The organism is Roseibium sp. SCP14 (assembly GCF_040329475.1).
Classification (GTDB): Bacteria; Pseudomonadota; Alphaproteobacteria; order Rhizobiales; family Stappiaceae; genus Roseibium.
In genome coordinates, this window is sequence record NZ_JBDZYH010000002.1 from 229,176 (window position 1) to 284,777 (window position 55,602).

Annotated in this window: 61 protein-coding genes (2 of these 61 running past the window's edge); 33 read left to right on the forward strand and 28 right to left on the reverse strand. The window is 55.9% G+C overall.

The genetic code is table 11. The features are described from left to right. Positions 1-246: the beginning of a LysR family transcriptional regulator gene (locus tag ABLQ08_RS08505; protein WP_352940740.1), read on the reverse strand. Its footprint begins 678 nt before the window's first position; the window shows 246 of its 924 coding nt (coding positions 1-246); the start codon lies at positions 244-246; its stop codon lies off the left edge, out of view. Positions 247-347: 101 nt separating this feature from the next. Between ABLQ08_RS08505 and ABLQ08_RS08510 the strand changes: the two genes are divergently transcribed. The 9 genes from ABLQ08_RS08510 (at position 348) to ABLQ08_RS08550 (ending at position 7,924) form a co-directional block, all read left to right on the forward strand. Beyond that, positions 348-1,307 (forward strand): tripartite tricarboxylate transporter substrate binding protein, encoded by a 960-nt coding sequence (locus ABLQ08_RS08510; RefSeq protein ID WP_352940742.1) that lies wholly within the window; start codon positions 348-350, stop codon positions 1,305-1,307. Between the two features lie 112 nt (positions 1,308-1,419). Next, complete coding sequence (locus tag ABLQ08_RS08515; protein ID WP_352940743.1) at positions 1,420-1,896, forward strand: tripartite tricarboxylate transporter TctB family protein; 477 nt, start codon at positions 1,420-1,422, stop codon at positions 1,894-1,896. Between the two features lie 4 nt (positions 1,897-1,900). After that, the gene (locus tag ABLQ08_RS08520) at positions 1,901-3,415 is read left to right on the forward strand and encodes a tripartite tricarboxylate transporter permease (protein ID WP_352940745.1); all 1,515 of its coding nucleotides are present in this window, start codon (positions 1,901-1,903) and stop codon (positions 3,413-3,415) included. Then, a complete protein-coding gene (locus tag ABLQ08_RS08525) occupies positions 3,408-4,526 on the forward strand; it encodes a lyase family protein (protein ID WP_352940747.1) in 1,119 nt (372 codons plus the stop codon). Before ABLQ08_RS08520 ends, ABLQ08_RS08525 begins: the two co-directional genes overlap by 8 nt. A gap of 195 nt (positions 4,527-4,721) precedes the next feature. Beyond that, positions 4,722-5,009, forward strand: a complete 288-nt coding sequence (locus ABLQ08_RS08530) for an HlyU family transcriptional regulator (RefSeq protein ID WP_352940748.1) — start codon at positions 4,722-4,724, stop codon at positions 5,007-5,009. A 136-nt stretch (positions 5,010-5,145) separates the two neighbouring features. Further along, complete coding sequence (pgsA, locus tag ABLQ08_RS08535; RefSeq protein ID WP_352940750.1) at positions 5,146-5,718, forward strand: CDP-diacylglycerol--glycerol-3-phosphate 3-phosphatidyltransferase; 573 nt, start codon at positions 5,146-5,148, stop codon at positions 5,716-5,718. Between the two features lie 55 nt (positions 5,719-5,773). After that, positions 5,774-6,025 (forward strand): molybdopterin converting factor subunit 1, encoded by a 252-nt coding sequence (gene moaD, locus ABLQ08_RS08540; protein WP_352940752.1) that lies wholly within the window; start codon positions 5,774-5,776, stop codon positions 6,023-6,025. A 3-nt stretch (positions 6,026-6,028) separates the two neighbouring features. After that, positions 6,029-6,508 (forward strand): molybdenum cofactor biosynthesis protein MoaE, encoded by a 480-nt coding sequence (locus tag ABLQ08_RS08545; protein WP_352940754.1) that lies wholly within the window; start codon positions 6,029-6,031, stop codon positions 6,506-6,508. 108 nt (positions 6,509-6,616) lie between these two features. After that, positions 6,617-7,924: a multidrug effflux MFS transporter gene (locus tag ABLQ08_RS08550; protein ID WP_352940756.1), complete on the forward strand. Its 1,308-nt coding sequence runs from the start codon at positions 6,617-6,619 to the stop codon at positions 7,922-7,924. Between the two features lie 100 nt (positions 7,925-8,024). Here the strand turns inward: ABLQ08_RS08550 and ABLQ08_RS08555 are convergent, their stop codons facing one another. Then, on the reverse strand, positions 8,025-8,927 hold the full coding sequence (locus tag ABLQ08_RS08555) for a branched-chain amino acid aminotransferase (protein WP_352940758.1): 903 nt from the start codon (positions 8,925-8,927) through the stop codon (positions 8,025-8,027). Between the two features lie 244 nt (positions 8,928-9,171). Between ABLQ08_RS08555 and ABLQ08_RS08560 the strand changes: the two genes are divergently transcribed. The 3 genes from ABLQ08_RS08560 to ABLQ08_RS08570 all read left to right on the forward strand — a co-directional run bounded on the left by ABLQ08_RS08560 (position 9,172) and on the right by ABLQ08_RS08570 (position 11,866). Next, positions 9,172-9,729, forward strand: a complete 558-nt coding sequence (locus tag ABLQ08_RS08560) for a MarR family winged helix-turn-helix transcriptional regulator (protein ID WP_352940760.1) — start codon at positions 9,172-9,174, stop codon at positions 9,727-9,729. A 32-nt stretch (positions 9,730-9,761) separates the two neighbouring features. Then, a complete protein-coding gene (locus ABLQ08_RS08565; RefSeq protein ID WP_352940762.1) occupies positions 9,762-10,460 on the forward strand; it encodes a response regulator transcription factor in 699 nt (232 codons plus the stop codon). Positions 10,461-10,561: 101 nt separating this feature from the next. Then, positions 10,562-11,866: an ATP-binding protein gene (locus ABLQ08_RS08570; protein ID WP_352942563.1), complete on the forward strand. Its 1,305-nt coding sequence runs from the start codon at positions 10,562-10,564 to the stop codon at positions 11,864-11,866. Between the two features lie 18 nt (positions 11,867-11,884). On the opposite strand, the gene ABLQ08_RS08575 is transcribed toward ABLQ08_RS08570, so the two are convergent. The 5 genes from ABLQ08_RS08575 to ABLQ08_RS08595 all read right to left on the reverse strand — a co-directional run bounded on the left by ABLQ08_RS08575 (position 11,885) and on the right by ABLQ08_RS08595 (position 15,012). Then, positions 11,885-12,226, reverse strand: coding sequence for a tRNA-binding protein (locus ABLQ08_RS08575; RefSeq protein ID WP_352940764.1), 342 nt, complete (start codon positions 12,224-12,226; stop codon positions 11,885-11,887). A gap of 69 nt (positions 12,227-12,295) precedes the next feature. Beyond that, on the reverse strand, positions 12,296-12,991 hold the full coding sequence (locus ABLQ08_RS08580) for a TetR/AcrR family transcriptional regulator (RefSeq protein WP_352940766.1): 696 nt from the start codon (positions 12,989-12,991) through the stop codon (positions 12,296-12,298). A gap of 92 nt (positions 12,992-13,083) precedes the next feature. Continuing rightward, the gene (proC, locus tag ABLQ08_RS08585; protein WP_352940767.1) at positions 13,084-13,902 is read right to left on the reverse strand and encodes a pyrroline-5-carboxylate reductase; all 819 of its coding nucleotides are present in this window, start codon (positions 13,900-13,902) and stop codon (positions 13,084-13,086) included. Beyond that, complete coding sequence (locus ABLQ08_RS08590) at positions 13,899-14,399, reverse strand: YbjN domain-containing protein (protein WP_352940769.1); 501 nt, start codon at positions 14,397-14,399, stop codon at positions 13,899-13,901. The genes proC and ABLQ08_RS08590 overlap by 4 nt, the downstream gene beginning before the upstream one ends. A 346-nt stretch (positions 14,400-14,745) precedes the next feature. After that, positions 14,746-15,012 (reverse strand): accessory factor UbiK family protein, encoded by a 267-nt coding sequence (locus ABLQ08_RS08595; RefSeq protein WP_352940770.1) that lies wholly within the window; start codon positions 15,010-15,012, stop codon positions 14,746-14,748. A gap of 184 nt (positions 15,013-15,196) precedes the next feature. Here ABLQ08_RS08595 and lgt point away from each other — a divergent pair, with 184 nt between their 5' ends. The 6 genes from lgt (at position 15,197) to ABLQ08_RS08625 (ending at position 20,886) form a co-directional block, all read left to right on the forward strand. Further along, positions 15,197-16,030, forward strand: coding sequence for a prolipoprotein diacylglyceryl transferase (gene lgt, locus ABLQ08_RS08600; RefSeq protein ID WP_352940772.1), 834 nt, complete (start codon positions 15,197-15,199; stop codon positions 16,028-16,030). Then, positions 16,027-17,115, forward strand: coding sequence for a class I SAM-dependent methyltransferase (locus ABLQ08_RS08605; protein ID WP_352940773.1), 1,089 nt, complete (start codon positions 16,027-16,029; stop codon positions 17,113-17,115). The genes lgt and ABLQ08_RS08605 overlap by 4 nt, the downstream gene beginning before the upstream one ends. Before the next feature lie 54 nt (positions 17,116-17,169). Beyond that, positions 17,170-17,934, forward strand: coding sequence for a peptidoglycan editing factor PgeF (pgeF, locus tag ABLQ08_RS08610; RefSeq protein WP_352940775.1), 765 nt, complete (start codon positions 17,170-17,172; stop codon positions 17,932-17,934). 9 nt (positions 17,935-17,943) lie between these two features. After that, positions 17,944-19,101: a M24 family metallopeptidase gene (locus ABLQ08_RS08615; RefSeq protein ID WP_352940777.1), complete on the forward strand. Its 1,158-nt coding sequence runs from the start codon at positions 17,944-17,946 to the stop codon at positions 19,099-19,101. Positions 19,102-19,196: 95 nt separating this feature from the next. Then, positions 19,197-19,718: a hypothetical protein gene (locus tag ABLQ08_RS08620; RefSeq protein ID WP_352940779.1), complete on the forward strand. Its 522-nt coding sequence runs from the start codon at positions 19,197-19,199 to the stop codon at positions 19,716-19,718. Positions 19,719-19,953: 235 nt separating this feature from the next. Next, positions 19,954-20,886 carry a ribose-phosphate pyrophosphokinase gene (locus ABLQ08_RS08625; protein ID WP_352940781.1) on the forward strand — a complete coding sequence of 311 codons (933 nt, stop codon included), beginning with the start codon at positions 19,954-19,956 and terminating at the stop codon, positions 20,884-20,886. A gap of 52 nt (positions 20,887-20,938) precedes the next feature. On the opposite strand, the gene ABLQ08_RS08630 is transcribed toward ABLQ08_RS08625, so the two are convergent. Then, the gene (locus tag ABLQ08_RS08630; protein ID WP_352940783.1) at positions 20,939-21,697 is read right to left on the reverse strand and encodes a hypothetical protein; all 759 of its coding nucleotides are present in this window, start codon (positions 21,695-21,697) and stop codon (positions 20,939-20,941) included. 88 nt (positions 21,698-21,785) lie between these two features. Here ABLQ08_RS08630 and ABLQ08_RS08635 point away from each other — a divergent pair, with 88 nt between their 5' ends. The 7 genes from ABLQ08_RS08635 to ABLQ08_RS08665 all read left to right on the forward strand — a co-directional run bounded on the left by ABLQ08_RS08635 (position 21,786) and on the right by ABLQ08_RS08665 (position 28,129). After that, positions 21,786-22,334 (forward strand): MarR family winged helix-turn-helix transcriptional regulator, encoded by a 549-nt coding sequence (locus ABLQ08_RS08635; RefSeq protein WP_352940785.1) that lies wholly within the window; start codon positions 21,786-21,788, stop codon positions 22,332-22,334. 10 nt (positions 22,335-22,344) lie between these two features. Further along, positions 22,345-23,031: an MOSC domain-containing protein gene (locus tag ABLQ08_RS08640; protein ID WP_352940787.1), complete on the forward strand. Its 687-nt coding sequence runs from the start codon at positions 22,345-22,347 to the stop codon at positions 23,029-23,031. A 196-nt stretch (positions 23,032-23,227) separates the two neighbouring features. Then, positions 23,228-23,857 (forward strand): 50S ribosomal protein L25/general stress protein Ctc, encoded by a 630-nt coding sequence (locus ABLQ08_RS08645; protein WP_352940789.1) that lies wholly within the window; start codon positions 23,228-23,230, stop codon positions 23,855-23,857. Positions 23,858-23,965: 108 nt separating this feature from the next. After that, on the forward strand, positions 23,966-24,712 hold the full coding sequence (gene pth, locus ABLQ08_RS08650; protein ID WP_352940791.1) for an aminoacyl-tRNA hydrolase: 747 nt from the start codon (positions 23,966-23,968) through the stop codon (positions 24,710-24,712). A 108-nt stretch (positions 24,713-24,820) separates the two neighbouring features. After that, positions 24,821-25,921 (forward strand): redox-regulated ATPase YchF, encoded by a 1,101-nt coding sequence (gene ychF, locus ABLQ08_RS08655; RefSeq protein WP_352940793.1) that lies wholly within the window; start codon positions 24,821-24,823, stop codon positions 25,919-25,921. A 74-nt stretch (positions 25,922-25,995) separates the two neighbouring features. Beyond that, on the forward strand, positions 25,996-26,664 hold the full coding sequence (gene pcp, locus ABLQ08_RS08660; protein ID WP_352940795.1) for a pyroglutamyl-peptidase I: 669 nt from the start codon (positions 25,996-25,998) through the stop codon (positions 26,662-26,664). Between the two features lie 508 nt (positions 26,665-27,172). Beyond that, on the forward strand, positions 27,173-28,129 hold the full coding sequence (locus tag ABLQ08_RS08665; RefSeq protein ID WP_352940797.1) for a phosphatase PAP2 family protein: 957 nt from the start codon (positions 27,173-27,175) through the stop codon (positions 28,127-28,129). A 120-nt stretch (positions 28,130-28,249) separates the two neighbouring features. Here ABLQ08_RS08665 and ABLQ08_RS08670 read toward each other — a convergent pair whose 3' ends face one another. The 5 genes from ABLQ08_RS08670 to ABLQ08_RS08690 all read right to left on the reverse strand — a co-directional run bounded on the left by ABLQ08_RS08670 (position 28,250) and on the right by ABLQ08_RS08690 (position 32,394). After that, complete coding sequence (locus tag ABLQ08_RS08670) at positions 28,250-29,002, reverse strand: ABC transporter permease (protein WP_352940798.1); 753 nt, start codon at positions 29,000-29,002, stop codon at positions 28,250-28,252. A gap of 9 nt (positions 29,003-29,011) precedes the next feature. Continuing rightward, complete coding sequence (locus tag ABLQ08_RS08675) at positions 29,012-29,812, reverse strand: ABC transporter ATP-binding protein (RefSeq protein ID WP_352940800.1); 801 nt, start codon at positions 29,810-29,812, stop codon at positions 29,012-29,014. Then, the gene (locus ABLQ08_RS08680) at positions 29,799-30,560 is read right to left on the reverse strand and encodes an ABC transporter permease (RefSeq protein WP_352940801.1); all 762 of its coding nucleotides are present in this window, start codon (positions 30,558-30,560) and stop codon (positions 29,799-29,801) included. Before ABLQ08_RS08680 ends, ABLQ08_RS08675 begins: the two co-directional genes overlap by 14 nt. Before the next feature lie 72 nt (positions 30,561-30,632). Further along, positions 30,633-31,610, reverse strand: coding sequence for an ABC transporter substrate-binding protein (locus ABLQ08_RS08685; RefSeq protein ID WP_352940802.1), 978 nt, complete (start codon positions 31,608-31,610; stop codon positions 30,633-30,635). Between the two features lie 94 nt (positions 31,611-31,704). Beyond that, complete coding sequence (locus ABLQ08_RS08690) at positions 31,705-32,394, reverse strand: FadR/GntR family transcriptional regulator (protein WP_352940804.1); 690 nt, start codon at positions 32,392-32,394, stop codon at positions 31,705-31,707. Between the two features lie 193 nt (positions 32,395-32,587). Between ABLQ08_RS08690 and ABLQ08_RS08695 the strand changes: the two genes are divergently transcribed. From ABLQ08_RS08695 to ABLQ08_RS08705, 3 genes are all read left to right on the forward strand, one after another. Continuing rightward, entirely contained in the window at positions 32,588-33,274 is a 687-nt protein-coding gene (locus ABLQ08_RS08695; protein ID WP_352940806.1) for a fumarylacetoacetate hydrolase family protein, read from the forward strand. A 296-nt stretch (positions 33,275-33,570) separates the two neighbouring features. Next, positions 33,571-33,903: a hypothetical protein gene (locus ABLQ08_RS08700; protein WP_352940807.1), complete on the forward strand. Its 333-nt coding sequence runs from the start codon at positions 33,571-33,573 to the stop codon at positions 33,901-33,903. A gap of 219 nt (positions 33,904-34,122) precedes the next feature. Beyond that, positions 34,123-35,898: an SLC13 family permease gene (locus ABLQ08_RS08705; protein WP_352940809.1), complete on the forward strand. Its 1,776-nt coding sequence runs from the start codon at positions 34,123-34,125 to the stop codon at positions 35,896-35,898. A gap of 4 nt (positions 35,899-35,902) precedes the next feature. On the opposite strand, the gene ABLQ08_RS08710 is transcribed toward ABLQ08_RS08705, so the two are convergent. Further along, positions 35,903-36,802, reverse strand: coding sequence for an AraC family transcriptional regulator (locus tag ABLQ08_RS08710; RefSeq protein ID WP_352940811.1), 900 nt, complete (start codon positions 36,800-36,802; stop codon positions 35,903-35,905). 225 nt (positions 36,803-37,027) lie between these two features. Here ABLQ08_RS08710 and ABLQ08_RS08715 point away from each other — a divergent pair, with 225 nt between their 5' ends. From ABLQ08_RS08715 to ABLQ08_RS08725, 3 genes are all read left to right on the forward strand, one after another. Continuing rightward, complete coding sequence (locus ABLQ08_RS08715; RefSeq protein WP_352940813.1) at positions 37,028-37,390, forward strand: hypothetical protein; 363 nt, start codon at positions 37,028-37,030, stop codon at positions 37,388-37,390. Between the two features lie 74 nt (positions 37,391-37,464). Beyond that, positions 37,465-37,923 carry a MaoC family dehydratase gene (locus ABLQ08_RS08720; RefSeq protein WP_352940815.1) on the forward strand — a complete coding sequence of 153 codons (459 nt, stop codon included), beginning with the start codon at positions 37,465-37,467 and terminating at the stop codon, positions 37,921-37,923. After that, complete coding sequence (locus ABLQ08_RS08725; RefSeq protein ID WP_352940817.1) at positions 37,920-38,399, forward strand: MaoC family dehydratase; 480 nt, start codon at positions 37,920-37,922, stop codon at positions 38,397-38,399. Before ABLQ08_RS08720 ends, ABLQ08_RS08725 begins: the two co-directional genes overlap by 4 nt. Positions 38,400-38,445: 46 nt before the next feature. Here the strand turns inward: ABLQ08_RS08725 and ABLQ08_RS08730 are convergent, their stop codons facing one another. The 13 genes from ABLQ08_RS08730 to ABLQ08_RS08790 all read right to left on the reverse strand — a co-directional run bounded on the left by ABLQ08_RS08730 (position 38,446) and on the right by ABLQ08_RS08790 (position 52,823). Continuing rightward, positions 38,446-38,925: a GNAT family N-acetyltransferase gene (locus ABLQ08_RS08730; RefSeq protein WP_352940819.1), complete on the reverse strand. Its 480-nt coding sequence runs from the start codon at positions 38,923-38,925 to the stop codon at positions 38,446-38,448. 11 nt (positions 38,926-38,936) lie between these two features. Then, a complete protein-coding gene (gene bluB, locus ABLQ08_RS08735) occupies positions 38,937-39,599 on the reverse strand; it encodes a 5,6-dimethylbenzimidazole synthase (RefSeq protein ID WP_352940821.1) in 663 nt (220 codons plus the stop codon). 6 nt (positions 39,600-39,605) lie between these two features. Further along, positions 39,606-40,154 carry an adenine phosphoribosyltransferase gene (locus tag ABLQ08_RS08740; protein ID WP_352940823.1) on the reverse strand — a complete coding sequence of 183 codons (549 nt, stop codon included), beginning with the start codon at positions 40,152-40,154 and terminating at the stop codon, positions 39,606-39,608. Between the two features lie 129 nt (positions 40,155-40,283). Further along, positions 40,284-41,165 (reverse strand): S-methyl-5'-thioadenosine phosphorylase, encoded by an 882-nt coding sequence (locus ABLQ08_RS08745; protein ID WP_352940825.1) that lies wholly within the window; start codon positions 41,163-41,165, stop codon positions 40,284-40,286. A gap of 129 nt (positions 41,166-41,294) precedes the next feature. Further along, positions 41,295-42,134 carry a cytochrome c1 gene (locus ABLQ08_RS08750; RefSeq protein WP_352940827.1) on the reverse strand — a complete coding sequence of 280 codons (840 nt, stop codon included), beginning with the start codon at positions 42,132-42,134 and terminating at the stop codon, positions 41,295-41,297. Between the two features lie 29 nt (positions 42,135-42,163). Then, positions 42,164-43,429: a cytochrome b gene (locus ABLQ08_RS08755; RefSeq protein ID WP_352940829.1), complete on the reverse strand. Its 1,266-nt coding sequence runs from the start codon at positions 43,427-43,429 to the stop codon at positions 42,164-42,166. 25 nt (positions 43,430-43,454) lie between these two features. Beyond that, the gene (gene petA / locus ABLQ08_RS08760; RefSeq protein WP_352940831.1) at positions 43,455-44,015 is read right to left on the reverse strand and encodes a ubiquinol-cytochrome c reductase iron-sulfur subunit; all 561 of its coding nucleotides are present in this window, start codon (positions 44,013-44,015) and stop codon (positions 43,455-43,457) included. A 307-nt stretch (positions 44,016-44,322) separates the two neighbouring features. Beyond that, complete coding sequence (locus ABLQ08_RS08765) at positions 44,323-46,161, reverse strand: ABC transporter ATP-binding protein (protein WP_352940833.1); 1,839 nt, start codon at positions 46,159-46,161, stop codon at positions 44,323-44,325. 2 nt (positions 46,162-46,163) lie between these two features. Beyond that, on the reverse strand, positions 46,164-46,592 hold the full coding sequence (locus tag ABLQ08_RS08770) for a hypothetical protein (protein ID WP_352940835.1): 429 nt from the start codon (positions 46,590-46,592) through the stop codon (positions 46,164-46,166). A 449-nt stretch (positions 46,593-47,041) separates the two neighbouring features. Continuing rightward, positions 47,042-48,892 (reverse strand): putative bifunctional diguanylate cyclase/phosphodiesterase, encoded by a 1,851-nt coding sequence (locus ABLQ08_RS08775; protein WP_352940837.1) that lies wholly within the window; start codon positions 48,890-48,892, stop codon positions 47,042-47,044. A gap of 147 nt (positions 48,893-49,039) precedes the next feature. Beyond that, positions 49,040-50,359, reverse strand: coding sequence for a methyl-accepting chemotaxis protein (locus ABLQ08_RS08780; RefSeq protein ID WP_352940839.1), 1,320 nt, complete (start codon positions 50,357-50,359; stop codon positions 49,040-49,042). A 207-nt stretch (positions 50,360-50,566) separates the two neighbouring features. Further along, positions 50,567-50,968: a DUF2177 family protein gene (locus tag ABLQ08_RS08785; RefSeq protein ID WP_352940841.1), complete on the reverse strand. Its 402-nt coding sequence runs from the start codon at positions 50,966-50,968 to the stop codon at positions 50,567-50,569. Between the two features lie 67 nt (positions 50,969-51,035). Then, positions 51,036-52,823, reverse strand: a complete 1,788-nt coding sequence (locus tag ABLQ08_RS08790; RefSeq protein ID WP_417714911.1) for an ABC transporter ATP-binding protein — start codon at positions 52,821-52,823, stop codon at positions 51,036-51,038. 225 nt (positions 52,824-53,048) lie between these two features. Here ABLQ08_RS08790 and ABLQ08_RS08795 point away from each other — a divergent pair, with 225 nt between their 5' ends. Together ABLQ08_RS08795 and hemF are read left to right on the forward strand one after the other, a co-directional pair. Further along, positions 53,049-53,519 (forward strand): tRNA (cytidine(34)-2'-O)-methyltransferase, encoded by a 471-nt coding sequence (locus tag ABLQ08_RS08795; RefSeq protein ID WP_352940844.1) that lies wholly within the window; start codon positions 53,049-53,051, stop codon positions 53,517-53,519. Positions 53,520-53,572: 53 nt separating this feature from the next. Further along, positions 53,573-54,499 carry an oxygen-dependent coproporphyrinogen oxidase gene (gene hemF, locus ABLQ08_RS08800; protein WP_352940845.1) on the forward strand — a complete coding sequence of 309 codons (927 nt, stop codon included), beginning with the start codon at positions 53,573-53,575 and terminating at the stop codon, positions 54,497-54,499. 11 nt (positions 54,500-54,510) lie between these two features. Here the strand turns inward: hemF and ABLQ08_RS08805 are convergent, their stop codons facing one another. Continuing rightward, positions 54,511-55,602: the 3' portion of an HD-GYP domain-containing protein gene (locus tag ABLQ08_RS08805; protein WP_352940847.1), read on the reverse strand. 21 nt of this gene lie beyond the right edge of the window; only the last 1,092 of its 1,113 coding nucleotides appear in the window; its start codon lies beyond the right edge, outside the window; it ends in the stop codon at positions 54,511-54,513.

Below are 55,602 nucleotides of genomic sequence, written 5' to 3' on the forward strand. Positions count from 1 at the left end.
GGCAATCCTTCTGACTTCATCCAGATTGTCCAGAATGCGGCCTGCCTCACGATAAAACGCGATGCCTTCCTGGGTGGGAGACAGGCTTCGGCCACTACGGTCGAACAGCTCGAGCTTCAATTCGGCTTCCAGACCGGAAATCAGGCGGCTGACAGCCGGTTGGCTGAGATGCATCAGCTCGGACGCGGCGGCAATCGTTCCTTCCGACAGCGCATACCGGAATGCGCGCAACGCTTTGATGTTCATCGCCACACTCTTACATATTTTGCAAGATATAATAACATAATTGCAATTCTTGCAACCAACTCCGGCTGGTACGATTGAACATCGCTCAGGGAGGAAAGCGCATGAAACGCAGAGACCTTTTCAAAGCGGCCCTTGCAGCCGCAATCATCGCCGTCAGCAGCAGCGCGTCGATCGCGGCAGATTGGCCCAAACGTCCGATAAATCTCGTCGTTCCCTATAAGGCCGGCGGTGGTACCGATGCCTATGCTCGCGCCATTGCAGCCGCAGCCAAAGATGTGCTCGACGTTCCGGTCGTCGTCGTCAACAAGGCAGGATCCGGTGGTCTGAATGGTGCGAATGCCGTGGTAAGAGCACGCCCGGACGGCTACACGATGATGATGACATCGGGCGGTTCGTTCCTGCTCTCCACAATGACCCGTGACACCGACATCGACGCTCTGGAGAGTTTCGATTTTGTCGCCCAGGTGGGACAACTCAGAACTTCCTTGATGGTTCCGGTCAGCAGCCCCTTTCAAAGCGTGCAGGATGTCATCGATGCAGCCAAGACAAACCCGGGCTCACTTCGTTGGGCGCATTCCGGTCGCGGCGGTTTCCACCACGTAGGCGGGCTCGGCTTTCTCGCCAGCAACGGCATTGAGGCCCAGGATGTCCCGTTCAAGGGAGGTGGCCCCACTCGCGCGGCACTCATAGGCGAACAGGCCGATTTCGGCTTTCTGGGAGTGCAACAGCATCGCGGATTTGAAGACCAGCTTCGCGCGCTAGCGGTCAACAGTCAGGATCGCGATAGCGTCATGACGGATGTTCCGGCCTTCGGTGAACTCGGCATTCCCTTCGCGGCGGTTTCTTCTCCAGTGATCGTGTTCGCTCCAAAAGGAACGCCTGCGGAAATCGTGTCTGCAATGGAAAGCGCATTGGCGGAAATCACGGCCAAGCCTGAGTTTGCGAAACTTCTGGCAGAGCGCGGCACCGGTCCGGTCTATGCCACGGGAGCGGACGCCAAGGCAGCCCTTACGGCAATGAAAGCCGACGCGCAACCGCTGATCAATTCGCTCTCGAATTGACTGTTTGGCGGGCCGCGACACAAGAAACCGGCCCGCCCGACAACCGCGAGAAAACGGCGGTGCCGGGAGTGCTCCGGTCCGGTAATTCCAGAACATTCGGGGAGGAAGCATCGTGAAGGACGTGATCGAAGGTCTGGCGTTGCTTGTATTGTCGCTGATCGCAATTTGGGGGGCCTGGCAGGTTCCGCAGGCAGCCCCGGGAGAGACCTGGGCAGGACTGGTTCCGTTCGGCGCAGCTCTCGCGTTGTTTGGCCTTTCGCTGTTTCTTGTGACAGGCGGCTTGCGATCGGTATCCCACGGCTCCGGTTTCGACGATCAACAGACTTCGACGACGGGCACTCGGGAGATCCTCACCCTTTTCCTTATCGCCCTCGTCTACCAGCAATCGTTCCGCTGGTTCGGCTATGTCCTTCCGACCGCGATAGTGGCGCCCGTCGTGCTTTACATGTTCGGGGTTCGAAACAAGGTCGGCCTGACCGCCTCCGTCTTTCTTTGCCCGCTGGTCTTTCACATCATCTTCTTCGAGTTGCTCGGTGTCTTCCCGCCCTACGGTGAAGTCTTCGACCTCCTCGACGCCATTCGGGGATAGGCAAATGGAAATCTTTCCCGCACTACTCTCGGTTATCACCGATCCTGTTCTACTCTTTGCCATTGTGCTGGCTGCGGCGGTCGGGATGATCGTGGGGGCAACGCCAGGTCTGACTGCATCTGCCGCCATTGCGATGTTGCTGCCGATCACCTTCTACATGCCGCCGCTTTTTGCGCTCGCCTTTCTGTATGTAATTGGAAAATCGGGGCGCTATGGCGGTTCGATCGCGGCAATCCTGTTCAACACGCCGGGAACGGCGGCAAGCGCCGCAACTCAGATCGATGGATATCCGCTGGCCAGGGCAGGCAAGGCGGGCAAAGCGATGAAGGTCGCGACGATTTCATCCGTCATCGGCGATTTCATGGGCGATATCATGTTGGTCGTCGGCGTCGGCTTCATTGCGGCGCTTGCGTTGAGGCTCGGCCCGCCGGAGACCTTTGCCATCTATTTTGCCGCTTTTGTCGTCATCGGCTCTGTCATCGGCAAGTCGGTCGTCAAGGGCATGATTTCCGCGCTTCTCGGTATTCTGGTCTCTATGGTCGGTCTCGACCCGATCACCGGGCAGGAGCGCTTCACGTTCGGTTCCTTTGAACTCAGCAATGGCATTGGACTGGTGCCGCTCATGATCGGGGTTTTCGTTCTGGGTGAAGTCTTCGCCCAGCTGGAGGAACGCAGCAAATCCACCGGTGAAGTTCGCGAAAACACCAGTGCCCCTGATGGTCATTCACTCACATACGACGAATACAAGCCCTGCATTCCACATGCGATACGCGGTGGTTTCATCGGCGCCGGCATCGGCGTTCTGCCCGGGCTCGGGTCAGCCATCGCCGCATTCATTTCCTATGGAGAAGGCAAACGGCGGGCAAAGAACCCGGAATTGTGGGGCAAAGGCGCACTTGAAGGCGTCGCTGCTCCCGAAGCTGCAAACAACGCCGTCTCTGGCCCCTCCATGGCGCCCTTGCTGACACTTGGCATTCCAGGCTCGACCATTGGCGCAATCCTTCTGGGCGTCTTTCTCATTCACGGCATCCAGGTCGGACCAACCCTTTTCCTGACGGACCGGGAGCTCGTTTATCAGCTGTTTGCTTGTGGCATGCTTGGGATCGTCGCCTACGGTTTCATCGGTTACTTCGGCGCTTCCCAGGTTGCCCGTATCATTTTGAAGGTCCCGACATCTGTACTTTACCCGCTTATTTTCCTGACCGCTTTCGTTGCTGCCTATTCGGCGCGGGGCTCTCTCTTCGATGTCACCGTCATGACGTTTGCCGGCTTCGCTGGCTGGCTGATGCGGAAATTCGAGTTCAACGTGGCGGCTTTCGTGATCTCCTTCGTTCTGGCCAAGGGCGCGGAAGAGACCTTCCGGCAATCACTTCTGATGTCGGACGGCGGCATACTCATCTTTGTCGAACGGCCGATTGCAACCGGGTTCCTTTTGCTTGGCATTCTGGCGATGGCCGCGCGCATACGGGCGATCATGCGCGAGCGGAAAGTCGTATCCGGAGAGCTGGAAGATGCTTAATTACGACCTATACAAGGACTGCCTGTCGACCGGAGCCATGCGTGAGATCTGGTCGGAAGCCGAAACGATTGCCACCTGGTTACGCGTTGAGCAGGCATTGGCACGTGCACAGGCTGATCATGGGCTCATACCCCGGGAGGCTGCGGACCGGATCGGGGAGATCGTGCTTGCGCAAATTGATGGAGAAGAACTCAGACAGGAAATGATGCTTGTCGGACGCCCGATTGTCGGTTTGGTCAGGCAACTGAAGAAGCTCGTCGGAGAACACGCCGGACAGGTTCATTACAGGGCGACCACGCAAGACATCATGGATACGGCACTTGCGCTGCAGATGAAGAGCGGTCTGTCAGATATCACCGGTTCTGTCCTTGCGATCATCGCGTTGGTTGAACGCTCCATCGAAAAATATGGCACGGCAGACATCATCGGCCGCACCAATGGGCAATATGCGGTGCCTGTTCGGCTGTCCGTTAAATTGACCCTGTGGCGGGAGGAACTTGCGCGCCGTCTCGAAGCAATTGAGCAAGCCGCAGATCGTGGTCTAAACGTCCAGATTGGCGGACCAGTCGGCGATTTACGAGGTTATGAAGACGCGACAGGCGCGCAAATCAAACAGGCGGTCGCCAAGCATTTCGGCCTCGGCGTGATCACACCTCACTGGCAAAACACACGAGACGGGGTTTTCGATGTGACCAACGCTCTTGGATCCTTGTGCGCCACACTTTGCAAGATCGCTCACAACGTCAATCTTTTGGCCTCTTCTGATATCGCCGAGGTTTCGGAACGCCATACGAATGGACGTGGGGTGTCTTCCGCGATGGCGCACAAGCGTAACCAACGTGCTTCGGAGTTTTCCGAAGCGCTTGCACGGCTCGGCAGGCAGCGCGCCGAACAGATGGGGGAGTTGACGCTCCATCAACATGAACGATCCGGCGGGGTCTGGATCGGTGAATGGCTTCTGGTACCTGAAATCTTCCTGTTGACCGCAGGGGCCTTGCATTGGACCACGCTCATGTTCAGCGGACTGGAGTTTCATACAGATCAGATGCAGAACCGCATCCGGGAATTTCATAACTCGAAGTTACCGGCGGGCGCAGCACCGGGACATTGATCCCCATAGCTTGCACCTGAAGGTGCGTGCGGACGCGTTTGCGCCGCCGGTTTTCGGCCGGTTGTGATCTGCAAACGTGTTGGTGGTGTTGAACAATTCCCACATCAGATTTCCTTTCCGTGAAAACAGACACCTTGATGCTCACTCTCCTGCCCCGTAAAAGGGATGGAAACGGGACAGGAGTGGGTCCAAAAAATGATCGGCAAGATTTTCAAGTCTCTATTCGGTTCATCCGAAGAGGGTAAAAGCGCTTCCAAAAGCACCGTCGTCGTATACGACGACTTTCAGATCATCGCGGAACCGCAGCCATCGAACGGCCAATGGCAGGTTGCCGGACGGATCGAGAAGCAGTTTGGCGAAACGACCAAGACTCATCGCTTCATCCGCGCCGACACATTGCCGGGCGAGACAGACGCGGCCAACGAGATGGTCCGCAAGGCCAAAATGATGATTGACCAGCAAGGCGATAGGATATTCGATTGAGGCCAAGCATGAATTGGTGGCTCTGATCGCTGTTTCTTGCCTCTAATCTGGACGTTGGAGCACGATACCATTGCCAAATGCCCACTGCCTTGGGTATTTGACGCACTGGTCCGCAGTCCGAATTTTGAAAGCCGATATGACACGACAAGTTGTTCTCAGCCTGCCCAACATTTTGACATATGGGCGCATCCTGGCGGTTCCGGCTGTCGCGGCCTGTTTTTACTTTGAAGGCACCACTCCCCGCTGGATCGCTTTGGGCCTGTTCGTGGTTGCTGCCATCACCGACTTCTTTGACGGCTATCTTGCCAGAGCCTGGCAGCAACAGTCCGCACTTGGGCGCATGCTGGATCCGATCGCGGACAAACTGCTCGTTTCCGTCTGCCTTCTGATGTTGGCAGGCGACGGTACGATTGGCGGGTGGTCCATGATCGCCGCGATCATCATCTTGTGCCGCGAAATACTCGTTTCCGGTCTAAGAGAGTTTCTCGCCGAGCTTCAAGTCAGCGTACCGGTCACACAATTGGCGAAGTGGAAGACGACCGTTCAACTCGTCGCCATTGCCTTTTTGCTGGCAGGTCCAGCAGGTGACACGATCTTTCCGTTCACGACGCTGATGGGCCTGATTGCACTTTGGCTTGCCGCCACACTTACACTATATACGGGTTACGACTACTTCCGGGCCGGAATTGGCCATCTTATTACTGAGTAGGTGCCGGACGGAATCTTCCGGCTGAAATCTTGCAGCCGCATCATTGAGGGGTCTCATGAACATCCGCTATTTCGCCTGGGTTCGCGAACGGGTTGGCATTGAAGAGGAAGAACTGGAAATTCCGGGCGTGGTCAAGACCGTTGGGGATCTGATCGCTCACCTGAAGTCGCTCGATGCCAATCACGCAGCCGCCTTCGAAGAAGAAGAAGCAATTCGGGTAGCTCTGGACCAGGTGCATGTGGAAGCTGACGCTGCCCTGGGCAACGCAAAAGAAATAGCGTTTTTCCCACCGATGACAGGTGGCTGATTGATGTCGGTAACACCGCTGATCCGAGTTCAAAGTGAAGATTTTGACGCCCAGGCAGAAGCTGCCCGCCTGACCGCGGGCCGCAAGGATGTCGGTGCAATTGTCAGTTTCACCGGTTTGTGCCGTGACGAATCCGGAACACTGAGCGCTCTTGAGCTCGAGCACTATCCCGGCATGGCAGAAGCCGAACTGACCCGTATTGCCAAAGAGGCCATTGACCGGTGGCCGCTGACAGGCCTCACCGTTGTTCACCGGTTCGGCAAAATTCCTCCGGGCGAGAATATCGTTCTTGTCACTGCAGCTTCCTCCCATCGCCGTGCGGCGTTCGAGGCGGCGGACTTTCTGATGGATTTTCTGAAGACCCGCGCGCCCTTCTGGAAAAAAGAACATCTTGTTTCCGGTGACAACAGTTCCTGGGTCGAAGCAAAGTCCGTCGACGACAAAGACGCCGAGCGCTGGCTGAAATCGGGAACCGCCGAATAAGTTTTTCAGCCACCGGTCGAAAAGCCCGGCTATACTACATCTTCTCTCTCCGCCCGGGCACCAATGCGATGCGACTGGGCCTTGCCTCTTTGAAAAGGTCCCCAACTGGTGAAACACACAAGCGATTCAACTGGTTCATTTGCCGAGGCTCCGGCAGATAGACGAGCCACTTCGGATGGCTACAGCGAAACAGTAAGGGACCCGGGCATTCCCTTTGCAGAGTTCGTGACAATCATCGCCATGATCATGGCGCTGAACGCCATGGCCATCGACGTGATGCTTCCTGCTCTGCCCGCCATCGGCGACGCACTGGAAATCGTCGAAGAGAATAATCGCCAGCTCATCCTTCTCTCCTACCTTATCGGCTTTGGCGGCGGGCAGCTGTTTTTCGGGCCCATCACCGATGCCATGGGCAGGCGCAAAGTCATGACAGGAGGATTGGCGCTTTACAGCCTTGCCAGCGTCGCAGCCGTGTTTGCGGCAGATCTTGACCAGCTCCTGATCGCCCGCATTCTACAGGGCGTCGGCTGTGCGGCAGCGCGTGTCGCTGCATTGTCTGTCGTTCGGGACTGCTACACCGGCCGTCGCATGGGCAAGGTCATGTCTCTGGTCATGATGGTCTTCATGGCCGTGCCGGTCATCGCACCGTCAATCGGACAAGCCGTCCTTATCTTCGCCGGTTGGCCATGGATCTTCACTCTGCTGCTGCTTTCCGGCGTTGCCATGCTGGTGTGGACCGCCGTCAGGCTGCCGGAAACCCTGGCACCGCAAAACCGTCGCCCGATGGTTCTTTCCAAGATCATCGGTGCCTACAAGATGGCGCTGACGACCCGGGTCAGCCTTGGCTATACGGTCGGCACCGCGTTCATCTTTGGCGGCCTTTTCGCATTTCTCGCCATGTCACAGCAGATCTTTGTCGATGTGTTCGGACTTGGCACCCTGTTCCCGGTCGTCTTTGCAGCCATCGCAATTGCCATGGCTGCGTCTTCCTTCACAAACGCACAACTGGTCGAGGCGATCGGCATGCGCAGGCTCTCGCATGGTGCGACGGTCCTCTATACCGGCCTTGGCTTCCTGCTCCTGCTCATGCCTTTGCTTGGTCTTGAGAACTTCTGGACATTCATGATCCTGACTTCCCTGGTCATGATGTCCTTCGGCTTTATGGGGGCGAACTTCAATGCCATGGCCATGGAACCGCTTGGTGCGATCGCAGGAACCGCATCGTCCGTGATCGGAACCATAAGCACACTCGGCGGAGCCATCCTTGGATACATCATGGGTCAGCTCTTCGACGGCACCACCCTGCCGCTGGGTCTCGCCTTCACGGTCTATGGGCTCTGTGCCATCGGCTGCATTCTTTATGCAGAACGCGGCCGCATGTTTCATGCGTTGGAAAGAGCTGGTTCACCGGAATAGTCGAGGACAGTCACTCCAGACAACCGGGACCTCGGAATCCAGACAAAAGAAAAGGCGGGCAAGTTTGCCCGCCTTGATTTTTTGAACCAATGGAGTCCGTTCAGCCGGCTGCGGCCTGAAGAGCCGGGGCATTCGGCCTGACGGCGGCGTCATAGTCTTCCATCAGCGTCTTGATGATGTCACCAACCACAAACTGTTGTCCCGCAATCTCGGACACAGGCGTAACCTCGGCGGCCGTGCCGGTGACGAAGCACTGTTCGAAGCCGGCAAGCTCGTCCGGCATGATGGCACGCTCGATCACTTCAATGCCGCGATTCTTCGCAAGGCCGATCACGGTCCGGCGGGTGATGCCGTCAAGGAAACAATCTGGTGTCGGTGTGTGAATCTTGCCGTCCTTGATGAAGAACACATTGGCACCGGTGCATTCGGCGATCTGGCCGCGCCAGTCCAGCATCAGCGCATCCGTGTAACCTTTGGATTCTGCCGTGTGCTTGGAGATCGTGCAGATCATGTAAAGACCTGCTGCCTTGGCCTTGTAAGGTGCTGTCTTCGGATCCGGACGGCGGTATTCCGCCATGTCGAGACGAATGCCCTTCAGGCGCTCTTCCGGAGCGAAATAGCTCGGCCACTCCCAAGCGGCAATTGCCAGGTGAATGGTGTTGTTCTGCGCCGAGATACCCATCATCTCGCTGCCTCGCCATGCAACCGGGCGAATATAGGCATCGGTCAGCTTCATCCGGGCCAGGGTCTCTTCCTTGGCAGCGTTGATCTGCTCGGCGGTCCAGGGAATTTCAAACCCCAGCATGCGGGCGGATTCAAGCAGGCGCTCGGCGTGTTCTTCCGATTTGAAAATTCGTCCGCCGTAAGCCCGCTCACCTTCAAACACGCTGCTGCCATAGTGCAGACCGTGGCTCAGCACGTGAAGCTTTGCGTCAGACCACGGCACGAAATTGCCGTCGTACCAGATGTCACCACTGAGCTGATCAAAAGGCGTTCCAGCCATCTTTCATCTCCCGCTCGCTCTTTGAGCGAATATTGTTTTCCTGTAACAGAGGTGAATGACGCCAAAGACTTGCGCCAATATCCCCGCTGTATTTTTTGCACAGCACGCCAACTATCGGTATCCTGATGACCGCAGCGGCGACGATTGGATTCGTTTAACATCTGATGCCTAATAATGCATCAAAAAGACCGATCATTTCGCCTGCGGCTGCTAACAAGTAACAATCGACCAGAATTAAGTCAATATGACTGACGTAAATTTCAAACCAGCTGTTCCGCCCGTTGCCGGTGACCGGAGCAATGCCGGAGATAGACTCGACGGATCCGGGGGCGAGGAGACGCTTCCCTATGACCTGATCGAGCTCCTGTTTTTTGCATATCGGGATTTCACCAAGGATCCGGACGATGTCCTGGCCCAGTATGAATTCGGCCGGGCTCACCACAGAGTGCTGCATTTTGTGGACCGGAACCCGGGTGTCATGGTCACGGACCTGCTCGGGATATTGAGGATCACGAAGCAAAGTCTCGGCCGGGTGCTGAAACAGCTCGTCGACGCCGAGATCATTGAACAGCGAGAAGGTCATCACGACCGGCGGCAACGCCTGCTGTACACGACAGAGCGAGGCCACGACTTGGCTGTGGACCTCACGCGTCTGCAGCAAAAACGCCTTGAACGCGCCCTAATTGGAATGCCAGATGGCAGCGAGGAAATCGTCCGCCGGTTTCTGCTGCAAATGATCGATCCGGCAGATCATCCCGATGTTCTGAAGTTGGTTCGCAGTCCGTTCGATCTGAAAGACTAACTCTTGCTCGCCCATTGGGAAAAGTGGCCAAAATGACTGTTCAGGTGCCTGACGACAACGCCAACCACATTCTTCTGGTCGATGATGACAACCGGATCAGGGATCTGCTTTCCAGACTTCTGAAAGAGAACGGATTTCGGGTTTCCACCGCGGCCAATGCCGCGGAAGCGCGCACCTGCCTGTCCGGGCTCGAATTCGACCTGATCATATTGGACGTCATGATGCCGGGAGAGACAGGACTGGAGTTGGCCGCATCTCTTCGCGAAGATTCGCAGGTTCCCATTCTGATGCTCACGGCAAGGTCGGAGGCCCCGGACCGCATCGCCGGTCTTGAAGCAGGCGTCGACGACTATCTTTCCAAGCCGTTTGAACCGCGCGAACTGATGCTGAGAATTGCTGCCATCCTTCGTCGTGGCAATCTGCAGCCGGTCGTGATCACGGAAGAAATCCGGTTTGGCCCCTTTTCCTACAATGCCTCGAGAGGTGAGCTCAAGAACGGTGAAAGTCTGGTGCGGCTGACCGACCGGGAAAAACAGATCCTGTCGATTTTTGCGGAACAACCCGGAGCGACAGTTCCCAGACACAAAATCGTTGGTGACGAAAGCGGTCTTGGCGAGCGCACAGTTGACGTTCAGATCAATCGCCTCAGAAGAAAAATCGAAACCGATCCGGGCAATCCGATCTATCTGCAAACGGTCCGGGGCATCGGCTACCGGCTTGCTTGCGATTGAGTTGGGCGTAAATGGCGGATTTTGAAGCTTTTTTCCGGCGCTTCCCCCTGGCAACACCCCTGAAGCCGTTTCATCGAGTCTACCGGTTCATTTCCCATTTGATGTACCGGGTGATGCCGAAAGGGCTCTTCACCCGTACATTCCTGATCATCGTCGCACCGATCGTAATCTTGCAGTCGGTTCTGGTCTTCGTCTTCATGGAACGCCATTACCAGCTGGTATCCCGCCGAATGTCGGAAGCCGTGGTGCGAGAGATCGCCGCGCTGGTTTATGTTCTGGAAAATTATCCGCAGGATGCCCAGCACACCAAGATCGAGGAACTCGCCTCCCGGGCTCTTGGCATGTCTCTTACCGTCCTTCCCCTGGAACCTCTGCCACCACCCGCGCCCAAGCCATTCTTTGACGTCATTGACCAGGAACTGAGCCTTGCTATCAGCCGGAAGATCGGCAAACCGTTCTGGATCGACACCGTCGGCCGGTCCAGGTTTGTCGAGATCCGCATTCAATTGCAGGATTCCATCCTCAGGATCTTCACCCGTCGCAGCCAGACCTATGCTTCAAACTCACACATCTTCCTGGTCTGGATGTTCTCGACATCTCTGGTTCTGGTGGTGATCGCACTCCTGTTCCTGCGAAATCAGATACGCCCGATCATCCGGTTGTCTGAAGCGGCAGAGGCCTTCGGAAAGGGGCGTCCGGTCGAAAATTTCCGTGCCAGCGGTGCGCGAGAGGTGCGCCGCGCCAGCCTGGCTTTCATTGACATGCGGCGGCGTATCGAGCGTCAGATCGAACAACGCACAACGATGCTAGCTGGCGTCAGTCACGACCTCAGAACCATTTTGACCAGGCTCAAGCTTCAGATCGCATTTTTGGGCAACACCCCGGAAAGCGAAGCCATGCGCAAGGACGTGGACGAAATGAGCCACATGCTGGAAGACTATCTAGCCTTTGCGAGCGGTGACGGCGACGAGGACATCCAGAAAACCGACATTGCCCTCCTTCTGGAGGAGTTGGAGGAGGAAGCCGAAATCTCCGGCCATGCAGTGACAATTACCTTCGAAGGTCCGATGGAAGCAGAGGTCAGGCGCCTTTCTCTTAAAAGGTGTCTGTCAAATCTGGTCACCAATGGTTGCAAATATGGCAATCGGGTCGAAGTTGCAGGACGTGTCGAACGAGGCTGGCTCATTGTTACTGTTGATGACGACGGTCCGGGTATTCCCGAAGATCAGCGGGAAATTGCCTTCCGTGCTTTCCACCGGCTGGACCTTGCCCGAAACCAGGACGAGTCAGGAAGCGGTCTGGGCCTTGCCATTGCTCGCGACATAGCCCGCGCTCACGGTGGCGATCTTTTTCTGGAAGACAGTCCCATTGGCGGCTTGAGAGCCAAACTTCGCATTCCGGCTTAATATTCGGATCGGGTCAGCCTAGTAGAGCCGTCCACCAATTGGCACATCTTTGTCAGGCGTCAAGAGCACGACTTCCCCATCCGCGTCGGGAACACCCAAGGTCAGCACTTCCGACATGACAGGACCGATCTGGCGCGGCGGGAAATTGACAACCGCCATGACCAGACGCCCGATCAGGGTCTCCGGCGTGTAGTGCCTGGTGATCTGCGCGGAAGTTTTCTTGGTGCCGATATCGGGGCCGAAATCAATCCGCATCTTGTAAGCAGGCTTCCGTGCTTCAGGAAAAATCTCGGCTTCGACAATACGGCCGACGCGAACATCCACTTTCAGAAAATCGTCAAAACCAATCTGGTCACTCATGAACTCGTCCTCTCAATTTGGCGAGCGACCATGAAGTGTCTGAAAATTCATTGCAAGCGGGATTTGCAGTTACATTCCAGCGGGAGCTTCTCCACCGTACCCATCATCACTGACATCATCGTCTGAGTGCGAGCGTCGCCGACGTCTCCTTGACGCTTTCTTCAGGATAGATCGGAACCCTTTTGCAACGCTTTCCAGCCCGTCGATGCGCTTCATGAATGACGTACCTTTGTCCAGTTCCTTGTCGAGCCGGGCCATGGTACGCGGCATGCCCTCATCTTCTTCATCAAGCCAGACATCCACAACGCGCGCAAAAGCGATCGAAAGCCCTTGGGCAATGATACCCGCCTTGAGACCTGAGACATCGATCCCCGCTGCAATCAGCATCCATTTCTGGGACCGGACTTCCAGACGGTTGAAATCAATGGCGAGCGCCGGATCCTTTCGGGCCGCTCTGTGCAGAGCCCGGACGGCTTCCTTGTGTTCCGCCAATGCGTCGATCCGGGTCATCAGAATGTCGAAAAGCCGATCTCTGGCGGGTTGATCGCCAAGCTCCTCGTCACGTTCATCGAGCACTTCAGTGTCGATCTTTTCGGCAAACGCAGCCACCAGCGCAAGCTTCGACGCATAAGCTCCGCGCATATCGGACAGCTTGACCTTTGCCTTTTCTGCAATCAGCGGCAGAGAAACGCCCTCGTAAGGATGCTCGGCCAACAGATCCAAAAACGTCTGAAGGATCTTCTGCCTGGTCTTTGCGGTTGCCATAGAACGATCTCCAATATGCCTTTGAAAAGAAACATAGGAGACCGGGAATGCGGCGAAAAGGGTGACGCTCCGCCGCAGACCGGAAAACTGCTCTATTCCGCGAGTTCTTTCGCCCGTTTCACGGCAGCAGCGACCGCTTCGCTCATCACCGGCTGCAAACCTTCTGCATGCATCAGCACGTCCAGCGCTGCCGCCGTCGTACCATTCGGGCTGGTAACATTCTGACGGAGAATGGAGGGATGCTCACCGGACTGGTGCATCAGCTCGCCGGCACCGCAAACCGTGGCAACTGCCAGCTCATGCGCCAGTTCTTCGGGCAATCCGGCAGCTTTTCCCGCTTCACTGAGGGCTTCTGCCAGGTAAAACACATAAGCAGGACCGGAGCCGCTGACACCTGTGACCAGATCTATCTGGTCTTCGCTGTCCAGCCAAACCACCTTGCCTACAGCGGAGAGTAGTTTGGCAACGTCTTTCTTTTGCTCTTCACTCACGGTCTCCGTCGGATAGACGGCCGTGATCCCGCGTTTCACCATGGCAGGCGTGTTGGGCATGCACCGGCAGATCGGGACATTCCCGAAATAGAACTGGAATTTGGAAACCGCGGTTCCCGCGGCAACCGACAGCACCAGAGTGTCCGGTGCGACAGCGAATTTCACACCCGGCAGAACCTGATCCATCAATTGCGGTTTCACCGCGATGAGAACAATCCCGGCGGTGAGATCTTCAGGCACAGACGTGACATGGCGAATGCCATGCTGTTTCAACAACGCGTCCATCTCATCAGACAGACGCGGATCACATACGGTGATGGCAGCAGGTTCAATCCCCTCCGCCATCCATCCTGATAACATCGCCCCACCCATCTTGCCGGCTCCGACAAGCAGAAAGGGCCGTTCTTTGGAAAAACTCATGCTTCCCCTGCGGTTTCAAACAAGGCCGAATTCATCGCCTCCGAGGCCGAGTACCCGGCCCATACGACGAATTGAAAGGCTTGATAGAAACGCTCGCAGTTTTCAAGTGCATTTGTCAGCATTGCTTCGATCTGTGCGGACGAGGCTTCCGCCCCACCGGTCAGGAGAAGCGACTGGCGAAACATGATCACGTTCTCTTTGTGCCAGAGATCGAAATGCCCCATCCAGAGTTGCTCGTTTACCAGCGCCAGAAGGCGAACGACCTCCGTTTTCCGGGGATCCGTGACCTTCAGGTCAAAGGCGCATGCAAGATGCAGTGCCTCGACTTCTTCCATCCAGGAAAACGAGACATGATAGTCGCACCAGCTGCCACCGAGGGAGATAGTGATTTCGTCCTCGTCCGACCGTTCAAAAGTCCAATCGTTCAAGGCAGCGACAGTTTCGATTGTGTCAACGGGGTTGCCTGGTCGCTCGAACTCGATCTCGATGAGGCTCATAGTGCCTTCTCCCCTTCCGAGCCGGGGCCGAGTACCCGATCAGGATAACCGGGTGGGCCGCCGGGAAATGTCCCATGCCGGAGGAGCAACACGCATCCTTTGCTGGCCCGATTAGCGAACCGGTTCCGTCTTGCTCCGACGAATCCCTGTTATCATTGAGTATAGGATCAGGATTGATTTAAACGATACATACCAAGGGGACTGAAAAAGCCGAAACTTGTGGACGACTCAGCGGGAAAAATCATCACATTGCTCAAAATCACTGCAATTCCGCCAAGTCTATCCGTCGTATTTCTGTCATTAACAATTAACAGAAATCAATCAACTCAACGTCAACTGATCGACATCAGGCGTCGCCGGCATCCGCAGAATTGCCATCTTCCAGTTTTGCGAGTCGTGATTCGAGTTCCTCGACCTTGTCGAGCGCACGCACCGCCATTTCCTTGACTGCTTCGTGCTCCTCGCGCGAAACCACGTCCATCTCGGAAAGAAAGCGCTCGGCCTGCGCCCTGAAAGCGGTTTCCACTTCACGGCGCGCACCCTGGGCAACACCGGCAGCGTCGGTCATCAGTTTGGCGAAATCATCAAGTAGCCGGTTCGGGCCTTGGGTCATGTGACCCTCCTTCGTCAGGATTAAGATTGATACTTGAGAGGTATGAGGGATTTGTCTCAACTTCAAGGTCAAATCGCGCCGCACCCCTGATTGAATCTCTCGCTTGACGGACGACCAAAGATCGCGCAAGCGTTGCCCCGGAATTCAGCCCGCGTTTCGCGGGATCAGCACAAAAGGACCTGCCGTGCCACCATTACTCGTCCTGCCGTTTCCGGCGATAGATCCGGTGATTGTCGAAGTCGGTCCACTCGCGTTGCGCTGGTACGCCCTCGCCTACATTGTCGGGATCATTCTTGCATGGCGATACATGCGTGCGTTGATACTCAACGAAAGTCTTTGGGGCAGCACATCCAGACCGACCCTCGCCGACCTGGACGACTTCGTGCTCTGGGGCACAATTGGCATCATTGTCGGCGGCCGCCTCGGGTATGTGCTTTTCTACAATCCCGCTTACTATCTCGCCAACCCTGGCGAAATGCTTGCGGTCTGGACGGGTGGCATGTCCTTCCACGGCGGGTTTGCAGGAACTGTCATCGCAATGATCCTCTTTGCCTGGCGGCGGGGCCTGTCGATCTGGACCATGTTCGATCTCGCCGGCTGCGCTGCGCCCATCGGCCTGTTTTTCGGGCGTATCGCCAACTTCATCAATGCGGAACTCTGGGGACGGCCGACTGATGTCCCGTGGGCCTTCGTCTTCCCCGGCGCCGGCCCGGAGCCTCGCCACCCCAGCCAGCTCTATGAAGCTGCCCTGGAAGGCATTGTCCTGTTTCTAGTACTTCGTCTGCTGAGCAACAGGTTCATGCTTCTGAAAAAACCCGGTTTCCTTGCCGGCGCCTTCGCCTTCGGCTACGGCGTGGCCCGTTCAATTGCCGAACTCTTCCGGGTGCCTGATGCTCACATCGGCTATCTGAGCGGCTTCTTCACCATGGGCATGCTGCTCTCGCTACCGATGATCCTTGCAGGACTCGCGGTCATGATCTGGGCCTCAAACCGCAATCCAAAGGCCACTGCCCAGTGACCGACCTGAAAGACAAGATCAGGGCGCGGATTGCCAACGAGGGACCGCTGACGGTGGCCCAGTTCATGTCGATCTGTCTGGCCGATCCCGAGGCTGGTTATTACACGACCCGCGAACCGTTCGGTAAAGGCGGCGATTTCATCACGGCTCCCGAAGTCAGTCAGATGTTCGGCGAGCTGGTTGGAGCTGCACTTCTGTCCGCCTATGAAGCATTGGGGGCACCCGAGCAGTTTGAACTGGTCGAACTCGGTCCCGGTCGCGGAACACTGATGTCCGATCTGCTGCGCATGGCGTCACTACGACCGCCTTTCTTGAAGGCTGCCAGATTGAACCTGGTCGAAATAAGTCCACGACTTCGCATCATTCAGAAAAAGACACTTGCCCGCTCTCCGCTCAAGCCTGAGTTTCGCGACAACTTCCGCGATGTTCCAGACGGTCCTCTCATTCTTGTCGCCAACGAATTTTTTGACGCACTGCCAATCCACCAATTCGTCAGAACATCCGAAGGATGGAAGGAGCGGCAAGTTGGGCTGAACCGAAACGGAGAACTCTCCTTCGGCGCAGGCGCGGCGAGCCTCCCGGATGAGGCGGTGCCACCGGAATTTGCTCAAAGTCCGGAGGGAACGGTTTTCGAAACCCAGCCCGCATCCAATGCAATTGCCGAAGAAATCGGTGCCCGGCTGTCGGCAAGGGGCGGTATCGCGCTCTTCATAGACTACGGCTATCTGAAAACGGCTCCGGGAGACACGCTGCAGGCACTCTATAGACACGCATATGACGATGTTCTCTCTCATCCGGGAGATGCTGATCTGACAGCGCACGTGAATTTCGAAGCGCTGGCAACAGCGGCCCGTCGCAGTGGAGCCTCACCGCTTCCTGCCCTGTCGCAGGGAGAATTCCTGTTGCGCTCCGGTCTTCTGGAGCGGGCCGGAGTACTGGGAGCGGGTAAAACCCATGAACAGCAGGAAACCATCCGCGACGCGGTGGAACGCCTTGCCGCCCCCAATCAAATGGGAGACCTGTTCAAGGTTCTGGCGATAACGGGCAATGGAGAAGTGTTTTCACCGTTTGACAGCACAGCCTGAAGTCCTCAAGGATCGTTGCTTGAAAATTCGAATCGCACTCCTTCGGAGACCGGTATGAAAATTGAAGCGGATGCACTGAAGCTCGACGGCATTCGACACGGCTTCTTCACCCGGCAGGGTGGTGTCTCTGGCGGCATCTATGAAAGCCTCAACATCGGACTAGGCTCCGACGACCATCGCGATATGGTGCTGGAAAACCGGGACCGGGTTGCCTCCGAGCTCGGCGTTGCTTCGGATATGCTTGTATCCCCCTATCAGATCCATTCGCCCGACGTGATCACGTTGAGCGGTCCGTGGGATGAAGACGCCGATCGGAAAGCCGATGCGCTGGCAACGAATACACCCGGGCTGGCGATCGGCGTTTCGACGGCAGATTGCGGACCGGTACTGTTTGCAGATCCCGAAGCCAGGGTTCTGGGTGCCGCCCATTCGGGATGGAAAGGCGCCATATCTGGCGTGCTGCAGAATACGGTTGCGGCCATGGAGGACCTTGGGGCCGACAAGGATTGCATCGTCGCGGTTCTCGGACCGACGATCTCCAGAACCGCCTATGAGGTCGGACCGGAATTTCACGAACGCTTTGCCGACGCAGATCCGGAAAACATCCGTTTCTTCGGCCCGTCCGAACGAGAAGAACACTACATGTTCGACTTGCCGGCCTTCATCACCGGCAAGCTTTCAGAGCTCGGCCTTGGCCGGGTAGTCAATCTGGGTATCTGCACCTATGCCGACGAAGGTAGGTTTTTTTCCTATCGGCGCACCACCCATCGCAATGAACCCGACTACGGACGCCAAATCAGCGCAATCGCACTAGACTAAGGACACCTCATGGCACTGCATTTTTCAGACGCTGAATTTGAAAGCCGCTTCGATAAGCTGAAGGCCGCCATGGAGGCGGAAAAACTGGATGCCATGCTCCTGTTCGCACAGGAGAGCATGTACTGGCTGACCGGATATGACACGTTCGGTTTTTGCTTCTTTCAGTGTCTCGTCGTGACCAAAGAAGGCGAAAAGGTCCTGCTGACCCGGTCCGCCGATCAACGTCAGGCCAAGCACACTTCCAACATCTCTGACATCCGGGTTTGGGTCGACAGAGGTTCGGCCAGCCCTGTTCTCCAGCTGAAGGAAATGCTCTTCGACATGGATCTTCTGGGCAAGAAGATCGGTATCGAATACGACACTCACGGCATGACTGGCAAAATCGGCCTGCAGATCAATGCCGAACTCACGACCTTTGCCGACATCAGTGACGCATCCCCGCTCATTCCGGCATTGCGAGCGGTCAAGAGCCCCGAAGAAATCGTCTACGTCCGCAAAGCGGCCGAACTGGCCGACAAGGCCTTTTATGCTGCGATGGACGAGATTGCCCCCGGAGCGGATGAAGGCCGCATTCTTGCGGCCATGCAGGGCGCGATTTTCGAAGGCGGCGGCGACTACCCCGGCAACGAGTTCATCATCGGCTCTGCCGAGGACGCGCTTTTGTGCCGCTACAAGGCAGGCCGCCGGACTTTGTCGGATCAGGATCAGATCACGCTGGAATGGGCGGGCGCCTACCGGCACTACCATGCCGCCTTGATGCGAACCGTTGTGGTTGGCGCTCCAAGCGACCGGCACCTGGATATGTATGCAGCCGCACGCGAAGCCCTTTCGGCCGTCGAAACCCAATTGGTTCCGGGCAAAACTTTCGGAGACATTTTCGACGCTCATGCCGAACGCGTGGATGCCCATGGCATGATGCAACACCGGTTGAACGCTTGCGGTTACTCACTGGGAGCACGCTTTACACCGAGCTGGATGGACACGCCCATGGCCTACAAGGCCAACCCGGCGGAAGTGAAGCCGAACATGGTGATCTTCATGCACATGATCCTCATGGATTCGATCACGGGAACCGCCATGACCCTCGGCCAGACTTATCTGACCACCGAGACCACACCGGAGTGCTTATCCAAGCTGCCTCTCGACCTGCCGGTCAAGTCAGGCTAAACCATGATCAACTTCGCGGACCGGCATCTTCTCCGGTATCCCTTCCAGCTGGTCCGCATCCGAGACGAATTTGACCACCAGAGCCAGGCATCTCCATGCTCCCCATTTCCAGCCAGACTAACTTTTCCATCCCGCGGATCATGGCGGGATTGCTGCTTGCAGGACTGCTAGCTGCCTGTCAGTCGTCGCCGCAACCGCCGAGTCCGATTGCAACAGCAGCGCCGACACCGTCAATTTCAGGTCAGGTGGATGAGGAGGAAGGCGTAACGTTCGCGTTCGAACCTTTCACCGGCGCCCCCGGCAATATTGCGGATGAGCTGTCTGAATTCATCGGAGCCGAGGCGCGCAAGCAAGGCATTACCCTTGTGCGGCGCGTCGGCGCCAGCGCCACTTATCGTGTGAACGGCTATCTTGCGGCCACCGGCCAGCCATCGAACGGGACCGTTTTCTATGTTTTCGACATCGTCGACAACTCGGGCCGGCGTTTGAAGCGAATCTCCGGAACCGAAACCACCGGCGGCGCCTCTGGTGATCCGTGGCGGTCCGTCAGCTCCGGTACATTGTCCCGAATCGCCAACCGATCAATGGTAGAAATCAAGGCTTGGCTCAACCGATAATGATCAGTTCGCCGGGTAACGACCGTTCTGCATCATAAAAAATCAAAAAAAGCGGGTTTCAAGGGCCAACCACTGTTGTGGTCCGGTTGGTTGATTGTTACAACGCCGCCGCCTGCCAAGGGTTTCTTCCAGAGGCCCTCGGCATCGGCACTTGAACGACCTAGGCCCTTTCCGCGTGTTTGCCCGGCCGTCCCAGCCAGCAAACCCGGCGTCGCACCAGAAGGACTTGCGGCTCATGAAGATCGTCGCGGGCAATTCCAACCGAGCCCTGGCAGAGGAAATTTCCAAGTATTTGGACGTACCTTTGGCCAAATGCCAGGTCCGGCGATTTGCCGACCAGGAAATCTTCGTAGAAATACAAGAAAACGTGCGTGGCGAAGATGTATTCGTCGTGCAGTCAACCAGCTATCCGGCCAATGATCACCTAATGGAACTGCTCATCATCATTGATGCGCTGCGCCGTTCCTCAGCTCGCCGCATCACTGCGGTGCTGCCTTATTTCGGCTATGCCCGTCAAGATCGACGCGCTTCCGGTCGAACGCCGATTTCGGCGAAGCTGGTAGCGAATCTGATCACCGAAGCCGGTGCGGACCGCATTCTGACCCTGGATCTCCATGCCGGACAGATCCAGGGTTTTTTCGATATCCCGACCGACAACCTGTTCGCGGCACCTGTCATGACCCGCGACATCAAGGAACGTTACGCCACTGACAATGTCATGGTTGTCTCTCCTGATGTCGGTGGCGTGGTGCGCGCCCGTGCGCTGGCCAAGCGCATTGAGGCTCCGCTTTCGATCGTCGACAAACGCCGCGACAAACCTGGGGAATCGGAAGTCATGAACATCATCGGTGATGTGGATGGCTACGATTGCATCCTGGTCGATGACATCGTCGACAGCGGCGGAACGCTTTGCAACGCAGCCGATGCACTGCTCTCACAAGGTGCCAAGTCCGTGACGGCCTACATCACACACGGAGTTCTCTCCGGCGGTGCGGTCGCCCGCGTAACTTCGTCGAAACTGAAGGAACTGGTAACCACCAATTCCATCGAACCGACGGCAGCCATTACGGCGGCAGCCAATATCCGGACTGTTTCCATCGCTCCGCTTATCGGTGAAGCCATCAATCGGACGGCCCTGGAAAAGTCGGTTTCCAGCCTGTTCAACTGATAAGGCCTGCAAGCCTGAGAAAAGCGCCGGAGATACCGGCGCTTTTTTTGTTTCAGTCCAGTTTTCCGGGAAGGCTCAGATCGCCGGAAGCAACATCGAAGACATCCACGACACAGAGCAACGGTTCATGGACGCTCTGATTGACGCGTAATGCCGAGGTCACCCCGTCATAGGAGAGACCTTCAACCGCGCCCGGATCACTGAAAGCGACATTGATGACGATTTCCCGATCATCCAGAACCGGAGAAAAACCCGGACTGTCGATATAGATCGGTAAACCAGGCCAGGTAGCCGGCATTTTCGGCGAAGTCCCTTCTGGTATGTCCTGAACGGAAAGCGCACCGTCACCGCAGTCTTCATTGGGGGTTAGGACAACCCAGTGAGAGTGCCATTTGGCGCCGTCGTTTGCCACGTCACCATCACCATCCTCGTCGAACAGAGGTGTATCGTCGAAATCCGGATGGCTTGTCGCCGCAAGGGCGAGAATGCCCTTGCCTCCTTCAAAACCAACCAATTCTGGGTTCAGGGATGTCGGCCAGACATAGGAATGGACCGGCGCTCCGGCCAGCGTACCTTCCGCTCGTGGAACAGACCCTCCGGCCGTTCCTTTCAAGGTCATGTGAAACGTCACGATCCTGCCCTTGCGATGCACATGCGCGGCAAGAATATCGTAGTTCCGCTCGATCTCCGCATTTTCCGGCGACACAACCGCCCCTTCCTGATTGATTGCGTGTGAACCGTGACCGCCTCCCGCAAGAGCGGCGGTCGTCAGACCTGTGGTCAAGAGGCCTGCAAAGATAGATTTCAGCATTGATGGAACTCCTGTGTGAGAACGCCATTACTAATAGTAGCGAGTCGAAACTATTGCAAGATTAATTTCGACTCGCTACATATTGACCATGACAGCATTCTCGCAGACACGGGTCATTCAGGACCTTATCGACCGTTTGACCCGCCTGAACGCGGCTGAAGAATGGAATGGTCCGCTGAATCCATCGCAATTCGCAGCGTTGAGCTACTTGTCACGTGCAAACAGGTTTTCTCGTGCGCCATCCCATGTGGCGGACTATCTGGCCACGACCCGGGGCACGGCTTCCCAGACCTTGAAAGCTCTTTCCCGCAAGGAACTGATCAAAGAGACCCGTTCAGACACGGACAAGCGCAGCATCCGCTACGACATCACGTCTGAAGGCAATGATATTCTGAAAACCACCTCCGGCCTTTCCGGAGTGATCGAAACCCTTGATCAGGAAACATCCCAGACGCTCGCCGATTCCCTGAAAACTCTGGTTCTTGCCATGTTGCAGCATCGCGGGGGCCGTTCATTCGGCGTCTGCAAGACCTGCAGGCATCATCAGAAAACCGATACAGGCGGATATTGCCAGCTTCTGGAAGTACCGCTTTCCGGCAGCGATGCCGGTCAGATCTGCCACGAACATGCACTTTAGGAATTTCAGAATGACTCAATCCGCACACATACTCGGCCTCTTTGTCGGCGAACCCGAACATCGTTGGGAAGGGAAGGAGCCGTCAGCTATTCGCAAGTCGCGCGCAGACGGCCGACTTGAGGTGACCAGAACCGGGATTGCGGGTGACAAGCAAGCGGATCTGGCGGTTCACGGCGGACCGGAAAAGGCGCTGCACATCTATCCTTCGGAGCATTACGCAACCTGGCGCAAGGACTTTCCGGAAACCGATACAACCTACATATCCGGCGGCTTTGGCGAAAACATCTCAAGCCAAGGTTTCACCGAAGAGGACCTCTGCATTGGTGACATCTTTTCCGTCGGATCGGTGCAGCTACAGATCTCCCAGGGGCGCCAACCCTGTTGGAAACTGAATTTCCACACCGGTAACCCTGGTCAGGCAGCGGCGTTTCAAAAGACGGGCAAGACGGGCTGGTATTTCAGGGTTCTGAAAACGGGAACCATGGAAGCGGGTGACTTGATTTCATTGATCGACCGCCCCTGCCCGGACTGGAACCTGCGTGAAGTCATTCTGGCTCGCTTCAATCCGAGGCTGGATCCGGCAACCGCCATTGCCTTGTCCGAACTCGATGAACTCGCAGAACCCTGGCGTGCATCCTTTGCCAAGAAGGCGAACGCAGGATATAGGGAAGACACATCCAGGCGCCTCAAAGGCTGACACAGCGCGACTGGCGAGGACAGTTTTGTTCCGGCAGGAAATGTGAGCTCTTGCATCCGGTGCGCTTTTCCGCTATACGCGCGCTCGCGCCTGCACCCCTGGAGGAGGCGCTTCTGGATCGATCCCGGACAGCTGAAGTCTTTACCTAGGCACGGTGGTTCGCCGGTCCGTTACCATATATTCAAGGAGTTCTGCCATGGCTGCCAGCTATGAGCTGAAGGCGTCGGCACGGGACCGCGTTGGCAAGGGGGCTGCACGGGCACTGCGTCGCGAAGGCCTTCTTCCTGCCGTGATCTACGGCGACAAAAAACCGGCCCTGCCGATCACCATTCCGGTGAAGGAAACCACCATGACCCTTCACAAGGGTGGTTTCACCGCACAGATCGGCGTAATCGACGTCGACGGCGAAAAGCATCAGGTTATTGCGAAGGACTATCAGCTGCACCCGGTGCGCGACGACGTCCTGCACGTTGACTTCCTGCGTGTTGCCAAGGGTGCGACCCTCACGGTCGAAATCCCGGTCCACTTCCTCAACGAAGAAGACTGCCCGGGGCTCAAGAAGGGCGGCGTTCTGAACATCGTTCGCCACACTGTTGAGATGACCGTACCGGCCGACAGCATTCCGGAAGCACTCGAGCTTGACCTGATTGAAGCTCAGCCTGGCGACAGCCTGCATATTTCCGCAGTCAAGCTGCCGGAAGGCTGCCAGCCGACGATCACCGATCGCGACTTCACCATCGCTACGATCGCTGCTCCGGCCGGAATGCAGGAAGCTGACGAAGAAGCTGCTGAAGAAGGCGAAGAAGAAGAAGCGGCAAGCGAATAATCTTCTGTTTCATTCGAAGCTTTTGCAGGAGGCGGATCCCGCCTCCTGTTCCCAAGCAGCCGAAAGCGGCTGCTTTTTCATTTCAAGAAGTCTCTTGAGAGGCACGTGATGAAACTGATCGTTGGACTTGGCAATCCCGGTTCCAGATACGAAGGCAACCGCCACAACATCGGCTTCATGGCCGTCGACGAGATTCATCGCCGCCATTCCACCTTTCAACCTTGGCGCGCCCGCTTTCAGGGCCAGGTATCAGAAGGCCGTCTTGGTTCCGAGAAGGTCCTGCTTCTCAAGCCATCTACTTATATGAACGAGTCCGGACGCTCGGTTGGCGAAGCCATGCGCTTTTACAAGATCGAGCCGGAAGACATCGTCGTTCTGTATGATGAGCTCGACCTGCCCCCGGCCAAGTTCCGCATGAAAAAGGGCGGCGGCCACGGTGGACACAATGGTCTTCGCTCAATCACCGCTCATATCGGAGCGGACTATCGCCGCCTGCGACTTGGCATCGGTCATCCCGGCGACAAGAAACTGGTTTCCAACTATGTCCTCGGAGACTTCGCAAAAGCCGATCGCGATTGGCTCGAGCCGCTGCTGACGGAAGTTGCCGACCACGCGGACCTGCTTGCAGAGGGCAAGGACAGCCAGTTTGCCAACAAGCTGACACTCATCCTCGAGCCGGAAAAGTCTCAGCGGAAGAACAAGGCACCAAACGGCGAAGGCGGCGCACCAAAGCATCAAAAGGCCAAAGGTCAAAGTCACATTCGTCAGGCGCGGCAACAAGCACCTGCCAATCTGCCCAAGTCGGGGCCCATGGCTGAGATGCTGAAAAAGCTTCTGGGCGGCAGGAAAGACTGACTTTGTCGCCGCTCCTTTCCAGGCAAGGACCCAAACCCTTGACCTGCCGACCATGCTCAGGCATGTAGCCCGGCAACAGTTTCAGACACAAACCGAAAGCGAACTCCCATGGGTTTTCAGTGCGGCATTGTCGGGCTGCCGAATGTCGGCAAGTCCACGCTTTTCAACGCGCTCACCAAGACCGCGGCGGCGCAGGCCGCCAACTATCCCTTCTGCACGATTGAGCCGAATACGGGCGAGGTGGCGGTTCCGGATCCAAGACTTTACGCCATTCGCAATGTGGCCCAATCGAAAGAGGTCATTCCAACCAGGATCACCTTCGTAGATATCGCGGGCCTCGTTCGCGGCGCCTCCAAGGGAGAAGGTCTCGGCAACCAGTTCCTGGCCAATATCCGCGAAGTCGACGCCATTGCCCACGTGCTGCGCTGCTTTGAAGATGACGACATTACCCATGTGGACGGTAACATCGACCCGTTGGCGGATGCCGAAACGGTCGAAACCGAACTCATGGTCGCCGACATGGAAAGCCTGGAGCGCCGCATCGCTCCATTGAAGAAAAAGGCAACGACAGGCGACAAGGAAGCAAAGGCCGTTCTACCGATCATGGAAGCAGCACTCGCTCTGCTCCAGGATGGCAAACCTGCCCGCATGCTTGAGACTGCGGACGCAGAAGAGGCAAAGATGCTCAAGGGTCTCAACCTCCTGACTTCCAAGCCGGTTCTCTACGTCTGCAACGTGGATGAAGCATCCGCAGCAGAAGGCAACTCACTTTCGCAGAAAGTTGCAGAACGGGCCAAGGAAGAAGGTGCATCATCCGTTGTCATCTCTGCCGCCATTGAGGCGGAAATTTCTCAGCTCGATAGCGAAGAGCAGGCCGAGTTCCTGGAAACCATCGGCCTGGAAGAGCCCGGACTCGACCGTCTCATCCGCGCCGGCTACGAGCTTCTGGATCTGATCACCTATTTCACCGCCGGGCCCAAAGAAACCCGGGCCTGGACGATCACCCAGGGGACCAAGGCACCGGGGGCGGCCGGAGTCATCCACACCGACTTTGAACGCGGCTTCATTCGCGCGCAGACCATCGCGTATGACGATTACGTCTCTCTGGGCGGCGAGAATGCCGCCAAGGAAGCCGGCAAGGCTCGCGATGAAGGCAAGGAATATATCGTCAAGGATGGCGACGTCTTGCTGTTCAAATTCAACACCTAGGTGATTTTGACCGCTTTCCCTTGTTCCGGTTGCGAACTAACCTTCGCGCCGGGACATGAAGGGAGAGCGGTCCAATGAAATCCGTTTTGCTGACCGGCTTCGAAGCCTTTGGCAACACTCCGGTGAATCCGGCCGAGCACGTTGCAAGGCATCTCGATGGCGAACTCATCGAAGGCGTGAAGGTCGTGTCACGGATCATACCGAACAGCTTTTTCGTCTGCATCGATGCGGTCAGGGAAGCCTTGAGCGAGACCGGCTCGGGTGCTGCCATAATGATGGGCGAATATGGTGGTCGCGCAACGATTACGGTCGAACGCATCGCCCAGAACTTCAACGATTCCACCCGTTACGAACTGAAGGACAACGCCGGTGTGTCCCTGCAGGGCCAACCGACCGCTCCCGACGGTCCGCTTGCCTATCAGAGCACCTTGCCCATACGCGCCATGGTGAAGGCCATGCGCGATGGCGGCATTCCCGCGGACATTTCCGATGCGGCCGGCACGTTCTGCTGCAATCATCTGTTTTACGGCATCCAGCATCATCTCGCTGTGATAAAGAGCAAGGTACGAGCCGGTTGCGTACACCTCCCCCACCTTCCTGAAGTCGCCGCTCTGGAGGACAATCTTGGTGCACCCAGCATGTCTGTTGAAACGGCAGCCGAAGGAATGCGTCTGGCGATCGCGGAAGTCATCAAGCACCCGCAGGATATCGATTTGCCAATTTCCGGCCGCCTGCAGATCTGATTATTTGCAGGGAATTTCCCAGGGCAGAGCGACAGACAAAAAAGAAGCTGACCAACGCACAGTGGCGATATGATGACAGCTATCTGCCTTGTGATGGACCACTGTATTCATCCAATCGACAGCGCGAAGTCCGTCATTTGGACTGGATCAGTATCTGCTGGTTGTTATTCGAACCTCTATTCAACGGCTGAAGCGGTTCATGCACGCGAAAGCACCCATTTTATCAATCACTGCAATACGTTTCTTCCGTTGCGGTCGCTCAAAAGCACTCGGCTCCAGTCATTCAAACAAGCGCCTCAAATCGGGATAAGAAATATTTATTATTTATTCACAAACATTAAGTAAATTAACAAAACCGCAAGTTACCCAAAAGAAATAAGATGAACCTACCTCAAATTGGGCTCGGAATTTGTATCAACTCACGTAATGCATGAATTAATACATTACCATCTACAACGTTTACTACTTACTCAAATCATACAACAGGCATCGTGACAAAGATCCAAGAATGAATAGAAATTACCACATAAAAGAAAGAATAAATCTTCAGATTTCTGTAATTTCCATCTGGATCTTTATATATATTCTCAGCACCTTCTCGAGACTGGAAATAAATTTCCAATCATTTTCATATATATTCTACATATCAGCATCATTTTACGCCATAGCTCTGCTGATGATTTTAATAAAGGACAAATATGTAGCTCCGATTGCCGAAATCTTGGGAGCAGGATTTGCAGTGCTGGTTCCGGCGTTAATCGCGACTTATTTGGCATACTCACTCGATTTTCCACTCGCCGATAGGCAGTTGGTGGAAATGGATCGGGCGTTGGGATTTGACTGGATTGCATTTATTCGATTTGTGGACAGTTCGCACTGGCTCTCCATATACCTTGAACTTGCCTACGCATCCCTAAAGGTTCAGCTGGTTTTTGTGCCCGTTCTGTTATGCTGTATTGGGCAAGTGCCACGCGCCATTGCATACATATTCGGCTATGCTTTGATGATACTTGTTGCAAGTACCCTCGCCATTCCATTTCCGGCATTGGGAACCTACAGCTATTATGATTTTGACGTAACGACGCTACAGAACATCGACGCAAAATTCGGCTACCATTTTTTGGATGCATTCAATGCGCTGCGAAACGATCCTTCATTCATCTTGTCAGGAGACGACGTCGTCGGAATTGTGACTTTCCCATCCGTTCATGCCGGAATGGGCTTTTTTACGATCTGGGCTTTGTGGCGGACAAGTTGGATTAAATGGCCTGCATTGGTTTTAAACCTGTCGATGGCAATGTCTGCGGTCTCCCATGCCAATCACTATCTGGTAGATGTGATGGCTGGATTGGGCATTGCAGTTCTTGTCGCTCTGACGGGAAGTTATGTCTTCCTGGGCTTTGGACCTAAGAAGTTGTCTTACAGAACAAGTGAAGTCCTGACCAGGAACAGTCGAGCGAGTTAACTCGCAAAGGCAGATGTTCTCCCCCTAGGATCAGACTTGCCGGTCTCCGGCCGCCTGCAGATCTGAACGTCAAGAAAAAAGCCCGGAGATACCTCCGGGCCAGTTTTCGTCATCTGAAACTCAGCGCTTGGCTGCATAGTAGGAAACGCGACGTTCCAGATAGGCGAGAAACTCCGAAACCGTGAAAGCCAGTGCGAAGAGCACCAGCAGAACAGCCCAGAAATGCGCCATCAGAAAGTTGTTGGCGTAAAGCTCGAACAAGGCCCCGAAGCCGACAATCGAGATCAGAAGCTGACCGATAATCACACCTTTCACGGCTCGGATCACACCGATACGCACCCCGCCAAGAATTTCCGGCAAGGCCGCCCAGAAATAGATCTTGTAAAACGCCTGGAACGGGTTGGCCCCGTAACATCGGGCCATTTCGACCAGGGACCGGTTGATCTGCAACACCCCTGCGCGCGCATTCAGAATGATGATCCAGATCGCAAACAGCGTCGTGGTGATGATGATCGACTTCATCCCGAACCCGAAAAGCACCATCAACACAGGAACGAGCGCTGTCAGCGGCGCGCTCAGGAACACGTTGACCCAGGGCAGCAAAAGCTCATCCACCAGCCGGTTCTTACCCATCAGAATGCCGACCGGTATTCCGATGATGACGGCGAAGAAAACGCCGGCCGCGAAAGCATAGGCCGTTTCGGACAATGCCTTCAGAAACGGTGCGGTACCAATGACCGCATAGAGGGTCACGAAGACCTCTGAAAGCGGCGGCACGAAGAAGGTCAGGTCCAGGCGGCCAACAATCTCCCACAGAAGTCCCCACAGGATGAGGGACGACATGGCCGGCAGACGGACACCAGATATTGTCATGACGCCCCCCTATTCCACGTAGCTTCGCAGCGAAGCCCAGATCCGGTCGACGATATCCAGGTATTCAGGATCCCGGCGGATGTTGTCGGTGTTCTTGTTGCGAAGCCCTGCCGGGCGGATGATTTCCGAAACCCGGCTCGGGCGCGGCAACAGGATTGCAATCTGGTCGGATACATAGACCGCCTCCTCGATCGAATGGGTCACGAAGATGAAAGTCTTGTTCTCGTTCTGAACGAGGTTCAGGAGATCTTCCTGGAACTTGCGCCGGGTTTGCTCATCGACCGCAGAAAAAGGCTCGTCCATCAGCAGCACGTCCGCATCGACGGACAATGCACGGGCAAGGCCTACGCGCTGTCGCATGCCGCCAGAAAGCTGATGGGGAAAGCTTTTTTCAAATCCGGAAAGGCCGACTTCCGCAATGTATTTCTCAGCGATGGCTTCACGTTCGGACTTTGCGACGCCGCGAAGTTCAAGCCCGAATGCCACGTTGCGCAGAACGTTGGCCCAAGGCAGCAGCGCAAAATCCTGAAAGACGAACGCGCGGTCGGGCCCCGGCCCCGTAACGGGCCTGCCATTGACTTCGATTTCGCCCGCCGTCGGCTCAAGCAGACCGGCGATGATTTTCAACAACGTTGTCTTACCGCATCCCGAAGGCCCCAAAAGTGAGGTCAGCTGCCCACGTGGAAACTCCAGCGTGAGGTTCTTGAGCGCTTCCACGGTGCCGTAGGTCTTCGATACGCCCCGGGCGACAACGGCGTTGTCGTTTCCAGGTCCCACGACGGCATCAACGACTTCCTTAATCTGAGGCATAACCACGGACATTTCCTTCAAAGAGGTAGACTTCCAGCCGCTCCAACAGATTGAGGAACAGGACAGCAAGAAGGATGATTGAGAAGATCGCGGCATACATGGCGGGGTAATCCGCGATCGAGCGGCTATAGGTGATGATGTCACCGACACCTGTCGGCGTGATCTTGAGTTCGGCCAGCACGGCACCGATGAACCCGGCTGAAATGCCGAGACGCAAACCACTGAAGATCACCGGCGACGCTGCCGGAATGACGATCTTCAGGATGATTTCGGTATCCGATGCCAGAAAGGACCGGCCCATTTCCTTGATCGAAGATGGCGTATTGCGGACGGCACCGGCGGTATTGAGCACAATTACCGGCATTGCCATGATGCAGACTACGAAGACCTTGGACGTCAAGCCGATGCCGTAGGCCATGACCAGCAACGGTATCAAGGCAGCCAGCGGTGCCGCCTGCATGACGATGAAGATCGGTGAGAACAGCCAGTCAAATTTTTCGCTCAAACCAATCCATAGTCCAAGCGCAATTCCGAACGCGGCAGAGATCGCCACGCCGACCACCAGTGGCCGAAGCGTTTCGACATAAGCCTGGAAGAGCGTACCGTCACCAGCCATGCGGACAAGTGCCGACATTGATTCAACGAATGTCGGAAAGGCGTAGCTGACCGGGATCATACCCGCGACCTGCCAGGCCCCGAACAGGAGCACTGCGGAGAGAATTTTCAACCAGAACGAACGGTTTTTCATAAGCCGGGGTCCTTTGTGTGACAGGAACCGGAATCGGCTGCCGGAAACTCCCGGCAGCCATGGGAACCGGACTTACTGCGTCGCTGCGTCCAGCGGTGCGAGATACCAGAAATCCTCGATGTTCAAGGATGCTGGATCTCCTTCCAGCTGACCGGCATTCGAGTACCACTCAATGTCCGCAAGCGCGGCCTTGCGGCCTCCACCGTTGGGATCGTAAAGCCCGCCGGCGACAGCATCGGTGTAGAAGGCATCCAGGTTACCGAGAATTTCCGGTGGCAGTTGCCCGATAGGGCCGTCCGGGTCGGTTTCCCTGGAGATGATCGTCGGGTCTTCGGCCATGTCCTGCCAGACGCCGACCAGAGCGTTGACGAATATCTCGACATCCTTCTCGTTGTTCTTGATCCAATCAAGATTTGCGAACAGGGCCTCATCACTGGCATCGACTTCGAACATCGGCAGAACATTGAACTTGTCACCTGCGATCTTCATGACCTTGTTCTTGTTGGACAGGTCAATGATCGTCGCATCTGTCTGCCCTGCCATAAGGGCGGCGACACGGTTCGACGATCCGGGCACGTAGGAACGGTCTCCGAACTTGATGTTCAACTTGTCCTCGATCACGTTGGCGATGGAGTCCGTTCCTCCGCCGCGCGAATGCAGCATGATCGGTTCGCCGTTGAGGTCTTCCAGTTTACTGTATTTCTGTGAAGTCACCGGGAAAAACTTCAACTTCGAAAGCTGGAACACGATGCGGATGGGAGCCTTTGAGCGTTGCATCGCGGCATACGGCGTTCCAAAACCGATATCCATTTGCCCGCTCAACACGGCCTGGATCGCAAGCTCCTCGTCAGAGAATGCCGTCCATTCGTATTCCAGACCATTGGCCTTCGCCCGATCCAGCGCGACAAAGAATGCAGCCAGTTCATCAGATGGCGTCTCTGCCAGCGCGATCTTGATTTTGCCGGCGGCTTCTGCAGCACCTGCCATGAGACCAACGGCGAGCGGAACAACGGCGACCGCCGTCCCCAGTTTGCGCAATATAGACTTCATCGTTCTCCTCCCTGAATGTGGACCTTCTGGTCCTCTGTCTTTCAGATCAGGTCGCGGCTTTTGGGCTCTCTTGACCCGCTGAATGCTGCTCTCCCTAAACCTCTCCGAACAATCGTGCTGATACGGAGCTGATGTGCTGCCACATCGCATCATGGGCAGCCTTGGGATCCCGATCCTCGATCGCCGCACAAATGCGATCGTGCTCGGCAAAACTGGTGTGATTTTCCGGCGGGCGTTCCGTCTCTCGAATAACGGTGCTCACGGCCACAGCCCTGCGCACCTTGTTCAGCTGATCGAACAGCGCGATCAGCAGAATATTGTCCGTGGCTTCGGCAATGGCGTAATGAAACTGGTCGTCCTGGGTTTCATAGTCGTTCCAATTGGAAGCCTGCCTTGCCCGCTCCTTCACCTGCTTGATTTTCATGACGGCCTGGCGCGATGCGTTGATCGCTGCTTCACGCGCGATGACAGCCTCGATGCATTGCCGTGCCCGCATCATCTTGACCGGCGTGATCTGATGGCCGATTTCCGATAGCTTGCCGATATCGATCTGATCCTCATGTCCGGCGATGAAGGTGCCCTTGCCGACATGTCTCCAGATCACCCCTTCGCGCTCGAGTGAATCCAGGGCCTTGCGCAAGGAATTGCGCGTCATGCCCAGCTGCCCGATCAGCTCTCGTTCTGCCGGCAGGCGATCGCCAGGAGCGTAGGATTTTTCGGCGATGAAGTCTTTCAACAGGCTGACAGCGCCGGTTCGGTCTGCGGTCTCGGAATGGTTCAGCACAAGCGCCTCTCTTCATCACAAACGCGTGAACATCTTTCATATTGATCAACCAATTTGCGATCAATACCCTAATTAATCTCGAATCAATCCCATTTTGCAAGAAAAAATCGACAAATCAAAAAATTGGTTGAGATTGATATGAAATTGGTTAGGGTCTTTTGCGATGAATTTCCAGAAAAGGCAGAGGGAGCGCATGTCTGAATTTGTTATCGAGTTGCCACAGCTTGCAACGCTGCCGGTCAGAGGCACGGACAGCCTTTTTCCGGTTCGCCGGGTCTATTGCATAGGACGGAATTATGCAGCTCATGCCGTTGAAATGGGTCATGACCCGGACAAGGAACCACCCTTCTTTTTTCAGAAAAATCCCAACAACCTCAATATCTCGGGCGAATTCCCCTACCCGCCGAAATCAGATGATGTGCACCATGAAATCGAGTTGGCTGTTGCCCTGAAGTCCGGTGGCCGCAACATCCCGGTGGATAGTGCATTGGATCACGTCTTCGGCTACGGGATTTCGCTTGATATGACACGCCGTGACCTGCAGGGCCAGGCCAAGAAGATGGGGCGCCCCTGGGAAATCGGTAAGGCATTTGAGGCCTCAGCCCCGATCACACCGCTGGTTCCGGCTGCCGAGTGCGGCCATCCGGACAACGGCGCGATCATATTGAAAGTCAACGATGATGTTCGTCAGCAGGGCGATCTCAACCAGATGATCTGGAAGGTTCCGGAGATGATTTCCTACCTGTCGGATTATTTCGAACTGGCCGCCGGAGACGTTATCCTGACCGGTACGCCTGCCGGTGTCGGCCCGATCAGGCGCGGTGACAGGATGGAAGCGATGGTCGACGGATTGCCCTCCCTGGCTGTGACCGTCACTTGACCAGGAGGCCAATCGCCCAAAACAAAACCCCGCTGGGTTTCCAACGGGGTCTTTCCTCAACTGCGGTCCAGTCCCATCATCATCAGTGGATTTGGGCTTTGGTGGTCTTTCCACTTACGGCTTCTCTTCAAGCCGATCCGTGAACTCCAACTTGTTTTCGGAGCGCCATATTCCCGCAGCAGATGGTTCATTTCGTAGTACGAACGATTGTTGAATTCCATTGGTCTCACTCCCTTTCTTTCGCAACGGCTTCAAAGCCTTGCTGCTGATTAGAATGTAGGGAGTACACATGTCCGGTGTCTGACCGGAAAATTACAAATACGACACACCCCGCCAGGCCAATGGATCTAAAGGGGAATTTTTTTGGGCAGCCTGGTGCCCATGACAACCAACAGTCAATTCGTCAACCTGTGGATTGGAAATCACATCTCACAAATCTTGCAGGCGGCCATCAGGCCGACTGCTGGTGTGGCAACAACTTTCAAAAGGTCAAAAAAAATCCCGCTGGAATTCCAGCGGGGTTTTGGTTAGCTGCGATCCAGCCCCATCATCGTAAGAGGGTTCGGGCCTTGATGATCTTTCCATTTGTTTTTGTGTTTACCGAAGCCAAACAACGAGCTCAAACTTGAGCTCCGTGCGTTCCTTGCACGCACCATGATGTCGACTTGGTCTGCTACTCCTTTTCTGCTTCTCATTTTTTCTCTCCCTTTCATCGCAGCGGCTTCATTGCCTTGCTGCTGACTAGAATATGGAGAGCGCACATGTCCGATGAGTGGCCTTGAGATTACGTTTTGGTCATGTTCATCTGGCAAGGTCCTGCCAATGGAAGACCAAAGGGCCTGCCTTACGTGACCAGTGATCAAGTTGAACTTTTCGCCCTGTTTGCCGTCGTCTTCGCGCTGTTGGTCTGGGGCCGCATACGCTTTGATCTCGTTGCCTTTTCCGCACTCATTCTCGGTGCATTCCTGGGGCTGGTGCCCTCCGATCAGATCTTTTCCGGCTTCGGCCATCCTGCCGTCATCATTATTGCGCTGGTTCTGATCGTCTCCAGGGGACTGATGAACTCGGGCGCGGTCGAACTGATCGCCATGCACCTCCTGTCAGCATCGCGCGGACTGTCCGGACATATCGGCCTCATGGCGGTCGTTGGTGCCGGTCTCTCCGGGATCATCAACAATGTCGCCGCCCTGGCCCTACTGATGCCGCTTGATCTGGAAGCGGCCAGAAAAGCCGACCGGTCACCGGGGCTCTCACTGATGCCTCTCTCCTTCGCGACGATCCTCGGGGGCATGATCACTCTGATCGGCACCCCACCGAACATCGTGATCGCCGAATACCGTTCCGACGCACTCGGCAGCCCGTTTTCCATGTTCGATTTCGCACCCGTCGGACTGACCGTTGCCGTGTTCGGCATCGCCTTTGTCGCGGTATTCGGTTGGCGCTTGTTGCCGTCTCATTTCCGAGAAAAGCCGAAACAGGAAGGCTTTGCCGAAAGCCTTTATTCGGCTGAACTGAAAGTCGGCAAGGTCTCCGAAGACAAACCCCTGTCGGTCGGCGACCTTTATCCCATTGCCGAAGACAAGGATGTTGCCATCATTGGCCTCATCCGTAACGGTCGCCGCATCAGGGGTTTTGCCCGCCGTGAACCCATCAAGACGGACGACTATCTGGTCGTGGAGGGTGACCCCAAGGCCATAGAGAGCTTTATGGGAGCAGCCAAACTGGAATTTGCCGGCTCCGAAAAGCACAAGGGGGGCCTCGTCGGCTCTGCCCTATCGCTCGTTGAAGCGATAGTTCCGGACAGCTCGCGTATCACCGGACAATCCGCGTTCAACATGCGGCTTCTTTACGGGCACAGTGTCACACTGCTCGGAATTTCACGTCAGGGCCGGCGCATCCAGAAGCGCGTGCGCCACGAAACCATTCGTCCCGGAGACGTCCTCCTCCTTCTCGGCAAGTCCGAGCGCCTGGAAAGCGCCTGCAACTGGCTGGGTGTCCTGCCCTTGGAAGGAAGGCAGACCGGCCTTATCCAACGCAACAAGGCATGGCTGGCAATCGCCGGTTTCATTCTGGCAATTGCCGCGGCAGTTGCAGGCATTGCGTACCTGCCCGTCGCTCTGGCGGCCTGCGTTGTCCTTTATGCAGCCAGCGGGCTGATCAGTGGAACGGAGGTCTACAGCTCTGTCGAGTGGAAAGTGATCGTATTGCTCGGCTCATTGATCCCGCTCGGACAGGCATTCGAAAGCGCCGGAAACGCCCAATTGATTGCCGACGGCATCATCACTCTGACATCAGGTGCCCCGGCGTGGGTCACGCTCTCGGTTCTGATGATCGTCACCATGACCCTGTCGGACTTCCTGAACAACGTCGCGACATGCCTGATAGCGGCACCGATATCGGTTCAGATTGCCAACTCACTGGGCGTTAACCCGGACCCATTTCTGATGGCAGTCGCCGTGGCGGCCTCTTGTGCTTTCCTGACCCCGATCGGTCACAAGAACAACACCATCATCATGGGTCCGGGTGGATACAGGTTTGGAGACTATTGGCGGATTGGCTTGCCACTCGAGCTGCTTGTGCTCGCTGTCTCCATTCCCGCCATCCTCGTCTTCTGGCCTCTTTGATCGGTCAGGAGACAGGCTTCAACGGCAGGCAGATATCCGTCAGCAAGTCTGCCGGGGCCGTTTCTCGCGGGTTGTTGAGATAGATTTCCATGCACGGGGCATCTGCCGGTTCGCGTCCGGACTGGGTCAGCCATTCCCCGTAGAGCCACTCATAGGCCCATTTCATGTCTGCGTAAGGGCCCTTGTAGTGAAGAACGGCATAGTCTCCGCCCCTCACCTCCACCTGTTCCAGCGGCGCTTCGGCAGGCAGGCTGTCCGACACCGCGACACCTGCAGCCGACTGAAGCTCATTCTCCGGCACATGCGTCGGATCTGAAAAATACAGTGCCTTCATCGCGCCGACCTGCCCCATGAGGTTCCGACTCGCGAGAATTCCGATCAGGTTCTCGAATGCCTTGCCGATTTCCATATACGGACCTTTGTGGCGCAGCACGGCCAGGTGCTCGGACGGCAGGGATTTGATTTCAACTTCATGCATCAGGGAATGTCCTTTCGACTGGGGAACCGGCGCCCCGCCATGTGCAGGCTGAACGCGCGCCTGCACTCCGGCGGAACGATAGGAGGAAGGAGAATTGCCATAGGCCTGCTTGAAACTGCGGCTGAAGGCTTCCTGGCTGCCATAACCGGCCCGTTTGGCAACGGCAGCAATCGGTGCATCCGTATAAGAAAGATCCGCTGCTGCCCGGTGAAGACGTAGGCGCTTCACCGTCGCAACAATCGATTCGCCATAGGTTGATTGCCACACTCTGTGCCAATGCCATGGCGAAAGGGCTGCAATTTCCGCAAGCGTTGCCAGATCCGGGTCCTGGTCCAGATTGGCATAGATGTATTCGATCACCCGGCTGAAGCGCCGGATGTAACCGTTATCCTTCGGCGAGATCGCCTGTTTTTCATGTTGCGTCATTGCAAATGCCCTTGCTCGATTGAGGTGACCCTAGCACCGGCCAATCTGATAAATCTTGCTGAGTTGAAGGTCCGTTCGCAGCAAAGGTATCCGGTTCGGAGTATCATTGCCTCCGTGAACCTGATGCCAGACGGCTCGCACGAAAAAAGATTTTACTTCTCTCTGCCTGACCGATAGCGTCTGCCCCGAATATTCCCAATCACGGGACAGACAGAGGAAATTTCCATGACATTCATAAAGGTCATCGGCTGTACAGCCATGATTCTTGCAAGCGTGACCTCCGCAATTGCGCAAGGCACTGGATCTGAAGGCATCTTCCAGATTTACAACAACACCAACAGCAACGTCGTTGTGGGTTTCTACACGAATGACGGCAGCGGCTGGAGCGACAACTGGCTGTCCGAATTTCTGGACCCGGGTGAAAGTGCACAGGCAGAATTCACGGCCGAAAGCGGCAGTTGCGAACAGACCTTTCAGGTCGGCTGGCTCGGAGAAGACGACGAAGAGATCCTCGACGATCCGATCGACATCGATATCTGCTCGGCCAGCAATGTCTATCTGGACGACAACGAAATCTACTACGACTGATCGGTCCGTTAGCAACATGTGAGACATGCAAACCTGCCAAACTTGCATGTCTTCAACAAACACCGTCTCCCTTCATGCCAGATCTCTTACATTTTGAAGACTTTGCGCCCGGACAGAGTTACGACCTCGGCTCGGTTCAGGTCAGCAAAGAAGACATTATCGAGTTTGCCAGCGAGTTCGACCCGCAGGATTTCCACTTGAACGAGGATGCGGGAAGGAACTCCATGCTGGGAGGCCTGGCCGCATCCGGTTGGCATACGGCGTCCCTCGTCATGCGCCTGCTTGCAACCGGCCTCCTGAACAAAAGCACCGGTCGGGGCTCACCCGGCATCAGTAAACTGAAATGGCAGAAACCGGTCTCGCCGGGAGACATTCTGACCGCAGTTGCCGAAGTTCTGGAGACCAAGGATCTGCGCTCCAAGCCCGACCTGGGATTGGTCTTTGTTCGCGTGACTGCCACCAATCAGTCTGGCACCCAGGTAATTCTTTGGGAAAACCCGATCCTCTTTCAGAAACGGCAAGCAGACCAATGACCCAGTTCTTCGAACAGATTTCCATCGGAGAAAAGCTGGAACTCGGGCGGCACACGTTTTCCAGCGAAGAGATCATCCGTTTTGCCGAAAAATACGACCCGCAGCCATTTCACCTGAGTGAGGAAGAAGCCGCCAGAACCCACTTCGGCCGGCTGTGTGCCTCCGGGTGGCACACGTCCGCTGTCTTCATGAAGCTGTTTGTCGCCAAGTCAGACGCCTTGCATCGGCAGGCGATTGAAGAAGGCAGGACCCCGGCCCGCTACGGCCCGTCTCCCGGCTTTGAAGACCTGAAATGGATCAAACCGGTCTATGCCGGGGACACATTGCATTACACCCGTGTCGTGACAGGAAAAACGGAAAGCCGCAGCCGCCCGCAATGGGGGCTGCTTCATTCCGACATGCTGGCGCATAATCAGGATGAAAAGCTCGTTTTCTCCTTCAAGGCCACGGTTTTCGTGGAAAGATTGCCTCGCTGAACAGAGCTGTGATCAGTTCGGCGGGCAAGAGGCGGGATTGCCTGTGCTACAGCGCGCGGGCAAACAGGATTTCGTCGCGGATCTCGATACCATAATCGCCGCGTAGCGGAATTCCCGGCTTCTGTTCTCTTTCCCGGTCAATCACACCCTGCCCTATACGCTCGAACCGGAAACCCCGACGCTGGTAAAAGCGGAATGCATCCAGATTGTCGTTGGAGGTCCGAACCGTCAGCCGCTTTATGTTGTTGGCGCGAGCCTCTGTCACAACGGCATCAAGCAACTGGCTGCCGACGCCACCCCAGCGGTTGATGGAATCGAGAGTCAGGATTTCCCATTCGCCGTCGGTCTTGATCAATGTGACGAGGCCGACGAGATCGTCGCCGTCATAGGCGACATAACCCGGCAGGCGCGATGCGTCATACATCTTGCCACCCAGCATGATGTCCGGCGCCGTCCAGCGCTCCGTCAGAAGCTGATGCACGGCTGCATGGTCTTTATCTTCGGTAGGGCGGATAATCACAGGCATAAAGGATGCTCCTATCGTCGGAATAACCGCGTCTCCAAGGGACTGCGCGATTGCCAGCGCGCGCGTTCCAATTCCGGGTCGATGTGTTCTTCTTCAGGAAAACCAACGCATAGATAAGCCACAAGCCGCCAGCTGGCGTCAACCTGTAGTACCTTTGCAACCACTTCCGGATCCAGGATCGACACCCAGCCGACACCAATGCCCTCAGCCCTGGCGGCCAGCCAGAATGTGTGAACCATGCTGACTGTCGAATAGGCAAGAGTTTCGTGCATGGTCAAGCGGCCAAGGCCATAACCCTGCTCCGGATCATCATCGCTGAAGATTGCCAGGTGAACAGGAGCCTCTTTCAGCCCCGCGAGTTTCAACTGCCGGTAAAGCTGTGCCTTGTCGTCATCGTAGTGCTTTGCAGCTTCTTCATTTTCAGCTTCAAACGAGGCGATAACTTCTGCCCGGTTTTCTGGTGCTTCAACAACGACGATGCGCCACGGCTGGCTGTTGCCCACAGATGGCGCAAGGTCAGCCAGATGTAACAGATGCTCCAGAGCACCTTCCGGCAACGGATCTGACTTGAACCGGCGCACATCGCGGCGCCATTTCAGCAGGGTCTCGAAGTCCTTTTGAAACTGCCTGGAAAATTCCGGTCTGCTGACGTCGACGTTGGCTCCTCCCACCATGTCAGGTCAGTGTCCCGGGAATTCCACCAGGGTGCGAACGGGAACGTTCAGCGCTTCAAGCTTCTTGCGCCCGCCAAGATCCGGAAGGTCGACAATAAAGCAAGCTGCTTCAATATTTGCCCCCATGGACCGCAGCAGCTTGCACGCCGCCTCGGCAGTTCCACCCGTCGCAATCAGATCATCCACGAGAATGACCCGGTCGCCGGGCTGAATCGCGTCCTTGTGCATTTCCATTTCATCGAGGCCGTATTCGAGCGAATAGGCGACCCGAACCGTTTCATGCGGCAGTTTGCCTTTCTTGCGGATCGGTACGAAACCGGCGGAAAGCTGGTGGGCAACGGCACCGCCCAGGATAAAGCCTCTTGCCTCGATACCGGCGATCTGGTCGACCTTGGACCCGGCCCACGGCTGCACCAGTGCATCGACCGCGCGCCGGAACGCCCTGGCATTGCCGAGAAGCGTTGTGATGTCGCGAAACAGGATTCCCTCTTGAGGATAGTCCTTGATCGTACGGATCGCGCTGATCAATTCATCCTGGATCGTCTGGTCGGTCATCGAGTTCTCTTTCTTTGGATGATCGTTCCGGCATAGGCCCCGACCGACGCTTATATCAAGTTTGATATGCCGGTCGAAGCGAATTCGTCAGTGTCCGACGAATGTTTAAGAACAGAAAAAGGCTAGGTTTCAGGAGGTCTTGTTCAAAACGCGGCCAGCGACCGCATCGAGTTTTGCAACCAGAGCCGGATCGCGCTTTTCAGGTGCCGTCATCATGGCAAATTCGAGCGCCGTGTCCGACCCGGCAGGACAGGACTGATGCGCACGCGGGAAGTCTTTTGCAACCCGGGCAACGAGTTTCTGGGCGTTTTCAGCGTTGTCCTTCAGAACCTTGATGATCGACTGGATATCGACCTCGCCATGATCGGGGTGCCAGCTGTCATAGTCGGTAACCATGGCAACCGTCGCGTAGCAGATTTCAGCTTCACGGGCGAGCTTGGCCTCCGGCATGTTGGTCATGCCGATCACATCGCAATTCCAGGACCTGTAGAGATTGCTTTCTGCGAGCGAGGAGAATTGCGGACCTTCCATCGCCAGATAGGTTCCGCCTTTGTTGCAGCGCAGACCTTCCGCCTCAGCAGCCGCCGCTACGGCATCCACCAATTTCGGGCTGACCGGTGTCGCCATGGAAACATGCGCCACGCATCCGGTGCCGAAGAAACTCTTCTCCCGCGCAAACGTCCGGTCGATAAACTGGTCGACCAGAACGAACATACCCGGAGCGTGCTCTTCCTTGAGGGAGCCACAGGCTGAGACAGACAGGAGATCTGTCACACCGCAACGTTTCATGACGTCTATGTTGGCGCGGTAGTTGATGGTCGTGGGTGAATGAACGTGGCCGCGGCCATGGCGCGGCAGGAACACGACCTTAAGACCGTCGATGGTCCCGATGCGCACCTGATCGGACGGCTCGCCCCACGGGCTCTCCACAGTAACCCACTCGGAATTCTCCAGTCCGGGCAGATCATAAATGCCGGATCCACCAGTGATGCCCAATACTGCGTCTGCCATAGCCGGATCTCCAGGATAAGCTTTCAAAATCGACATGCTGATTAGCAAGCGGCTGGCGTGTTGAACAGACCTGAAAACAAAAAAAGGCGGGCTTGAAGCCCGCCTTTCGCGTCCCTCTCGAAGAGAGAATCAATGTTCGACGTTCCGCCACAACTTCTTTTTGGTGAAGTACAGCAGGGCAGCAAAGAAAATCAGGAATACCATGACACGGAAACCGATTTTCTTACGCTCTTCCAAGTGCGGTTCTGCAGCCCACATCATGAACGCGGATACGTCCTGTGAGTACTGGTCCACTGTCATCGGCGTACCGTCAGTGTACTCAACCAGTTCGTCGGAAAGCGGGGGCGCCATGGAAATGAACTGACCCGCCAGGAAGGAGTGGTTGTAGTACTGGCCCGGCGGAACTTCGATACCTTCCGGGTCTTCTTCATACCCAGTCAGCAGCGAGTAGATATAGTCCGGACCATTTTCCTGATACTGCGTGAAAATGTCGAAGACGAACCACGGGAAACCGCGCTCTGCAGCACGGGCCTTTGCCAACAGCGAGAAATCCGGCGGATATGCACCACCGTTTGCCGCACGAGCAGCCTGCTCGTTCGGGAACGGTGACGGGAAGCGATCCGCAAGAATTGCAGCACGCTCATACATTTCGCCATCGTCATTCGGACCGTCAATGACGGTGTATTCAGACGCGATCTGTTTTGCAGCTTCTTCACTGAAGCTCGGGCCGCCGTTTTCAGCGAGGTTACGGAACGCAACAAGACGCAACCCGTGACAAGCCTGACAGACTTCCTGGTAGACCTTGAAGCCGCGCTGCAGCTGTGCCCGCTCGAACACGCCGAACGGACCGGCAAAAGACCATTGTTGGCGGTCGATGTGAACTTCGCCACCGGCAGAGAGTGCCGGGGTCGCGATGGCAATGGCTGCCACCGCTACGAAGGAACGAACCATTTTGATCATGGTGCTCATTGTCTCAATTAACTCCTGATCCGGTCGCGTTATTTCGTTTCCGGTGCAGCAGCAGCACCGGCCGGTTTGCCGGAACCACCCTTCAACACCGCTTCGGAAATCGACGCCGGCAGCGGGCGCGGTTTCTCGAGGAAACCAAGCAGCGGCAAGATGACCAGGAAGTGTGCGAAATAGTAGACCGTGCAGATCTGAGCGATCAGAACGTAAGGCGGCTCAGCCGGCTTTGCTCCGAGGTAGCCCAGGATCACGCAGTTCAGAGCGAAGATCCAGAAGAACTGCTTGAACAGCGGACGGTACTTGCCGGAACGAACCTTGGACGTGTCGAGCCAAGGCAGGACAAACAGGATCGCAATCGCGCCGAACATGGCCACAACGCCGCCAAGCTTGTCCGGAACCGCACGCAGGATCGCGTAGAACGGCAGGAAGTACCATTCCGGAACGATGTGCGCCGGCGTGACGAGCGGGTTCGCTTCGATGTAGTTGTCTGGGTGACCCATGTAGTTCGGCAGGTAGAATGCGAACCATGCGAACAGGATCATGAAGACCACGATCGCGAACAGGTCCTTGATCGTGTAGTACGGGTGGAACGGAACGGTGTCCTGCTTGGTCTTTGGCTGAACACCTGACGGGTTGTTGTTGCCCGTTGTGTGGAAGGCCCAGACGTGCAGCAGAACGACGCCGAAGATCATGAACGGCAGCAGGTAGTGCAGCGAGAAGAAGCGGTTCAGCGTCGGGTTATCGACCGCAAATCCGCCCCACAGCCAGGTCTTGATGGCCTCACCGACCAGCGGAATTGCCGAGAACAGGTTGGTGATAACCGTCGCGCCCCAGAAGGACATCTGGCCCCACGGCAGAACGTAGCCCATGAAGGCGGTGCCCATCATGATCAGGAAGATGATCACGCCGAGGATCCAGGAGATCTCGCGCGGCGCCTTGTAGGAACCGTAATAGAGACCGCGGAAAATGTGGATGTAAACGGCGATAAAGAACATCGAAGCGCCGTTGGAGTGCAGATAACGCAGCATCCAGCCGAAATTCACGTCGCGCATGATGTGTTCGACACTGTCAAACGCAAGGAGCGTGTTCGGCGTGTAGTGCATCACCAGAACAATGCCGGTGATGATCTGCGCGATCAGCACGAAAAACAGGATGCCACCGAAGGTCCACCAGTAATTGAGGTTCTTCGGGGTCGGGAAATCGACGAAAGAACCGCGAACGAGCGAAATGACCGGCAAACGGCTTTCAAGCCACTTTGCCGCCGCGCTCTGCGGTACATAGTTTGAATGTCCAGCCATGGCTGTCTCCTAAAAATTCTTGCCGTTAGCCGATCTTGATCGTCGAGTCGCTGACGAACTCGAGCGGCGGAATCAGCAAATTCTCGGGAGCCGGGCCCTTACGGATACGGCCGGCAGTGTCATAGTGGGAGCCGTGGCATGGGCAGAACCAGCCACCAAAGTCACCCGCATCGCCAAGCGGCACGCAGCCGAGGTGGGTACAAATACCAACCTGCACCAACCAGTTTTCCTTGCCTTCGACACCGCGGTTCGGGTCGGTGGCTTCGGCTGTAGCCGGAAGGTTGGCGTTCCGTGCCAGTTTGTCCGGCAGATCGGAAATCGGGACCACCTTGGCTTCTTCCACTTCCGCTTCGGTGCGGTTGCGGATGAAGACAGGCTTCCCGCGCCATTTGACTGTAATTGACTGCCCCTCTTCCACGGCAGACACATCAACCTCAATGGAAGCCAGAGCCAATGCGGAGGCATCCGGATTCATCTGGTCGATGAACGGCCATGCCAGCGCGCCAGCGCCCACAACGCCTGCGGCGCCGGTCGCAATATAGAGGAAATCGCGGCGGGTCGGTTCCGCCTGATCCGTATGTGCCAAGGTCGCGTCCTCTCGAAACCTGTTCAACCTGTACCGAAAGCCCGCATCAGGTTCGAAACACCTTTTTGACAAAAAGGAGTCGAAACCATGCCGGGCTTTTCGGGGACCGGGTACGGCGAAAAGCCCGCACCGGTCAAGCGGCTTGTCTTTTTGCACCCTTCGAAACGCTTGTCCAGATCAACAAACGTGTCAAAACGCATATGTCGCAGCCAAAACCGCCCCTATGCCGCTTTTCTGCCCTTTTTTTGGGAAAAAGCGCAAGACCGGAATTCGATTGAATCCCGGTCTTGGCCGTCGGTTCTGTGAATTAAGCCGCCTGAACAGGTGCCAGGAAGCCGCCAGACTGGTGTTGCCACAGCTGTGCGTAAAGACCGTTCCTCTCCAACAACTCCTGATGAGAGCCCTCTTCGATGATTCGGCCCTTGTCCATCACGATCAACCGGTCCATGGCCGCGATCGTGGATAGACGGTGCGCAATAGCGATCACGGTTTTGCCCGTCATCAGATCGAACAGGCTCTCCTGAATGGCCAGTTCAACCTCTGAATCGAGAGCAGATGTCGCCTCGTCCAGAGCCAGGATCGGCGCGTCCTTCAAAAGAACCCTGGCGATGGCGATACGCTGACGCTGACCACCGGAGAGTTTGACCCCTCTTTCACCAACATGGGCGTCAAGTCCGCTGCGTCCTTCCATGTCTACAAGCCCGTGGACAAACTCAAGCGCATGCGCCTTGTTCAGGGCTGCTTCCACATCTTCCCGCGTTGCATCCGGCTTACCGTAGGCAACGTTCTCGAATATGGACCGGTGGAGCAGCGACGTATCCTGTGTCACGACACCGACATTCGCGCGGATATCATCCTGACGGACCTTTGCGACTTCCTGGCCGTCGATCAGAACACGCCCGCCTTCAAGGTCGTAAAACCGCAGAAGCAGGTTGACGAGCGTCGACTTGCCGGCACCAGACCGTCCGATCAGGCCGATTTTTTCGCCCGGATGAATGGTCAGACTGAGATCGTCGATCACACCTGATTCCTTGCCGTAGTGAAACTTGATATGATCGAACTTGATCTCACCCTTATCAACGACAAGCGCTTTGGCGTGTGGAACGTCCATCACCTCCCGCTCGCGCGATATGGTGGTGATGCCATCCTGGACCGTACCGATGTTCTCAAACAAACCGGCCAGCTCCCAGAGGATCCAGTGCGACATTCCCTGAAGACGCAGGACGAAAGCAACGGCGATTGTGACTTCGCCGATGGTTACTGTACCGGCTTGCCAGAGAAGGATCGCAAGAGCTCCTATCGACGTCAGAAGCAGCATGTTGATGAACACCAGGACGATATTCAGCCCGGTAACCAACCGCATCTGAAGAAACACCGTCTTCAGAAAGCCATACATGGAGTTCCTGGCATACGCCTCTTCCCGGTCCGCATGCGAGAACAGCTTCACCGTCGTTATGTTGGTGTAGGCGTCAACGACATGACCTGTCATCAGTGAGCGTGCATCCGCCTGATCCTTGGAGACGTCGCGCAGCTTCGGAATGAAGAAACGAATTGTCAGAAGGTAGGCACCCACCCAGATCAGAAACGGCAGGCTGAGCCAGAAATTAGCACCGGCAACTACGATCACTGCCGCAGTGAAATACACAATGACGTAGACCATGATGTCGGCCATGCGCGAGACAACCTCCCGCACGCCCAGCGCCGTCTGCATGAGTTTGGTAGCAATCCGCCCCGCAAAATCGTTCTGATAGAACGAAACGCTCTGACGAAGCAGATATCTGTGCACCCGCCAGCGTATGGACATCGGATAGTTGCCCATGAGCCCCTGATGGAAAAAGAGCTGCCAGACAACTTCCAGCGCCGGTCTGAGAACCAGGAGAATCACCAGCATGAAAAGCAACGTCGGCCAGTTCTCGTTCAAGAACGTGGACGGATCGGACTTTTCGAGCCATGTGACCAGGTCGCCGAGAAAGGTGAAGATGTAAACTTCGGCAAGAGCGACCAGGGTTCCGAAAAGCGACACGCAGGCCAGGATTGGCCAGACAGGTTTGGTGTAATACCAACAGAAGGCCCAAAACCCTTTGGGCGGCACGTCAAGTTCGGTGTTTTCGAACGGATCTACGAGTTTTTCGAACCGATCATACATAATTACCTCTCAGGCCCACTCAACCGTAGCACAGCCAGATGATGCAGAGCATCTTCACGGCTAAACGGTTGATTACGAGGGCGAATTCTAAGGCCAGACGCAAACATCAGAATGCTGGCCACGAAGCTGGTAAAGGCGAGAGCCAGGACTGCAGTGCCCCAGAAAAGGGCGCCAAGCTGCTCAGCAAACAACGACGCAGAAATCTGCTGCCCCGCAATTTCAAGAGCCTCAATCCTGCTCACATTGAAGATTAGCACCGGGACAAAGAAAATCACGGCGACCAATATAGTGGCTCCCAGGAAGATACCCAGAGAGGCAGCCATCCGACCGATACGGCGGAAAAAACCCGGTTCTGGTTCTTCTGGAACAGACACTTCGAAGTCCGGACGGTCTGCCAACGCAGCCAGGTCCGGTGGTAACTGGAACGACATCGGAACAACTCCGAATTGGAATAAGGTAACTGGTGACGGCAGACATGCGCAGACGCGGATGCAGCACACGGGAGACGGCTTGAGCCGGTCACCACAAAGTTCTGGATTTTGAAGAAGGACTGAGCCCCCTAGAGGAGGCGCACAGAAACCTTGGAGCAACCAGCCGGAGCAGCAAATGGGTGGATCATGCAACGATCTATCATGTAGTGCCCTCCTGGTTGCGCAGCCGGGCGGCCGCTGGGGTTCATAAAGAAAAGCCAGCTGTCAGAGCTGACTGGTTGCAGTGGTAACCGCTTTTGTTCCGATTGAAAAGAGCTAACGCGTCAGTTTGCTGCACGAAAGCGCAAACTGTTGCCAAACTGACACAGCCATTGGTTTCAGCATTTCGAAAGTTCAATCGGGCAAAGACAAACGTCAATCCTCGCACATGCAGGATTTCCTTCGACAACCTATTGTGCAGCATCCGGTAATGTGAATTCGCGCATGTGCATTTCAGCTTCGTCAGGAGAAAGAGGCCTGGATATGAGTTTCCCCTGTATCAGGGTGCAGCCGAAATCTTTCAGAATTTCCAGCTGTTCCGGGTGATCTACCCCGACAGCAACAACCTTCAAGCCAAATTGCGCGGCCAGCTTGATGACGGACTGGACCAGCTGCCGCTTGTTCGTCTCATGCTCCAGGCCGGCGATCAATCCCTTGCTGACCTTCATCACATCGGCTTTCATGTGAAGCAGCTGACCTGCCCCACCGTGTCCGCCGCCAAACTCGTCCAATCCGACCTGAACCCCATTTGCCGACAGCTTTTCAACCTGGCCCAACAAACCATCCGGTTCATCAAACCGGATTATCTTCTCATCAAGCTCAATAACGAGGTCTTCCGGCTCAATGTGCATTTCCCTTGCCCATTGCAGCAATTTGTCCTGAAAACGAGAACACTTAAAACTCGCTTCAGTCAGGTTGACGCACATTTTGAAGGGGATGTTGGAGGCTTCCCGCAGGCGTTTGACCTGTGAAAGTCCATTTCTCAAGGCGAAACGCTCAACCTTCGCAATGCGTTTGCTGTCGTCCTGCTGGGAAAGCATCTGTATCGGATCGACCGATCCGTCAGACGGATGCATCCATCTGGTTGATACTTCAAAACCGACGATCTGCTGCTGCTCGATATCGAATTGCGGCTCCATCAACAAGGTCAGGTCACCCTTCTCAAGGTCCCGATCCAGCTTCGCCAAGATCATCCGCTTCCGGCGATGCGCGGCTCCGAGTGCGTCCGTATACCAGGACAGTCTGTTGCGACCCGATCTTTTTGCCGCATACAGGGCGATATCCGCGCGATGAATCAGCTCCGAAGCGCTTGTCTTTGCAGTATCGGCGAGCACGAGCCCGACGCTGCCGGCAGCTCGCAGCGGCTGGCGATCGAACATGACCGGATTTGCAAGGCCGTCCAGGATCTTTCTGCCAAGCATTTCCATGTGGTTCTGATCCTGTGGTTCGGCAACAATACCGATAAATTCGTCGCCTCCGATGCGCGCGACCAGTCCCCTGCCTTCAAGACTGTTTTCCAGAACCTTGGCTGCGTGGCGCAACACCGCATCGCCGGCGACATGGCCATGGCTGTCGTTGATGTCCTTGAAGTGGTCCAGATCAATATGCACGACACCAATCTTGCCGTTCCCGCCTTCCGGGTGGGCAAGTCGCTCCTGCAGGTAGGCTGCCAATCCTGTGCGGTTCGCGACCCCGGTCAGGTCATCATGCTCCGCCTGATGCTTCAGCCTGTTGCGAGCTTCTTCCAGCGCCTTCACGTGTTCGACCTGACTGGTCACATCCTGGCATAAAGTGATCATTCTGGTCGTTTCAGGCGTATCGCCCTCAACTACCGCAAATGTCAGCTGGTTCCAGAACTGCTCCCCATTCTTACGCCGGTTCAGAATCAGCTCCTTGAAACCGGAGTAAATATCGTTGAGGTCGAATTCGAAGTTTTCGATGGCCTCGGCAGGAAGCTCGTTTTCCGGTGTCAGCACGAATTCCTGCGGACGACGTCCCCGGATTTCTTCAGCGGTGTAACCGGTCAATCGGGTATAGGCAGGGTTGGACCACTCGATGCGGCCATAAATGTCCTGCAGGACAAGTCCCTCGTGGGCATGTTCCACGACCAGCTTCAGGATGGCCGCATCATTTTCGAATTTGGAAGAAAGCTCTGTTTCCCGCCTGCTATGCCGCCAGCGGCCGCAAGCAAACCCGAGAGCGAGAACAGCAATCCCGATCCCCAGGGTGATCAACAGGTAGTTTGCTGGCCATTCAGCCAAGACTGCTTCCAATCATCGTCTTAGTTACTGATCTTTCCCAGCGTTAACCTAAGACGAAAAATCTGAAGCAATCTCTAACTTGCCCGTCTCATTGAAAGCCGGCCAAAAATCCTCCGCAGTTTTGCGGAGGAAAAACGCACAATTGAGTTAAGCCGCTCTGATGCTTTTCAGAAACTGACTGACCTGTGACTGCAGATTGTTGGAAAGCTCTCCCAGATCGGCCGAAGCTTGCTGCATTTCATCTGTTGCCGAACGGCTGGTCTCCATGACGTCACTGAGCGTGTTGACGTTGCTGCCCACCTGTTCGGAGCTTGACCGGGCCGTCAGAGCATTGCTGCTGATCTCGTGGGTTGCGCTGGTCTGCTCTTCAACGGCTTCGCGGATCTTGCCGGAAATATCGCTCACCTGCCCAATCGTTTCAGCAATGGAACGGATCGCAGTCTCGGACTGTTCTGCAACATCCTGAACCGACGCCACTTGAGCGGAAATATCGTCCGTTGCTTTTGTCGTCTGTTCTGCCAGGGCTTTGACCTCATTGGCCACAACTGCAAAACCACGACCGGCATCACCGGCACGCGCCGCTTCGATCGTTGCATTCAGTGCCAGCAGATTGGTCTGGCTTGCGATCTGACTGATCAGCTCAACGATCTCTCCAATGGCACGGCCGGTTTCCGAAAGCCGGCCGACAACTTCGTCGGTCTTGCGCGCTTCCTCCACCGCAGTGCTTGCGATGGTGGTTGCCTGATCGACATCCTCGCGAACCCTCATAAGGGATTGAGACAGGTTCTCGGCAGAACTTGTCACCACTTCGACGGAATTGTTGGCCTCGCAAGTCGCCTGGTGCACACCCTGCACAGCCTCCAGCGAGGACCCCATGGCATTGTTGAGCTGACTGGAGTTGCCTTCAACGCTACCAGCAGCCTTGGACAGGGCAGACACGACCCCGATGACCGATTTTTCGAAATCGTCTGCAACATCCTGCATGAGCGCCTTGCGTTCAGCATTCATTGCCTGCTGATGGGCAAGATCCTGTTCGGCCTGCTCCTTGGCTTTTTCTGCCAGATTTTCGCGGAATGCGGTGACCGATCGCGCAATGGTGCCGATTTCGTCGCTGCGCTCCGCACCTTCGATCCGGATATCGAGATCGCCTTCGGAGAGACGGTCCAACCCGTTCTGCAATCGAGCGAGCGGGCGTGCGAGGCCGATAGCGAGAACCAGCGCGAAACCCAGGAACGCCAGTCCGACCGGTGACACGACCATTCCGATCGTGATCATCTGATCGAGTATGAGACCATCAATATGGCCGGCGACATCGCCTGTGAGGAAACGCTGGGCGCTCTCCGGCGTTCCGATTTCCTGCATGAAGGCCTGGCGGAAGGTGTAAAATGCAAATGCCGTCCCTGCCATCATGATGACGGCGGCGGACAGAACCATGGCGACGAACCTGCCCTTGATCGATAATGTCACGCTATTACCCCGAGTATCATACCGCATCTCAGCAACTCAAGATTGTGCAAATCTCTTTTTTTCTACTGAGCCCGGGAAAATCTATAGTGCCGTATGTAAATAATCAGTAACAACACCGCCTAAGTTTGTCTCGGAGGTACTGATTCATTTATCGGGCATGATTGTTTAGCTGATCAGAATGAGGGTGATCACGAGTTCACCGACACTCTATGCAACCATTCGCGCAAAGATGTATCCACCACATGCAGAGACCGCTGAAAGTGTGGTTCCCCACGCAACATCAACTATGGTGACAATGACGGGCCAGTCTCTCAGGGTGGCAAAGTTGGTGACGTCATAAGTCGCATAAGTGAAAAAGCCGAACATGGCCCCGTAAACGACCGCAATCACCAGGCTCTCGGCCTTCAGGGCGGGTGCTACGGCGAAGAACACGATTCCTACGATGTAAATGACATAGAACACACCTGCGGCAGCCATGTTCGGCTTGTCCATCAGCAGATGTCCGATCCGGTCAAAATAAAATCTGGTAGCCACTTGAGACAACCAGACATAATCGACAGCCAGGAACACCACGGCGGTAAAGAAATAGGCAGCAGCAAGCTGAATCATAGGACCCTCAGATTATTGACCCCCGGTATACGACGGCTGCAGTCGGCCGGATCATCCGGTACAATCATCACGCCGGCTCAGGTTCGGCCACCAGAAAGCCACCGGACTGTCGATGCCAGAGCTGCGCATAGAGCCCGCCGTCCTGCGCCAGTAAGGCCTCATGACTGCCCTGCTGCACCACCTTGCCCTTGTTCATGACGATCAGACGGTCCATGGCCGCGATGGTGGACAAGCGGTGCGCAATGGCAATCACCGTTTTGTTTGCCATCAGCCGCTGCAGGTTTTCCTGAATGGCTGCTTCGACGTCGGAATCCAGAGCTGATGTCGCTTCGTCCAACACCAGGATCGGGGCATCCTTTAGGAGCACTCGCGCAATCGCAATGCGTTGCCGCTGCCCTCCCGACAACTTGACACCACGTTCTCCGACAAACGCGTCAAACCCCTTGCGCCCCTTCTGGTCCTCGAGCCGTTGAACGAAATCGAACGCGTGCGCACGACGGGTTGCTTCAAACAACTCCTGATCGGTCGCCGTTGTTCGTCCATAGAGAATGTTTTCCCGAATGGAGCGATGCAACAGCGACGTGTCTTGCGTCACCACTCCAATTGCCTTGCGCAGAGATTCCTGCGTGACGCCACGCACATCCTGCCCGTCAATTTGGATCCGTCCGGCTTCCACGTCGAAGAACCGCAGCAGAAGACTGACCAGCGTCGTCTTGCCGGCGCCGGAAGGGCCGACAATTCCAACCCGTTCTCCTGGTGCGATCGACAGATCAAGGTGCTCGATCACGCCGTCTTTCTTGCCGTAGTGAAAACGGACATTCTCAAACCTTATTCTCCCTTGCTCTACGTTCAGCTCTTTCGCGTCACGTTGATCGGAAAGGGAAATCGGCTTGACGACCGTCTCCATACTGTCCTGAAGTGAACCGAAATGACGGAACAAACCGTTCAGCTGATTGAACAGCCGGTTGAGCAGAATGTTGAGGCGAAGAATCAGGCTGAGGGCAAAGGCGACATGACCGGTGCTGATCCCCCCGTCCTGCCAGACTTTCAGAGCCATCGCCGTGATCGAAACAATCATGACCCCGTTTATGACGGACATGATCATGCGGATCGACGTCAGCAGGCGCGTGAAGGTTTGCAGTTTCAGGATGAAAGCCTCGACTGAGGTCTTGGCACCTCGGCTTTCCTCCTTTGTAGAGCCGAAAAGCTTGACCGATTGAATGTTGGTGTAGGTATCCACAAGCCGACCGGTGACACCTGAATAGGAATTGGCGACCGACTTGGACGCATCCCTAACCCGTGGAACGAAAGCCCACGCCGTCGCGCCGAAGCAGATCAACCAGACCCCGACGATCGCTCCAAGACGAATGTCCAGCTCGCTTACCATCACCAGTGTGGTGGCTGCATAAACCACAATGAACCAGGCAACCTGAAGCAGGTTGATCATGAAATCGCCCGCCGACATGCCCGATTGCATGACCTTTTGCGAAAGCCGCCCGGCAAGGTCGTCCTGAAAATAACTGAGGCTCTGTTTCATGACCCGCTGGTGGCATTGCCAGCGGACAAGATTGAAGAAGCCGGGAACGACAGTCTGCTCCTCAACCAATGCCATAAGTGCACTGACAACGGTTCGCGCAAGCAGAACCACTGCCACCATTGTCAGAAGCGTCCAGGCATTGTCTGAAAAGAAGGTTGCCCGATTGCCGGTTTCCAGCAGGTCGACAATGTTTCCGAGAAAATTGAAGATCGTGACTTCGACCAGAGCCGACGCAAACCCAAGCACCAGCATTGCTGCGAACGGCCAGCGCACCTGAGTGACGAAATAGAACAGAAAGGCAAAGCCGCCACGAGGCATGTCCTTGCCAGGCGGAGTACGAAAAGGATCAATCCAGGTTTCGAACAATCGGAAAAGCGGGGACACGGCAGGTCTCCAGTAGGAGCAGGAGCGATTCTCGGCAGTATCCTACGCGCAGTACGGGAACCAAGCCCAGACATTTTGAAGAGATGCCAAGCAGTCAAAATGACAAATCTCTCGGCAACTGTTATGTCGGCGCCCACTGTGACAAAACCTCGGAACTCCATGCCAGACATAGCTCTTTATCAACCTGATATTCCGCAGAATACCGGAACCATTCTGCGCCTAGCCGCTTGTATGGGCATCACGGTACACCTGATCGAGCCCGCCGGTTTTCCGATTTCCGACAGCGCTCTCAAGCGCGCGGGCATGGATTATCTAGAACGTGCATCCATGCGACGTCACACATCTTTCGGTGAATTCGAAACCTGGCGCGAAAGCCAGAAACGACGGTTGATTTTGCTGACAACCAAATCTGCGTTACCCTACACGAATTATGTTTTCGAGCCGGGCGACATCCTGTTCATGGGACGGGAAAGCACCGGAGTTCCTAAGGAAATTCATGATCTTGCAGATGCGCGACTGACAATTCCGATGATTGAGGGAATGCGCTCCATCAACGTGGCAGTATCCGCCGGAATGGCGCTTGGCGAAGCCTTGCGGCAAACGGGCACATTTCCTAAAAGCCAGAGCTGACAAACCATCCGGGGTATCTCCGGAACAACAAACAATCATTCAAGGCCGATCACATGAGTGCACCTTCTCCGGAAAACCGCGGCGGTCCGATCCCGGACGGTATCGAGGACAAGAAACAGGTAGCGTCGAACTGGTTTCAAACCCTGCGTGACCAGATCTGCAAGGCCTTTGAGGATCTGGAAGACGAAATCGCAACCCGTTCTGGCCCGCTCTCCGACCGGCCTGCCGGCCGGTTTGAGCGCACGCCATGGGAGCGAACCGACAGCACCGGCGCCAAAGGCGGAGGCGGCGTGATGTCCATGATGCATGGACGCGTCTTCGAAAAAGTCGGTGTTCATGTCTCTACGGTTCACGGTGAATTCTCGCCGGAATTCAGAAGCCAAATTCCAGGTGCAAACGAAGATCCCCGCTTCTGGGCTTCCGGCATCAGCCTTATTGCACACCTGCACAACCCTCATGTTCCGGCAGTGCACATGAACACGCGCATGGTGGTGACCACAAAGCAATGGTTCGGCGGTGGTGCGGACCTCACTCCGGTGCTCGATGCCAGACGCAATCAGACCGACCCGGATACAATTGCCTTCCATGAAGCCATGCGGGGCGCCTGCACTCCTCATGAGGTTGCCGACTATGATGCCTACAAGGCCTGGTGCGACGGGTATTTCTTCCTGAAGCACCGGAACGAACCACGTGGCGTCGGCGGCATTTTCTATGATTATCTCAACAGCGAGGACTGGGATGCCGACTTTGCCTTTACCAAGGATGTCGGACTTGCATTCCTGAATATCTACCCCGAACTCGTTCGGCGTAACTTCGAGAAATCCTGGTCGGAAGCAGAGCGCGAAGAGCAGCTCGTGCGCCGCGGCCGTTATGTCGAATACAACCTGCTTTATGATCGTGGAACGATTTTCGGGCTCAAGACGGGAGGCAATGTTTCTTCCATCCTGTCCTCGATGCCCCCGGTCGTGAAGTGGCCCTGAGCCCAGTTACTCTAGGCAGCCGCACCGCCTTTGGCCTGCGAAGGCGCGCGGCTGACAGCGCCGAACTCCCGCCCGAACAGCATGCTTGCGAATTGCGCAACCATCTTCTGGTCCAGTTTCGGCCCCATGTCCTTCAACATGGTAAGGGCGGTTCGCGCTGAAATGGCTTCCTTGTAGGACCGCTCCTCGGTCAGCGCCGTAAAGATATCGCAGATCGTCATCAGACGAACCTTCGGAGTGATCCGATCGCCCTTCAAGCCATCCGGATATCCCGATCCGTCCAGATATTCATGATGCTGGATTGCCATCCGCTTGATATCTGGCGAAACCTCCAATCGTGACTTCAAGATGTTCCGACCGAACTGAGGATGTTTTGCAATAAGCGCCCGTTCTTCTTTCGTCAGCTTGCCGGATTTGTCCAGTATGGTCAGTGGAATCCGCATCTTGCCGACATCGTGAACCAGTCCACCGGCAATCACTTCCTTGCAATCTTCATCACTCCAGCCAAGGTGCTTGGCGAACATGCCGGCAAGGCCTGCAACTCTCAGGGAATGACAATAGGTGGCGCTGTGATGAGTTTGAACGGCACCAAGCCAGGAAGACAATCCATCATTTGAAAGCGCTGTAAGCATCTCGTCAGCACTCTCGTTCATCAGGCTGACGCGAACAGCTGACCCTTCCGCCGAAGAAAGACAAAGGCTCTCCAGAAACGCATTGCTTTTTTTGTAAGCTTCGACGGTCCGTGCCGGTGTCTTTCTCGGCAGAGCGGCACAAACATCAGCGTTCAACAAGATCTTTATTCGCTTCAGCAGCAATGAGAACGGCGTGTCGCGCTCCAGGGTTTCGGTTTTGCCGAGCGCCGCCGCCTGAATGACTTCCTTCCGGGTCCTTTGGGAGACCAGACAGATGACGGGAATTTCGGCGATACTCGCCCATGAAGCCTTCAGGGCCTTGAGGCCATTGTCTGTTGAATCCAGAAGTTCAATGACGGCAATCTTGCCTTCGCCTACCGTGTCCGGCGAAACCTTCGACATATCAATCAGGCGCGCCGGAAAGAAAAAGGGAAGCTTTCTGACCGGAGAGTCAAGCGGAAGAGGTCCATC

Coding starts and splice junctions, on each gene's coding strand:
- ABLQ08_RS08510 (WP_352940742.1), top strand. CDS start 348: ATGAAACGCAGAGACCTTTTCAAAGCGGCCCTTGCAGCCGCAATCATC.
- ABLQ08_RS08520 (WP_352940745.1), top strand. CDS start 1,901: ATGGAAATCTTTCCCGCACTACTCTCGGTTATCACCGATCCTGTTCTA.
- ABLQ08_RS08525 (WP_352940747.1), top strand. CDS start 3,408: ATGCTTAATTACGACCTATACAAGGACTGCCTGTCGACCGGAGCCATG.
- ABLQ08_RS08530 (WP_352940748.1), top strand. CDS start 4,722: ATGATCGGCAAGATTTTCAAGTCTCTATTCGGTTCATCCGAAGAGGGT.
- pgsA (WP_352940750.1), top strand. CDS start 5,146: ATGACACGACAAGTTGTTCTCAGCCTGCCCAACATTTTGACATATGGG.
- moaD (WP_352940752.1), top strand. CDS start 5,774: ATGAACATCCGCTATTTCGCCTGGGTTCGCGAACGGGTTGGCATTGAA.
- ABLQ08_RS08545 (WP_352940754.1), top strand. CDS start 6,029: ATGTCGGTAACACCGCTGATCCGAGTTCAAAGTGAAGATTTTGACGCC.
- ABLQ08_RS08555 (WP_352940758.1), bottom strand. CDS start 8,927: ATGGCTGGAACGCCTTTTGATCAGCTCAGTGGTGACATCTGGTACGAC.
- ABLQ08_RS08560 (WP_352940760.1), top strand. CDS start 9,172: ATGACTGACGTAAATTTCAAACCAGCTGTTCCGCCCGTTGCCGGTGAC.
- ABLQ08_RS08565 (WP_352940762.1), top strand. CDS start 9,762: ATGACTGTTCAGGTGCCTGACGACAACGCCAACCACATTCTTCTGGTC.
- ABLQ08_RS08570 (WP_352942563.1), top strand. CDS start 10,562: ATGTACCGGGTGATGCCGAAAGGGCTCTTCACCCGTACATTCCTGATC.
- ABLQ08_RS08575 (WP_352940764.1), bottom strand. CDS start 12,226: ATGAGTGACCAGATTGGTTTTGACGATTTTCTGAAAGTGGATGTTCGC.
- ABLQ08_RS08580 (WP_352940766.1), bottom strand. CDS start 12,991: ATGGCAACCGCAAAGACCAGGCAGAAGATCCTTCAGACGTTTTTGGAT.
- proC (WP_352940767.1), bottom strand. CDS start 13,902: ATGAGTTTTTCCAAAGAACGGCCCTTTCTGCTTGTCGGAGCCGGCAAG.
- ABLQ08_RS08590 (WP_352940769.1), bottom strand. CDS start 14,399: ATGAGCCTCATCGAGATCGAGTTCGAGCGACCAGGCAACCCCGTTGAC.
- ABLQ08_RS08595 (WP_352940770.1), bottom strand. CDS start 15,012: ATGACCCAAGGCCCGAACCGGCTACTTGATGATTTCGCCAAACTGATG.
- pgeF (WP_352940775.1), top strand. CDS start 17,170: ATGAAAATTGAAGCGGATGCACTGAAGCTCGACGGCATTCGACACGGC.
- ABLQ08_RS08615 (WP_352940777.1), top strand. CDS start 17,944: ATGGCACTGCATTTTTCAGACGCTGAATTTGAAAGCCGCTTCGATAAG.
- ABLQ08_RS08620 (WP_352940779.1), top strand. CDS start 19,197: ATGCTCCCCATTTCCAGCCAGACTAACTTTTCCATCCCGCGGATCATG.
- ABLQ08_RS08625 (WP_352940781.1), top strand. CDS start 19,954: ATGAAGATCGTCGCGGGCAATTCCAACCGAGCCCTGGCAGAGGAAATT.
- ABLQ08_RS08630 (WP_352940783.1), bottom strand. CDS start 21,697: ATGCTGAAATCTATCTTTGCAGGCCTCTTGACCACAGGTCTGACGACC.
- ABLQ08_RS08635 (WP_352940785.1), top strand. CDS start 21,786: ATGACAGCATTCTCGCAGACACGGGTCATTCAGGACCTTATCGACCGT.
- ABLQ08_RS08640 (WP_352940787.1), top strand. CDS start 22,345: ATGACTCAATCCGCACACATACTCGGCCTCTTTGTCGGCGAACCCGAA.
- ABLQ08_RS08645 (WP_352940789.1), top strand. CDS start 23,228: ATGGCTGCCAGCTATGAGCTGAAGGCGTCGGCACGGGACCGCGTTGGC.
- pth (WP_352940791.1), top strand. CDS start 23,966: ATGAAACTGATCGTTGGACTTGGCAATCCCGGTTCCAGATACGAAGGC.
- ychF (WP_352940793.1), top strand. CDS start 24,821: ATGGGTTTTCAGTGCGGCATTGTCGGGCTGCCGAATGTCGGCAAGTCC.
- pcp (WP_352940795.1), top strand. CDS start 25,996: ATGAAATCCGTTTTGCTGACCGGCTTCGAAGCCTTTGGCAACACTCCG.
- ABLQ08_RS08665 (WP_352940797.1), top strand. CDS start 27,173: ATGAATAGAAATTACCACATAAAAGAAAGAATAAATCTTCAGATTTCT.
- ABLQ08_RS08670 (WP_352940798.1), bottom strand. CDS start 29,002: ATGACAATATCTGGTGTCCGTCTGCCGGCCATGTCGTCCCTCATCCTG.
- ABLQ08_RS08675 (WP_352940800.1), bottom strand. CDS start 29,812: ATGCCTCAGATTAAGGAAGTCGTTGATGCCGTCGTGGGACCTGGAAAC.
- ABLQ08_RS08680 (WP_352940801.1), bottom strand. CDS start 30,560: ATGAAAAACCGTTCGTTCTGGTTGAAAATTCTCTCCGCAGTGCTCCTG.
- ABLQ08_RS08685 (WP_352940802.1), bottom strand. CDS start 31,610: ATGAAGTCTATATTGCGCAAACTGGGGACGGCGGTCGCCGTTGTTCCG.
- ABLQ08_RS08695 (WP_352940806.1), top strand. CDS start 32,588: ATGTCTGAATTTGTTATCGAGTTGCCACAGCTTGCAACGCTGCCGGTC.
- ABLQ08_RS08710 (WP_352940811.1), bottom strand. CDS start 36,802: ATGACGCAACATGAAAAACAGGCGATCTCGCCGAAGGATAACGGTTAC.
- ABLQ08_RS08715 (WP_352940813.1), top strand. CDS start 37,028: ATGACATTCATAAAGGTCATCGGCTGTACAGCCATGATTCTTGCAAGC.
- ABLQ08_RS08720 (WP_352940815.1), top strand. CDS start 37,465: ATGCCAGATCTCTTACATTTTGAAGACTTTGCGCCCGGACAGAGTTAC.
- ABLQ08_RS08725 (WP_352940817.1), top strand. CDS start 37,920: ATGACCCAGTTCTTCGAACAGATTTCCATCGGAGAAAAGCTGGAACTC.
- ABLQ08_RS08730 (WP_352940819.1), bottom strand. CDS start 38,925: ATGCCTGTGATTATCCGCCCTACCGAAGATAAAGACCATGCAGCCGTG.
- bluB (WP_352940821.1), bottom strand. CDS start 39,599: ATGGTGGGAGGAGCCAACGTCGACGTCAGCAGACCGGAATTTTCCAGG.
- ABLQ08_RS08740 (WP_352940823.1), bottom strand. CDS start 40,154: ATGACCGACCAGACGATCCAGGATGAATTGATCAGCGCGATCCGTACG.
- ABLQ08_RS08745 (WP_352940825.1), bottom strand. CDS start 41,165: ATGGCAGACGCAGTATTGGGCATCACTGGTGGATCCGGCATTTATGAT.
- ABLQ08_RS08750 (WP_352940827.1), bottom strand. CDS start 42,134: ATGAGCACCATGATCAAAATGGTTCGTTCCTTCGTAGCGGTGGCAGCC.
- ABLQ08_RS08755 (WP_352940829.1), bottom strand. CDS start 43,429: ATGGCTGGACATTCAAACTATGTACCGCAGAGCGCGGCGGCAAAGTGG.
- ABLQ08_RS08765 (WP_352940833.1), bottom strand. CDS start 46,161: ATGTATGATCGGTTCGAAAAACTCGTAGATCCGTTCGAAAACACCGAA.
- ABLQ08_RS08770 (WP_352940835.1), bottom strand. CDS start 46,592: ATGTCGTTCCAGTTACCACCGGACCTGGCTGCGTTGGCAGACCGTCCG.
- ABLQ08_RS08785 (WP_352940841.1), bottom strand. CDS start 50,968: ATGATTCAGCTTGCTGCTGCCTATTTCTTTACCGCCGTGGTGTTCCTG.
- ABLQ08_RS08790 (WP_417714911.1), bottom strand. CDS start 52,823: ATGCCTCGTGGCGGCTTTGCCTTTCTGTTCTATTTCGTCACTCAGGTG.
- ABLQ08_RS08795 (WP_352940844.1), top strand. CDS start 53,049: ATGCCAGACATAGCTCTTTATCAACCTGATATTCCGCAGAATACCGGA.
- hemF (WP_352940845.1), top strand. CDS start 53,573: ATGAGTGCACCTTCTCCGGAAAACCGCGGCGGTCCGATCCCGGACGGT.